Source organism: Mixta hanseatica (assembly GCF_023517775.1).
In the GTDB taxonomy this organism is placed as follows: Bacteria; Pseudomonadota; Gammaproteobacteria; order Enterobacterales; family Enterobacteriaceae; genus Mixta; species Mixta hanseatica.
Genome location: NZ_CP082904.1, coordinates 1936093 through 1993763 on the forward strand (window position 1 = coordinate 1936093; position 57671 = coordinate 1993763).

Annotated in this window: 51 protein-coding genes and 1 pseudogene (3 of these 52 cut by a window edge); 26 read left to right on the top strand and 26 right to left on the bottom strand. The window is 57.9% G+C overall.

The genetic code is table 11. The features are described 5' to 3' along the window. On the top strand, window position 1 holds a 1-nt sliver of the coding sequence (locus K6958_RS09430; RefSeq protein ID WP_249894391.1) for a DUF3289 family protein. 869 nt of this gene lie to the left of the window's left edge; only 1 of the gene's 870 nt is visible here; its start codon lies beyond the left edge, outside the window; its stop codon straddles the left edge of the window (only 1 of its three bases is visible, at window position 1). Here K6958_RS09430 and K6958_RS09435 read toward each other — a convergent pair. Further along, a protein-coding gene (locus K6958_RS09435; RefSeq protein ID WP_103215986.1) for an IS1-like element IS1A family transposase occupies window positions 1-692 on the bottom strand; the annotation gives its coding sequence in 2 pieces (ribosomal slippage) (window positions 1-443 and window positions 443-692; 699 coding nt in all); it reaches 6 nt to the left of the window's first position. The genes K6958_RS09430 and K6958_RS09435 overlap by 7 nt on opposite strands. 184 nt (window positions 693-876) lie before the next feature. On the opposite strand from K6958_RS09435, the gene K6958_RS09440 reads away from it, so the two are divergent. Further along, window positions 877-1047 (top strand): hypothetical protein, encoded by a 171-nt coding sequence (locus K6958_RS09440; RefSeq protein WP_249894392.1) that lies wholly within the window; start codon window positions 877-879, stop codon window positions 1045-1047. Here the strand turns inward: K6958_RS09440 and K6958_RS09445 are convergent. The 3 genes and pseudogenes from K6958_RS09445 to ychF form a co-directional block, all read right to left on the bottom strand. Continuing rightward, complete coding sequence (locus K6958_RS09445) at window positions 1044-1661, bottom strand: Fic/DOC family protein (protein WP_249894393.1); 618 nt, start codon at window positions 1659-1661, stop codon at window positions 1044-1046. The two genes, K6958_RS09440 and K6958_RS09445, sit on opposite strands and share 4 nt — an antisense overlap. A 176-nt stretch (window positions 1662-1837) precedes the next feature. Beyond that, window positions 1838-2695, bottom strand: a pseudogene (locus tag K6958_RS09450) (tyrosine-type recombinase/integrase); the annotation flags it as partial. Between the two features lie 245 nt (window positions 2696-2940). Further along, a complete protein-coding gene (gene ychF / locus K6958_RS09455; protein WP_085071910.1) occupies window positions 2941-4032 on the bottom strand; it encodes a redox-regulated ATPase YchF in 1092 nt (363 codons plus the stop codon). Between the two features lie 216 nt (window positions 4033-4248). Between ychF and K6958_RS09460 the strand changes: the two genes are divergently transcribed. Beyond that, the gene (locus tag K6958_RS09460; RefSeq protein ID WP_249894394.1) at window positions 4249-4941 is read left to right on the top strand and encodes an EAL domain-containing protein; all 693 of its coding nucleotides are present in this window, start codon (window positions 4249-4251) and stop codon (window positions 4939-4941) included. A 16-nt stretch (window positions 4942-4957) separates the two neighbouring features. Here K6958_RS09460 and pth read toward each other — a convergent pair whose 3' ends face one another. Further along, window positions 4958-5545: an aminoacyl-tRNA hydrolase gene (gene pth, locus K6958_RS09465; RefSeq protein ID WP_249894395.1), complete on the bottom strand. Its 588-nt coding sequence runs from the start codon at window positions 5543-5545 to the stop codon at window positions 4958-4960. 248 nt (window positions 5546-5793) lie between these two features. Between pth and ychH the strand changes: the two genes are divergently transcribed. After that, window positions 5794-6081, top strand: a complete 288-nt coding sequence (ychH, locus tag K6958_RS09470) for a stress-induced protein YchH (protein ID WP_249894396.1) — start codon at window positions 5794-5796, stop codon at window positions 6079-6081. Here ychH and K6958_RS09475 read toward each other — a convergent pair. From K6958_RS09475 to lolB, 4 genes are all read right to left on the bottom strand, one after another. After that, entirely contained in the window at window positions 6078-7229 is a 1152-nt protein-coding gene (locus K6958_RS09475; RefSeq protein WP_249894397.1) for a GGDEF domain-containing protein, read from the bottom strand. The two genes, ychH and K6958_RS09475, sit on opposite strands and share 4 nt — an antisense overlap. 218 nt (window positions 7230-7447) lie before the next feature. Further along, complete coding sequence (gene prs / locus K6958_RS09480) at window positions 7448-8395, bottom strand: ribose-phosphate diphosphokinase (RefSeq protein ID WP_038626473.1); 948 nt, start codon at window positions 8393-8395, stop codon at window positions 7448-7450. Window positions 8396-8531: 136 nt separating this feature from the next. Continuing rightward, on the bottom strand, window positions 8532-9395 hold the full coding sequence (gene ispE / locus K6958_RS09485; RefSeq protein ID WP_249894398.1) for a 4-(cytidine 5'-diphospho)-2-C-methyl-D-erythritol kinase: 864 nt from the start codon (window positions 9393-9395) through the stop codon (window positions 8532-8534). Then, window positions 9392-10018 carry a lipoprotein insertase outer membrane protein LolB gene (gene lolB / locus K6958_RS09490; protein WP_249894399.1) on the bottom strand — a complete coding sequence of 209 codons (627 nt, stop codon included), beginning with the start codon at window positions 10016-10018 and terminating at the stop codon, window positions 9392-9394. Before lolB ends, ispE begins: the two co-directional genes overlap by 4 nt. Before the next feature lie 213 nt (window positions 10019-10231). Here lolB and hemA point away from each other — a divergent pair, with 213 nt between their 5' ends. Genes hemA through kdsA form a run of 6 tightly spaced genes read left to right on the top strand, consistent with a single transcriptional unit; the run spans window position 10232 to window position 15539 of the window. Next, a complete protein-coding gene (hemA, locus tag K6958_RS09495; RefSeq protein WP_249894400.1) occupies window positions 10232-11488 on the top strand; it encodes a glutamyl-tRNA reductase in 1257 nt (418 codons plus the stop codon). Between the two features lie 36 nt (window positions 11489-11524). Next, complete coding sequence (gene prfA, locus K6958_RS09500) at window positions 11525-12607, top strand: peptide chain release factor 1 (RefSeq protein ID WP_249894401.1); 1083 nt, start codon at window positions 11525-11527, stop codon at window positions 12605-12607. Then, window positions 12607-13434: a peptide chain release factor N(5)-glutamine methyltransferase gene (gene prmC / locus K6958_RS09505; protein WP_249894402.1), complete on the top strand. Its 828-nt coding sequence runs from the start codon at window positions 12607-12609 to the stop codon at window positions 13432-13434. The genes prfA and prmC overlap by 1 nt, the downstream gene beginning before the upstream one ends. A 13-nt stretch (window positions 13435-13447) precedes the next feature. Further along, window positions 13448-13846, top strand: coding sequence for a SirB2 family protein (locus K6958_RS09510; protein ID WP_249894403.1), 399 nt, complete (start codon window positions 13448-13450; stop codon window positions 13844-13846). Next, on the top strand, window positions 13843-14649 hold the full coding sequence (gene sirB1, locus K6958_RS09515) for an invasion regulator SirB1 (protein WP_249894404.1): 807 nt from the start codon (window positions 13843-13845) through the stop codon (window positions 14647-14649). Before K6958_RS09510 ends, sirB1 begins: the two co-directional genes overlap by 4 nt. A gap of 35 nt (window positions 14650-14684) precedes the next feature. Continuing rightward, window positions 14685-15539 carry a 3-deoxy-8-phosphooctulonate synthase gene (gene kdsA, locus K6958_RS09520; RefSeq protein WP_249894405.1) on the top strand — a complete coding sequence of 285 codons (855 nt, stop codon included), beginning with the start codon at window positions 14685-14687 and terminating at the stop codon, window positions 15537-15539. A gap of 75 nt (window positions 15540-15614) precedes the next feature. Here the strand turns inward: kdsA and chaA are convergent, their stop codons facing one another. Then, window positions 15615-16712 carry a sodium-potassium/proton antiporter ChaA gene (chaA, locus tag K6958_RS09525; RefSeq protein ID WP_249894406.1) on the bottom strand — a complete coding sequence of 366 codons (1098 nt, stop codon included), beginning with the start codon at window positions 16710-16712 and terminating at the stop codon, window positions 15615-15617. 391 nt (window positions 16713-17103) lie between these two features. Here chaA and chaB point away from each other — a divergent pair, with 391 nt between their 5' ends. Together chaB and K6958_RS09535 are read left to right on the top strand one after the other, a co-directional pair. Continuing rightward, entirely contained in the window at window positions 17104-17334 is a 231-nt protein-coding gene (chaB, locus tag K6958_RS09530; RefSeq protein ID WP_249894407.1) for a putative cation transport regulator ChaB, read from the top strand. Window positions 17335-17632: 298 nt separating this feature from the next. Then, entirely contained in the window at window positions 17633-18310 is a 678-nt protein-coding gene (locus K6958_RS09535; RefSeq protein WP_249894408.1) for a gamma-glutamylcyclotransferase, read from the top strand. A 10-nt stretch (window positions 18311-18320) separates the two neighbouring features. On the opposite strand, the gene K6958_RS09540 is transcribed toward K6958_RS09535, so the two are convergent. The 9 genes from K6958_RS09540 to K6958_RS09580 all read right to left on the bottom strand — a co-directional run bounded on the left by K6958_RS09540 (window position 18321) and on the right by K6958_RS09580 (window position 29565). Continuing rightward, window positions 18321-19751: a serine/threonine protein kinase gene (locus K6958_RS09540; protein ID WP_249894409.1), complete on the bottom strand. Its 1431-nt coding sequence runs from the start codon at window positions 19749-19751 to the stop codon at window positions 18321-18323. A gap of 54 nt (window positions 19752-19805) precedes the next feature. Next, window positions 19806-20786 carry a hypothetical protein gene (locus tag K6958_RS09545; RefSeq protein WP_249894410.1) on the bottom strand — a complete coding sequence of 327 codons (981 nt, stop codon included), beginning with the start codon at window positions 20784-20786 and terminating at the stop codon, window positions 19806-19808. Window positions 20787-20800: 14 nt separating this feature from the next. Then, a complete protein-coding gene (locus K6958_RS09550) occupies window positions 20801-21574 on the bottom strand; it encodes a PP2C family protein-serine/threonine phosphatase (protein WP_249894411.1) in 774 nt (257 codons plus the stop codon). After that, entirely contained in the window at window positions 21571-22737 is a 1167-nt protein-coding gene (tagH, locus tag K6958_RS09555) for a type VI secretion system-associated FHA domain protein TagH (RefSeq protein WP_249894412.1), read from the bottom strand. The genes K6958_RS09550 and tagH overlap by 4 nt, the downstream gene beginning before the upstream one ends. 36 nt (window positions 22738-22773) lie before the next feature. Further along, the gene (tagF, locus tag K6958_RS09560) at window positions 22774-23469 is read right to left on the bottom strand and encodes a type VI secretion system-associated protein TagF (RefSeq protein ID WP_249894413.1); all 696 of its coding nucleotides are present in this window, start codon (window positions 23467-23469) and stop codon (window positions 22774-22776) included. 10 nt (window positions 23470-23479) lie between these two features. Next, on the bottom strand, window positions 23480-25594 hold the full coding sequence (gene tssM, locus K6958_RS09565; RefSeq protein ID WP_249894414.1) for a type VI secretion system membrane subunit TssM: 2115 nt from the start codon (window positions 25592-25594) through the stop codon (window positions 23480-23482). After that, window positions 25594-26814 carry a type IVB secretion system protein IcmH/DotU gene (gene icmH, locus K6958_RS09570; protein ID WP_249894415.1) on the bottom strand — a complete coding sequence of 407 codons (1221 nt, stop codon included), beginning with the start codon at window positions 26812-26814 and terminating at the stop codon, window positions 25594-25596. Before icmH ends, tssM begins: the two co-directional genes overlap by 1 nt. A gap of 85 nt (window positions 26815-26899) precedes the next feature. After that, entirely contained in the window at window positions 26900-27355 is a 456-nt protein-coding gene (locus K6958_RS09575) for an SH3 domain-containing protein (protein ID WP_249894654.1), read from the bottom strand. A 422-nt stretch (window positions 27356-27777) separates the two neighbouring features. Continuing rightward, the gene (locus K6958_RS09580) at window positions 27778-29565 is read right to left on the bottom strand and encodes a methyl-accepting chemotaxis protein (RefSeq protein ID WP_249894416.1); all 1788 of its coding nucleotides are present in this window, start codon (window positions 29563-29565) and stop codon (window positions 27778-27780) included. A 165-nt stretch (window positions 29566-29730) separates the two neighbouring features. Here K6958_RS09580 and K6958_RS09585 point away from each other — a divergent pair, with 165 nt between their 5' ends. The 8 genes from K6958_RS09585 (at window position 29731) to K6958_RS09620 (ending at window position 43341) form a co-directional block, all read left to right on the top strand. After that, window positions 29731-30975 (top strand): nitrate- and nitrite sensing domain-containing protein, encoded by a 1245-nt coding sequence (locus K6958_RS09585; RefSeq protein WP_249894417.1) that lies wholly within the window; start codon window positions 29731-29733, stop codon window positions 30973-30975. Between the two features lie 240 nt (window positions 30976-31215). After that, a complete protein-coding gene (locus tag K6958_RS09590; RefSeq protein WP_434085205.1) occupies window positions 31216-32481 on the top strand; it encodes a CmpA/NrtA family ABC transporter substrate-binding protein in 1266 nt (421 codons plus the stop codon). After that, a complete protein-coding gene (gene ntrB / locus K6958_RS09595) occupies window positions 32478-33353 on the top strand; it encodes a nitrate ABC transporter permease (protein ID WP_249894418.1) in 876 nt (291 codons plus the stop codon). The genes K6958_RS09590 and ntrB overlap by 4 nt, the downstream gene beginning before the upstream one ends. 12 nt (window positions 33354-33365) lie before the next feature. Next, the gene (locus K6958_RS09600; RefSeq protein WP_249894419.1) at window positions 33366-34154 is read left to right on the top strand and encodes an ABC transporter ATP-binding protein; all 789 of its coding nucleotides are present in this window, start codon (window positions 33366-33368) and stop codon (window positions 34152-34154) included. A gap of 10 nt (window positions 34155-34164) precedes the next feature. Further along, window positions 34165-38253, top strand: coding sequence for a nitrite reductase large subunit NirB (gene nirB / locus K6958_RS09605; protein ID WP_249894420.1), 4089 nt, complete (start codon window positions 34165-34167; stop codon window positions 38251-38253). Continuing rightward, window positions 38250-40892 (top strand): nitrate reductase, encoded by a 2643-nt coding sequence (locus K6958_RS09610; RefSeq protein WP_249894421.1) that lies wholly within the window; start codon window positions 38250-38252, stop codon window positions 40890-40892. The genes nirB and K6958_RS09610 overlap by 4 nt, the downstream gene beginning before the upstream one ends. Further along, a complete protein-coding gene (gene cobA, locus K6958_RS09615; protein ID WP_249894422.1) occupies window positions 40889-41704 on the top strand; it encodes a uroporphyrinogen-III C-methyltransferase in 816 nt (271 codons plus the stop codon). Before K6958_RS09610 ends, cobA begins: the two co-directional genes overlap by 4 nt. A 203-nt stretch (window positions 41705-41907) precedes the next feature. Further along, a complete protein-coding gene (locus tag K6958_RS09620; protein WP_434085206.1) occupies window positions 41908-43341 on the top strand; it encodes a YchO/YchP family invasin in 1434 nt (477 codons plus the stop codon). 122 nt (window positions 43342-43463) lie between these two features. On the opposite strand, the gene K6958_RS09625 is transcribed toward K6958_RS09620, so the two are convergent. Genes K6958_RS09625 through K6958_RS09635 form a run of 3 tightly spaced genes read right to left on the bottom strand, consistent with a single transcriptional unit; the run spans window position 43464 to window position 46081 of the window. Continuing rightward, window positions 43464-43622 (bottom strand): DUF2474 domain-containing protein, encoded by a 159-nt coding sequence (locus K6958_RS09625; RefSeq protein WP_249894423.1) that lies wholly within the window; start codon window positions 43620-43622, stop codon window positions 43464-43466. A gap of 12 nt (window positions 43623-43634) precedes the next feature. Next, entirely contained in the window at window positions 43635-44645 is a 1011-nt protein-coding gene (cydB, locus tag K6958_RS09630; protein WP_249894424.1) for a cytochrome d ubiquinol oxidase subunit II, read from the bottom strand. Next, on the bottom strand, window positions 44645-46081 hold the full coding sequence (locus K6958_RS09635; protein WP_249894425.1) for a cytochrome ubiquinol oxidase subunit I: 1437 nt from the start codon (window positions 46079-46081) through the stop codon (window positions 44645-44647). The genes cydB and K6958_RS09635 overlap by 1 nt, the downstream gene beginning before the upstream one ends. A gap of 500 nt (window positions 46082-46581) precedes the next feature. Here K6958_RS09635 and K6958_RS09640 point away from each other — a divergent pair, with 500 nt between their 5' ends. Genes K6958_RS09640 through astE form a run of 5 tightly spaced genes read left to right on the top strand, consistent with a single transcriptional unit; the run spans window position 46582 to window position 52700 of the window. Beyond that, entirely contained in the window at window positions 46582-47799 is a 1218-nt protein-coding gene (locus K6958_RS09640) for a bifunctional succinylornithine transaminase/acetylornithine transaminase (protein ID WP_249894426.1), read from the top strand. Next, the gene (gene astA / locus K6958_RS09645) at window positions 47799-48842 is read left to right on the top strand and encodes an arginine N-succinyltransferase (protein WP_249894427.1); all 1044 of its coding nucleotides are present in this window, start codon (window positions 47799-47801) and stop codon (window positions 48840-48842) included. Before K6958_RS09640 ends, astA begins: the two co-directional genes overlap by 1 nt. Then, a complete protein-coding gene (astD, locus tag K6958_RS09650; RefSeq protein WP_249894428.1) occupies window positions 48839-50305 on the top strand; it encodes a succinylglutamate-semialdehyde dehydrogenase in 1467 nt (488 codons plus the stop codon). The genes astA and astD overlap by 4 nt, the downstream gene beginning before the upstream one ends. Then, window positions 50305-51636 (top strand): N-succinylarginine dihydrolase, encoded by a 1332-nt coding sequence (gene astB, locus K6958_RS09655; protein ID WP_249894429.1) that lies wholly within the window; start codon window positions 50305-50307, stop codon window positions 51634-51636. The genes astD and astB overlap by 1 nt, the downstream gene beginning before the upstream one ends. A gap of 47 nt (window positions 51637-51683) precedes the next feature. Continuing rightward, window positions 51684-52700 carry a succinylglutamate desuccinylase gene (astE, locus tag K6958_RS09660; protein ID WP_249894430.1) on the top strand — a complete coding sequence of 339 codons (1017 nt, stop codon included), beginning with the start codon at window positions 51684-51686 and terminating at the stop codon, window positions 52698-52700. 37 nt (window positions 52701-52737) lie between these two features. On the opposite strand, the gene K6958_RS09665 is transcribed toward astE, so the two are convergent. Then, window positions 52738-54015 carry an MFS transporter gene (locus K6958_RS09665; RefSeq protein WP_249894431.1) on the bottom strand — a complete coding sequence of 426 codons (1278 nt, stop codon included), beginning with the start codon at window positions 54013-54015 and terminating at the stop codon, window positions 52738-52740. Next, entirely contained in the window at window positions 54008-55162 is a 1155-nt protein-coding gene (locus K6958_RS09670) for a mandelate racemase/muconate lactonizing enzyme family protein (protein WP_249894432.1), read from the bottom strand. The genes K6958_RS09665 and K6958_RS09670 overlap by 8 nt, the downstream gene beginning before the upstream one ends. A 483-nt stretch (window positions 55163-55645) precedes the next feature. Between K6958_RS09670 and spy the strand changes: the two genes are divergently transcribed. Further along, a complete protein-coding gene (spy, locus tag K6958_RS09675; RefSeq protein WP_249894433.1) occupies window positions 55646-56137 on the top strand; it encodes an ATP-independent periplasmic protein-refolding chaperone Spy in 492 nt (163 codons plus the stop codon). A 78-nt stretch (window positions 56138-56215) separates the two neighbouring features. On the opposite strand, the gene K6958_RS09680 is transcribed toward spy, so the two are convergent. Beyond that, entirely contained in the window at window positions 56216-57247 is a 1032-nt protein-coding gene (locus K6958_RS09680) for an SDR family oxidoreductase (RefSeq protein ID WP_249894434.1), read from the bottom strand. Between the two features lie 96 nt (window positions 57248-57343). After that, a protein-coding gene (gene cho, locus K6958_RS09685; RefSeq protein ID WP_249894435.1) for an excinuclease Cho crosses the window boundary here: on the bottom strand, window positions 57344-57671 show its 3' end. The gene runs 536 nt beyond the window's last position; 328 of the gene's 864 nt are visible here — the last part of the coding sequence; its start codon lies beyond the right edge, outside the window; its stop codon occupies window positions 57344-57346.

The following is a 57671-nucleotide window of genomic DNA, read 5'->3' on the forward strand; positions in this document are numbered from 1 at the left end:
ATAGTGTTTTATGTTCAGATAATGCCCGATGACTTTGTCATGCAGCTCCACCGATTTTGAGAACGACAGCGACTTCCGTCCCAGCCGTGCCAGGTGCTGCCTCAGATTCAGGTTATGCCGCTCAATTCGCTGCGTATATCGCTTGCTGATTACGTGCAGCTTTCCCTTCAGGCGGGATTCATACAGCGGCCAGCCATCCGTCATCCATATCACCACGTCAAAGGGTGACAGCAGGCTCATAAGACGCCCCAGCGTCGCCATAGTGCGTTCACCGAATACGTGCGCAACAACCGTCTTCCGGAGCCTGTCATACGCGTAAAACAGCCAGCGCTGGCGCGATTTAGCCCCGACATAGCCCCACTGTTCGTCCATTTCCGCGCAGACGATGACGTCACTGCCCGGCTGTATGCGCGAGGTTACCGACTGCGGCCTGAGTTTTTTAAGTGACGTAAAATCGTGTTGAGGCCAACGCCCATAATGCGGGCAGTTGCCCGGCATCCAACGCCATTCATGGCCATATCAATGATTTTCTGGTGCGTACCGGGTTGAGAAGCGGTGTAAGTGAACTGCAGTTGCCATGTTTTACGGCAGTGAGAGCAGAGATAGCGCTGATGTCCGGCGGTGCTTTTGCCGTTACGCACCACCCCGTCAGTAGCTGAACAGGAGGGACAGCTGATAGAAACAGAAGCCACTGGAGCACCTCAAAAACACCATCATACACTAAATCAGTAAGTTGGCAGCATCACCGGTGGTCACATATGCTCTTTAACAAGGCATTAAGTGAGTCTCTGAGGGATTTGAGTTAATTCGCCTGGAAAATTTGGTATAATGTATGAACAATGATTTTTCGCCCAAATTCTGCTTTCAGGAGTAACTATGAGCAATAACAAAAAAACTCAGGCAAGCTACTCTAAGCCGTCTCGTGCTGACATCGTTCGCTCAGTAGCAACATCTACGGCTGTTGAAACAGGGCAGTCATCCGAGAGGATCGAAGCTTCCCTTGAAGCGACGCGCAAAAAATTTGCTCATTTACGTCTTGCGGTTTAATCCCTTCTTAATGCTTCACTGACCCAGTGTTTCATCGGCTCGTAGTCCATTGATACGCCTGCATGGATAGCCGAGATATATTGGGTTTTGTTTTGCTCCCAGCTTTGATAATCCAGCGGTTTGTATCCTCCCTGAACAGCCATAACGTCGGCTAATAGTCGCGACAAGCGTCCGTTTCCCTCTCTGAATGGATGGATGAGTATTAGCTCTACATGGGTTATGGCGATAGCGGTGATGAGTTGTTCTTCGTCCATGCCGCTACATGGCGTGTAATGAGACAGATACCTGGTGTCGAATTCGTTCAGCAGTTTTGGCAACTGCGCTGAGGGCGCAAACATAAAACCGCCCTTACTGATATTGACCGTTCTTTCGTGTCCAGCCCACTCGTAGATGTTACCTAACCAGCGGCGGTGCCAGTTTTTTAGCAGGGCTACGCTGAGTTGCTCTTCCGGGAACTGTTCTTCAAAAACAGACTGGTAGAGTTGTTCTAACAGGACAAGTTCAGCCTCATCCATTTCTTCAGATGCCGCGATCCCAAGCTTGTTAGCCAGAACTTGTTCGCCAGAGTCTTTCTCATACTGGCCTTCGCTGCTGGATACATGGTATCGGCTCATGGAGGTGCTCTGTGTTAATGGAGGGATGGAAACCAGAGAGTATAACGCCAGAAGAAAATGGGAAACAATGTTCGTAAAATCAGATAGTTAAATTAGTGTAGGCTAAATTGTAGTTTCAATCATATTTATGAAAATAATCCTTATTTATCAGTGCTATCACACCAATGCATCATCGTTTACGAAACATCAACACTGCTGTCGGTGCTGTTTACCCATCCATCAAGCCTATCCGCCCATTCCTGCATCATCACTTTACGCTCATCAAGATAAGTTGGATGGTTGTACGTGCGACGAACATTGTTGGTATCAGCGTGCGCAAGTTGGGCTTCGATAGCATCAGGTCGATAACCCATCTCGTTTAAACGTGTACTGCCTGTAGTTCTGGTAACATGTGGGCTATAAGTCCCACTCCACCCGAGGCTTTTAAGTAGCTGGCGCAGCGAGTGCGATGTCATTGGACCTTGCTGATTATCCCTGCCCGGAAAATGATGCTGTTGTTGCCCGGTTAATCCTTGTAGCGTTTTGAGCATGTTGACTGCTGGGGAGGGAAGGGGAATAACATGTTCCCTGCGAGCTTTCATTCGCGCTGCCGGAATAGTCCACAGGCCGTTATCAAGATCGAATTCTGCCCATTCTGCCTCGGTGACTTCGGCTGGTCGCGCCAGCGTCCACCACATTAGCCACATGCAATAATTAACGTGATATGAGCCGCGACTGTTATCAAAACAGCTTAATAGCTTCCCGATTTGCCGTGGATTCAATGCCTGTTTGTGCTGTGTCTTATTCGCCGGAAGAGCCTTGCGCGCAGACCAGACAGGATCGCTATCAGCTCTAAGCGTTGCCATTGCGGATCTTATCTAACTGACAAGCCTGGGCCGGGTTGACTCCTTCCGCGACTTGCTTTCGCGCTTGCTCGCATTTCTCGCGCGCTTCGGCAAGTTTTACCGCTGGATACTCCCCAACGCAAACATGCTGGATTTACCGTTGAGTTTAATCCGATAGCGCCATGCCTTTTTGCTATTGGGTTTCACTTCCTGGCAGCGCGGCAGTGCGTATCAGTGAGCATAGCGAGTGCTTGTCTATTTCTTATACCGCTATTCTATTTACCTAAAATGAAGGTGGAAACTGATTGTACTCATGCCAGTACTCATTTTTAGCTACGCTGTAGCGAGATTACATGAGACGTCATGAAAATAAAAATCCACGCAATTGCGTGGATTTTATGCGTTTTTCTATTCCCTTGAGATTGGCTGACACCTCATGAGACAACAAAAATTATTTAGACGTTGAACAGGAAGTTCATCACATCGCCATCTTTAACGATGTACTCTTTACCTTCAGAACGCATCTTGCCGGCTTCTTTCGCGCCCTGTTCGCCTTTGTAGGTAATGAAATCTTCAAACGCGATGGTCTGCGCGCGGATAAAGCCTTTTTCAAAGTCGGTGTGGATCTTACCGGCCGCCTGCGGCGCGGTGGCCCCAACAGGGATAGTCCAGGCGCGCACTTCTTTCACGCCCGCGGTGAAATAGGTCTGCAGGTTCAGCAGGGCATAGCCGGCACGGATAACGCGGTTGAGGCCCGGCTCTTCCAGACCCAGCTCCGCCATAAACTCGGCGCGCTCGTCATCTTCCAGCTCGGCGATATCAGATTCAACCGCGGCGCAAACCGGCACCACTACAGAGCCTTCTTGCTCAGCGATAGCGCGTACCTGATCCAGATAAGGGTTGTTCTCAAAGCCATCTTCATTGACGTTAGCGATGTACATGGTCGGCTTCAGCGTCAGGAAGCTCAGATAGCGGATAGCCGCTTTTTCTTCTTCATCCAGCGACAGCGCGCGCAGCATACCGGCGTTTTCCAGGTGCGGCAGACATTTCTCCAGCACCGCCTGCTCCAGCTTAGCGTCTTTATCGCCGCCTTTGGCTTTCTTCTGTACGCGCTGCAGCGCACGTTCACAGGTATCCAGGTCGGAAAGCGCCAGCTCGGTATTGATTACGTCAATATCTTCCGCCGGGTTTACTTTGCCGGAAACATGAATGATATTATCGTTTTCAAAGCAGCGGACTACGTGGCCAATCGCTTCGGTTTCACGAATATTCGTCAGGAACTGGTTACCCAGGCCTTCGCCTTTGGATGCCCCTTTAACCAGACCGGCAATATCAACGAATTCCATTGTGGTCGGGATAATACGCTGCGGTTTAACAATTTCCGCCAGCTGGTCGAGACGTGAATCAGGCATTGGCACCACGCCGGTATTAGGCTCAATGGTACAGAACGGGAAGTTTGCTGCTTCGATGCCCGCTTTGGTTAACGCATTGAACAGAGTGGATTTACCCACGTTAGGCAGGCCCACGATACCGCATTTGAATCCCATGTTTGAATCACCTTAATTGCTGAGATAACCGGACAATAACCGTTGCCGGTAATGACATGAAAAATTTGCCGCTATTATACACGTAATTATGGCCCGGATGCGGCTGATTTCATCCTGAGCCTGCGGGAAAACGCGTTTTAAATCTGCAATTGCGCTGATTGTTGCCGATAATAAGAACGAGGCGTAACGAGAAGCGGGAGGCGCAACCAGTTTTATATGATCAAGCTGCAACAGCCGCTGGAAATAATGTGCGACGTGCTGCATACGCCAGGCGGGCGTATCGTTGCGCTTGATCTGCACTATGATGAGCCCCAGTCGGGCGCATATCGCAGCGTGGTCGGTCGACTGAAACTGGAATCGCTTTCTACGGCGCAGCGGGAAGAGATGCTGATCCATCAGTTGCTCAGCCTGGAGAGCATGTCCGCCTTGCTGCGTCAACGCCAGTGGCTTTGCTCTATTTCGCTCGACTTTGCGCTGGCGCAGCGGGTCACCGAGTCGGCGTTTATTCGCCATGCCCTGCAACATCTGCCTTTCTTGCGGCTGTCGTTATCGGAAGCTTTTCCCAATCTGCATGATGGCAGCGATAACCCGTTAATACGCACGCTTACCGAACAGCTGAATATCTTATGGCTGAACGATCTCGGCGCGGGCTACGCCAATCTGAACGCGGTGCAAAGCCATATCTTTGAAGCGGTCAGGCTGGACCGGCGATTCTTCGCCGAAAACGTGCATAAAACCCTGTTCGCCGTGCTGCTGCGACAAATTATGCAGATGACGAACCGGCTGATCGTGGATGGCGTAGAGGATGAGGCGCAGCGGGCGATGCTGGAGCAGCAGGGCGTGTGGGCATTGCAAAACTACCTGTACGCGCCGCTGCCGCTCAGTAAAATCGGCGACCTGCCGGACTAACGCGGCAGGCGCGACATTAACCCGCCTTGTAGCTGTGCAGCCGGTTCATCGCCTTCAGCAGATCGTCCTTTAACCAGACCTCAGTACAGCGAGCCGCCTCATCCACCGCATTATCGATCAGCGTTTGTTCTGAAGCGGGGGGCTTGCCCAGCACAAAACCCACCACCTTATTGCGATCGCCCGGATGACCGATACCGATGCGCAGGCGATGAAAGTTGGGGTTGTTGCCCAGCTTGCTGATGATATCTTTCAGGCCGTTATGTCCGCCGTGTCCGCCGCCCAGCTTGAATTTCGCCACGCCCGGCGGTAAGTCCAGCTCATCATGCGCCACCAGAATCTCTTCCGGAGCAATACGATAAAAGGTCGCCATCGCCGCCACCGCTTTACCGCTCAGGTTCATAAAGGTGGTTGGCACCAGCAGGCGCACATCTTTCCCCGCCACGTTAAGCCGCGCGGTGTAGCCAAAAAATTTACTCTCTTCTTTCAGGGACTGATTATGGCGCTCTGCGAGCAAATCCACATACCAGGCGCCAGCGTTATGGCGCGTTGCGGCGTATTCGGCGCCAGGGTTGGCGAGGCCAACAATCAGCTTAATCTCACTCACGGGGTGTTTCCTGCTTAAAACCGAAGGGCGATAGTGTAGCGGCCTGAGGGAAAGAATACAAAGCGGCAGGCGCATTTAGTTACGCAAGGTAATAATATCTTTTCTATATAAATACAGCAGGTTATCGATAAATTTTATCAAACAGTAGTTAAAATGTGTGATCGGGCGCGCAACGGGCAGTTGGGTCATCTCCTAAGCTTATGATGGTTTAACAGTATGTGCTGTGCAGCCAAAAAAGGAGGCAGGGGATGAAACGTAAAAGCGCAATGATTGCAGGTAATGGCCTGATGGGGCTGGGGTTACTGACCATGATTGTTGGCATAAGCTATGCGGTGCTGAACCAGCTGCCGCAGCTACAGTTGCCTTCAGTGTTAACGCCAGTCGCGATCCTCAGTATTTTTATTGGCGCGCTGCTATGGCTGGTTGGCGCACGGATTAGCGGGCGCGAAAAGGTCGCCGATCGCTACTACTGGCTGCGTCACTGTGGCGATCAGCGCTGTCGCCGCGCCTCGCATCAACGTCCGCATACTCACTAAAGGTTAACGCTTGTCAGCGTCGCGTTGTGCGGCGCTGACCTCATCATCTCGACGCGGTTGCGCCCGCCAGCTTTAGCCTCGTACAGCGCTTTATCCGCCATCATCATTAATGATGAAAAGCTGTGGTTTCTTCCGGCTGCCATGCCGATACTTACCGTATATTCAATATTATCCGGGCGAGAAATCATTGCCAGTAGCCGAATCTCTTCGCATAAACTCTGCGCTTTCTGCATGTCGCCGATAAAAAAAGCGGCAAACTCTTCTCCGCCAAGCCGGGAGAACGTGCATTCCGCAGGCAAGACTTTCTTTGCAATGCGGCAAAAATCCAGCAGCACCCGATCGCCCTGGTTATGGCCATAGCGGTCGTTAATGTTTTTAAAATGATCCAGGTCGAATACCAGGGCCACAAGCGGCTGTTCTCTCTGTTCACTTTTTTTCTCAGCGGTTTTTGCCTGGGCAAACAGCGCACGTCGGTTCCAGACGCTGGTCAACGGATCGCGCAGCGAAGCCTGCTTATAGCGTATCTGCGTACGTTCATTGACCATTGCCAGAATGGTGAAGGTCAGGCCAATCACAAAGAGCGTTGATTCCAGAATAACGTAGCTGGAAAAAGGGTTATGACCCATTGCGCCATGATCGGATCCGCCGCTGTCGAAACACATACGCGAGAGATGGAAAACCAGATGAAAACAGAGCAGCAACTGCGCTGGCCAGAAGGTGATCTGCAAACAGGCGCGCGAGCGGATAAGCATAATAATCAACGCGACGGTATAGCTAATACAGAGCAGGCAGCTCACCATGATGCGTTTCGGCACCGAGTGATAAAATGAAGGGAAACAGCAGAGCAGCGCCCATAGCAGCGCGCCGAACAGCCAGCTAAACCCCGGGCGAAGCCCGGCAAAAACGCGGAAGGCGTTCAGCCACATGCCGTAGGCCAACATTACCAACGTATTGCCGACCGCCACCGGCAAAAACAGATGGCCGTGGCTGCGCAGGCTGCCGAGCCATACCGAGGCGATAATCGCCACGGTGGTAAACCCCAGTACCCGATCGTACTGCGCGCCGCTCCAGGCAAAAATCATGATTATGCTCAGAAAGCCCAGCACATAGAGTTCACAGATAAACAGTGTGTAGACATCAAGTGCCATAAAGCGCTTCCCCATAAAAAACCGCAGCAAAATAGCATGACTTGTCGGTTGTAAAAAGCGCTTAACGCAGCGGTAAAAGAGAATGTCAGTACATTACGCGTTTTGTACGCGTTCGATTGCAGGATTAGCTATACGCGCCGCAGGCTAATCTGCGGATGGCGCAAAAGGTCAGATAAAAAAAAACCGGGCCAGAAGCCCGGTTTTCAACATATCAGCGATTAATGTTCAAACATCGCAGAGATGGACTCTTCATTACTGATGCGACGAATCGCTTCAGCCAGCATGCCTGAAAGCGTCAGGGTGCGCACATTAGGCAGCGCCTTGATCTCATCGGCCAGCGGGATGGTATCGCATACCACAACTTCATCGATAACGGAGTGACGCAGGTTTTCCGCCGCGTTGCCCGAGAAAATCGGATGGGTGGCATAGGCGAAGACGCGTTTGGCGCCGCGCTCTTTCAGCGCTTCGGCTGCTTTACACAGCGTGCCGCCGGTATCGATCATATCATCAACCAGCACGCAGTCGCGGCCTGCCACGTCACCAATAATATGCATAACCTGAGAAACGTTAGCGCGCGGACGACGTTTATCGATAATGGCCATATCGGTATCGTTAAGCAGCTTAGCGATAGCACGGGCGCGTACGACGCCGCCAATGTCCGGGGAAACCACAATCGGATTCTCCAGACCAATCTGCAGCATATCTTCCAGTAAAATCGGACTACCAAACACGTTATCAACCGGGACGTCGAAGAAGCCCTGGATCTGTTCTGCGTGCAGGTCCACTGTCAGCACGCGGTCAACGCCGACGCTGGAAAGGAAATCCGCCACCACTTTAGCGGTAATCGGCACGCGCGCTGAACGAACGCGACGGTCCTGACGAGCATAGCCAAAGTAGGGGATTACAGCGGTAATACGACCAGCGGAAGCGCGACGCAGCGCGTCTACCATGACAACCAGCTCCATCAGGTTATCGTTAGTAGGGGCACAGGTGGACTGGATGATGAAAATATCGCCACCGCGTACATTTTCGTTAATTTGTACGCTCACTTCACCATCACTGAAACGACCGACGGCGGCGTCGCCCAGGCTGGTGTAAAGGCGGTTGGCAATACGTTGTGCTAGTTCCGGGGTGGCGTTACCAGCAAAAAGCTTCATATCAGGCACGAGAAGAACCTCAGGCTTTGCGTCCAGAGAATGCACACAGGCGAACGGCAACGGGCGCGCTATATCCGTCGCGTGCGTGCATACGGGTGTATTAAAGCGTTCTGTGCAGCATCAGGAACAGAGTGACACTGTCACATTACGCCAGGTGCCCTGAAAGAATGCGGTGAAGAGGCGAAAGGTTTACGCCTTGCGCCACGAATCCCTGCATCCAGTTCGGGGCCAGCTCAAGCACCTGACGAGCAGCGGACTCGGTGTCGAATTCTGCAAACACACAAGCGCCGGTTCCTGTCAGGCGCGACGGCGCGTATTCTAGCAGCCAGGAAACAAGCGCATCAACCTCGCGAAAACGTTTTCTTACGACTGTCTCACAATCATTGCTGAAAGGAGCCTGTAACAGCGCATCAAATGAGCGTACCGGCGAATTACGCGTCAGTTCAGGATCGTTAAACACTTGCGGGGTAGGCACCGAGACGCCAGGATGCGCCACCAGATACCATTTTTCTGCTGGCGCAGCGGGGGCAAGCTCATCGCCTACGCCTTCGGCAAAGGCCGCATGGCCGCGCACAAACACCGGGACATCCGCCCCCAGCTGCAGGCCCAGCGCGCAGAGCGCCTCGTTTTTCAGCCCGGTTTGCCACAGATGATTAAGCGCGACCAGCACCGTAGCGGCGTTGGAAGAACCGCCGCCCAGCCCGCCGCCCATCGGCAAACGCTTATCGATGGCGATATCCGCGCCGGCCTGCGCCGGCAGGGAGCCGCGTTCGGCGGCGGCGCGCATCAGCAGCCGTGCGGCGCGCACGATAAGGTTATCCTCATTCGCCACGCCGGGCACCGGGGTTAATAACCGGATCTCGCCGTGCGACTGCGGAGTAATGTGCAGGCTGTCGCCATAATCAAGAAACTGAAACAGCGTTTGCAGATTATGATAGCCGTCAGGACGACGGCCGGTGATATAGAGAAACAGGTTTAGCTTCGCCGGTGCGGGCCAGGTGGTGATCATTGTACGGTCCAGCTATCCATGCGCAGTTTGATACGTTTATCGCCCTGTTTAAGCTCAATGCTGGCAGGCAATGCCGGGTTAACTTTATGGTCATAGCCTTGAATGGTGACATCCCATTGCTGACCGTTGCGGCTGTAGCTTAGCGTGCGCAGCTGGTATTGATCGTCCAGGGTGAAATCGGTGGCGTCGCCCGGCAGGCCAAGCATCCACTGACGCAGGTTGGCCAGCGGTATATCCATGCCGGTCAGCTGCGAGATCATCTTTTCAGCATCATTGCTGACATAGCGTTTGCCTTTGTTATCCACCAGCTGCACCGTGGAACCCTGCGCATCCAGCTGTAGTTCTGTGCTGCCGAGCGGGTTGGTCAGCAACAGACGATAGCGGTCAGCGGCGGTTTGCTGCCAGTTAAAGCGCGCATAAACCTTTTGTTGATCGGAAAGCCAGGCGAAAGCGCCGCGGGTTTGATACTGGGTAATTTTTTGTATCGCCTGCTGATGTTGCTGCCATTGTAAAGAGGTGGGACTTTGACCGGGGCCTTGTGGTTTATTGATGGTACAGGCCGCCAGCAGCACGCTGGCCAGGGGAAGCAGCCGCAAAGGGCGGCGGATAAATGAATCAAACACCGGGTCATCTCCTCAAACACACTTTTTAGAGCCAAACGAGTAACGCTAATCATTCACCTGTTACCCGTCAACGTCGAATTATCGAAATTCAGTCTTATCAGCTATATCTTATTACAGTCATAGTCTTTGTATGGCTTTTCATGATCTCACGCATCTTGTAGAATGCGCTCCATAAAACCCCAACAACATTGGGATAACCCGATCTGATTCACCATGACGCTGCTGGCCCTCGGAATAAATCATAAAACGGCACCTGTTGCCTTACGCGAACGAGTTACCTTCTCGCCGGATACGCTGGACGAGGCTTTAAACAGCCTGCTGGCGCAGCCGATGGTGCAGGGGGGCGTTGTGCTGTCCACCTGTAACCGCACAGAACTTTATCTTAGCGTAGAGCAGCAGGAAAACCTGCATGAACGTCTGGTGCAATGGCTGTGTGAATATCACAACCTGCGCGAAGACGAAGTGCGTAAAAGCCTCTACTGGCATCATGACAATGAGGCGGTCAGCCATCTGATGCGCGTCGCCAGCGGGCTGGATTCGCTGGTGCTCGGCGAGCCGCAAATCCTCGGTCAGGTGAAAAAAGCCTTTGCCGATTCGCAGCGCGGTCATTCGCTCTCCAGCGAACTGGAGCGCATGTTCCAGAAAACCTTCTCCGTTGCCAAACGCGTGCGCACCGAAACCGATATCGGCGCCAGCGCCGTCTCTGTCGCTTTTGCCGCCTGCACGCTGGCGCGTCAGATCTTTGAATCGCTCTCTACCGTCAACGTCCTGTTGGTCGGCGCGGGCGAAACCATCGAACTGGCGGCGCGCCATCTGCGCGAACACCACGTCAAAAAACTGATGATCGCTAACCGTACCCGCGAGCGCGCCCAACTGCTGGCGGATGAAGTTGGCGCGGAAGTGATCGGCCTGGCGGATATCGATAGCCGTCTGGCGGAGGCGGACATTATTATCAGCTCCACCGCCAGCCCGCTGCCGATTATCGGACGCGGCATGGTCGAACGGGCATTGAAGGCGCGCCGCAATCAGCCGATGCTACTGGTCGATATCGCGGTACCGCGCGATGTCGAGCCGGAAGTCGGCAAGCTTGCTAACGCCTATCTTTACAGCGTCGATGACCTGCAGGCGATTATCGAAAATAATATGGCTCAGCGTAAGGCGGCGGCCGTGCAGGCCGAAACCATCGTCGCGCAGGAAAGCGATGAGTTTATGGCCTGGCTGCGCGCGCAAAGCGCGGTCGAGACCATTCGGGATTATCGCGAGCAGGCCACTCAGATACGTGCAGAGCTGGAAGCGAAAGCGCTGGCCGCGTTACAGCAGGGCGCCGATGCGCAGGAAGTGCTGCATGATCTGGCCCATAAGCTAACCAACCGGCTGATTCACGCCCCAACTAAATCCCTGCAGCAGGCTGCACGCGACGGCGACGGTGAGCGCCTGCAGATCCTGCGTGACAGCCTCGGGCTGGACTAGAACAATTCCACACCAATACAGGGTAAATCATACCAGATGAAGACTTCTATTGTTGCCAAACTGGAAGCCTTGCAGGAGCGCCACGAAGAAGTGGAAGCGATGCTCGGCGATGCCAGCGTCATCGCCGATCAGGAGCGTTTCCGCGCATTGTCGCGTGAATATGCCCAGCTTACCGACGTCAGCAAATGCTTCCGTCAGTGGCAGCAGGTGCAGGAAGATATTGCCACCGCCGAGCAAATGCTCAGCGATGCGGAAATGCGCGACATGGCGATGGACGAACTGAAAACCGCGCGCGCGCAGAGCGAAGAGCTGGAACAGCAGCTACAGGTCTTGCTGCTGCCGAAAGATCCGGACGACGAGCGCGATTGCTTTGTTGAAATTCGTGCGGGCGCGGGCGGCGACGAGGCAGCTATTTTCGCTGGCGATCTGTTCCGTATGTATAGCCGCTTTGCCGAATCGCGCCGCTGGCGCGTAGAAGTGATCAGCGCGAACGAAGGCGAACATGGCGGTTATAAAGAGATGATCGCGCGTGTGAGCGGCGAAGGCGCTTACGGCAGGCTGAAATTTGAATCGGGCGGTCACCGCGTGCAGCGCGTGCCGGAAACCGAATCTCAGGGACGTATCCACACCTCCGCCTGTACCGTAGCGGTGATGCCGGAGCTGCCGGAAGCGGAGCTGCCCGATATTAATCCAGCCGATTTGAAAATTGATACGTTCCGCTCGTCGGGCGCGGGTGGGCAGCACGTTAACACCACCGACTCGGCCATTCGTATTACCCACTTGCCTACCGGCATCGTGGTGGAGTGTCAGGACGAACGTTCTCAGCATAAAAACAAAGCCAAGGCGTTGTCGGTGCTGGGCGCGCGTATTCACGCCGCTGAAATGGCCCGCCGCCATGAGCAGGAGGCCTCCACGCGGCGCAATCTGTTAGGCAGCGGCGATCGTTCCGATCGTATCCGCACCTATAACTTCCCGCAGGGGCGCGTGACCGACCACCGGATCAACCTGACGATCTACCGTCTGGATGAGGTGATGGAAGGCAAGCTGGATAGCCTGATTGAACCGATTGTGCAGGAGCATCAGGCCGATCAGCTGGCTGCGCTTGCCGGGCAGGATTAATGGATATTCGCAGTTGGTTAAAAGCCGCCTGCGCTGCGCTGTGCGGCGGTGAAAGTCCGAAGCGCGATGCCGAAGTGCTGCTCTCGTTTGTGACCGGTAAGTCGCGCAGCTGGCTAATGGCGTTTGACGAGACGCAGCTGGACGCGGCGCAGCTGGCGCAGCTCAACGCGTTAATCGCCCGGCGCGCCCGCGGCGAGCCGGTTGCGCATTTGACCGGCGAGCGTGAGTTCTGGTCGCTGCCACTCACCGTGTCGCCGGTTACCCTTATCCCACGCCCCGATACTGAAATTCTGGTAGAGCAGGCGCTGGCGCGTCTGCCCGATTACGCGGTGGATATCCTCGATCTTGGCACCGGCACCGGCGCAGTGGCGCTGGCTATCGCCAGCGAGCGGCCCGACTGTCAGGTTATCGGCATCGATCGGGTGGCGGAGGCGGTGCAGCTGGCGCAGCACAACGCGCAAAAGCTCCAGATCGCCAACGCGGCTTTCTTACGTAGCGACTGGTTCAGTGCGCTGGCAGGCAAAAAGTTTGCGCTGATTGTCAGCAATCCTCCCTATATTGATGCCGCCGATGCGCATTTACAGCAGGGCGATGTGCGCTTTGAGCCGCTTAGCGCGCTGGTGGCGGACGATCAGGGGCTGGCCGATATTCGCCATATCGCCCAGGCGGCCCGGCATTATCTGCTGCCGCAAGGGGCGCTGCTGTTGGAGCATGGCTGGCAACAGGGGGAGTCAGTACGTACTATCCTCTCTGCCCAGAACTATCAGGCCGTGGCAACCTGCCAGGACTATGCGGGGCACGATCGCGTGACCGCAGGCAACTATTAACAGGGAGAGCATCATGGCTGCTTATTATGGCGTGATTAAACATCTTCATCTGCTCACCGTCACCGTGACGGTGCTGCTATTCATTCTGCGTTTTTTCTGGCTGCAACGCGGTTCCGCCATTATGTCGCAGCGCTGGGTGCGCATCGTGCCGCATATCAACGACACCTTACTGTTTATTACCGGGATAAGTCTGGTGATGATCACCCACTTTTATCCGTTTACGCCGCAGGGTGCCTGGCTGACGGAAAAGCTGTTTGGCGTTATTATCTATGTCGCCCTGGGCGTAGTGGCTTTTGGCCGTCGCCCGCGTGAGGCTAAAGTACGCTGGATTGCCTTTATCGTGGCGCTGGCGGTGCTGGGCATCATTATTAAGCTGGCCGTAACTAAACTGCCGCTTTTGGGGATTGTATGACATCAGTAAATATCGATTTTAGCGAAGCGCCGCTGTGTGAAGCGGTGATCGCGACCTCGCGCGCTATTCGCCAGGATTTCCCGACGGACGCGGTTAATGCGCAGCTGCAGGCGCTGGTTGAAGAAGCGCGCGACTATGTTTCAACGGTAGAAGGCTCTGACTTCCAGCTGGAAAAGCTGCTGGAGCTGTTTTATAAAAAGTGGAAGTTCGGTGGTGCCAGCGGCGTCTATAAACTTTCTGACGTACTCTGGCTGGATAACGTATTAAATACGCGCCGGGGCACGGCGGTGTCGCTTGGCGTAGTGCTGCTGCATATCGCCCATCAGCTGAAGCTGCCGCTGATGCCGGTTATTTTCCCGACGCAGCTGATCCTGCGCGCCGACTGGATGGATGGTGAGATGTGGCTGATTAATCCGTTTAACGGTGATACGCTCAGCGAACATACGCTTGAGGTCTGGCTGAAGGGCAATATCAGCCCAACGGCGGAGCTGTATGACGAAGATCTGGACGAGGCGGAATCATCCACGGTTATCCGCAAAATGCTGGATACCCTGAAAACCGCGCTGATGGAAGAAAAGCGCATGGAGCTGGCGCTTAACGTCTGCAACCTGCTGCTGGAGATCGATCCGGACGATCCGTATGAAATTCGCGATCGGGGGTTGATTTATGCGCAGCTCGACTGCGAGCACGTTGCCCTGACCGATCTGATCTATTTTGTCGAGCAGTGCCCGGAAGATCCGGTTAGCGAAATGATTAAAGTCCAGATTCACGCAATTGAACAGAAACAGGTGACGCTGCACTAAGCGGCGTTAGCCATTCAATAAAAAAAGGCGAAGGCATGAAAGAAAAAGTTGTCAGTATCGGTGATATTCAGGTCGCCAACGATCTGCCGTTTGTACTCTTTGGTGGAATGAACGTACTGGAGTCGCGCGATCTGGCGATGCGCATTTGCGAACACTACGTGACCGTGACCAATAAACTGGGCATCCCTTACGTTTTCAAAGCCTCTTTCGATAAAGCTAACCGTTCATCCATTCACTCCTATCGCGGCCCGGGTCTGGAAGAGGGCATGAAGATTTTCCAGGAGCTAAAGCAAACCTTCGGCGTGAAAATCATTACCGACGTACATGAAGCATCACAGGCGCAGCCGGTTGCGGACGTGGTGGATGTCATTCAGCTGCCTGCCTTCCTGGCGCGTCAGACGGATCTGGTGGAAGCGATGGCGAAAACCGGCGCGGTAATTAACGTGAAAAAGCCGCAGTTCGTCAGCCCGGGCCAGATGGGTAACATTGTCGAGAAGTTTGCCGAAGGCGGTAACGACAACGTTATTCTGTGCGATCGCGGCGCTAACTTTGGTTATGACAACCTGGTTGTGGATATGCTGGGCTTCAACGTCATGAAGCGCGTTTCCAACAATAGCCCGGTGATCTTCGACGTGACCCACGCGCTGCAGACGCGCGATCCGTTTGGCGCAGCCTCCGGCGGGCGTCGCGCGCAGGTAGCTGAGCTGGCGCGCGCCGGCATGGCGGTGGGCATCGCGGGCCTGTTTATCGAAGCGCATCCGGATCCGGCCAATGCGAAATGCGACGGCCCGTCCGCGCTGCCGCTGGATAAACTGGAGCCGTTCCTGGTACAGATGAAAGCCATCGACGACTTAGTAAAAAGCTTCCCGGCGCTGGACACCAGCAGCTGATTGCAATGCGTTCAGGATCAAAAAAGCAGCGGCTAAACCGCTGCTTTTTTATTGCCTGCCGGCAAGCGGGCAGGACTACAGCATAATCGTCATTAAATAGCCGCCAAAGAGCGCCAGGTGCGCGGCACCGTTCAGCACATTGGTACGGCCGGTAGAGAACGAAATATTACACAGGATCAGCACGGCGCCCATCACCACCATATGCGGCGGCTCCAGGCCGAAGACCAGCTGCTGGCCGGTCAGCGCGGCGATCAGCGTAACGGCCGGCACCGTTAATGAAATCGTCGCCAGCACCGAACCGAAAAACAGATTCATGGCGCGCTGCACCTGATTTGCCAGCACCGCTCTGATGGCGCCCAGGCCCTCCGGCGATAAAATCAGTAGCGCCACTAAAAAGCCGGTGAATTGCTTCGGCGCATTCAGCTCCGTCAGTAAATGCTCCAGCGGAACGGCGTTCATTTTGGTTACGCTAATGACCGCGACCAGATGAATCACCAGCCACAAGGCGTGCCACAGACTGCTGTGAGCGGAGGGTTTGCCGTGATGCGGATCGTCATCGTCGCCTTCATCCTCATGCTCATAGATAAACAGACTCTGATGGGTTTTGGTCTGGATCAGCAGGAAAACGCCGTACATGGCGGCGGAAATGGCCGAGATAATCAGCGCCTGAACCGTAGTGAAGTTGCCGCCCGGCAGGGCGTTAGGAAACACCAGCACCAGAATCGCCAGCGGGAAAATGGCGATCAGATACTGTTTTACGCCGGCGAGATTAACGTACTGCGTGGCGAATTTACGCCCGCCCAACAGTAGAGCAAAACCGACCAGTCCGGCGGTGACAATCATAATGATTGAGTAGAGCGTATCGCGCATCAATGCAGGCGCTGCGCCGCCGGTTGCCATCAGCGCGGAGATCAGGCTGACCTCCAGAATCACTACCGACAGGCTTAAAATCAGCGAGCCATAGGGTTCGCCCAACCGATGCGCCAGTACATCTGCATGACGTACCACGCTAAAGGCGCTGCACAGAATGCCCACCAGCGCTAACAGATTGATGGAAACCACCAGCGGCAGGGCATCGACGTTACCGTACAGCCATAAAACGGCCAGCGCCGCCAGAGGGAAAAAGAGTGAGTATTCGGTATGGCGGGTTTTCTTGCTGTCGTGCGTACCCATAGGCAATCGTATTCTCCTGTCTTATCGGTACATTCCTTATTACAGAAACCCAATGGTGAGCCTCTAAAGATTAAGCGCTGTTATGATTTTTACCAGCGCTAATAGTGTAATGACTCCAGGGCAACAGGTATGATTTTTTACTTTATTTTACTTTTGGTGGTAAATGGCGTTGCGCAGTCATATTTCATTATAAATTAACGATAAATATTTTAAAATCATAGAGTTATTTATAAATAAATACATTGAAATCGGTATTTTTTACTTAAAAAACCTTATTAAAACGTTGATTATAGCGCTTTAATACAATGAACTAACAACAATCCATTATCTGCAATATTTGCGTAAAAAACGATGCCAGGCCACACTTAAACGGACGACAACAGGAGGAAATATGCCTTATAAAACCACAGCTTCTCTGCCGGATAACGTCAAAAACGTTCTGCCTGCTCATGCCCAGGAGATCTATCAGGCGGCGTTTAACAGCGCCTGGGAAGAATATGAGGATAAAAAAGAGCGCCGGGGCGACGAATCGCGTGAGGAAGTCGCGCATAAGGTGGCGTGGGCCGCGGTAAAAAGCAAATATGAAAAGGGCGATGACGATAAGTGGCATCCCAAAAAATAAGCCAACCGCCGGGTATCGCAACCCTGCGCGCCCGGCCAAAAAAGCGTAATGTCGCCTCGCTGCGTGAGCCGGATCGTCTGCTGCAAAAATTTCCCTTAAAACACTCAAGTCTTGCTTTAAGCCGCCGATGCTTTTTATAACATCAGATTGTTATGTGACCGGCTTCACGCTTGCAAGCGCTGGCGGAAATGAATAAGGTCTGTTAATCCCAACGAAACGACAGTAAGGCTGAGCCAGTCGGCCAGAGAAATCAAAGCGGTTCGAGAGAGGAAATAAAGGTAAGGCTGAGGAGGTAAGGTTGTTAACACGCGAATTCTTATTAAAAGCAGACTGTAAAACCGCTTTTGGCGAAATTGAAGAGTCGCTGTTATGGACCAGTGAACAGCGCGCGGCCTCGCTGGCAGCAACGCTGGCCTGTCGGCCTGATAACAGTCCGGTATGGATTTTTGGTTATGGCTCCCTGATGTGGAATCCGGTTTTTGAGGCGGAAGAGGTGGCAGCGGCCACGCTGCGCGGCTGGCATCGCGCGTTTTGCCTGCGTTTAACCGTGGGGCGTGGAACGGCGCAGCAGCCCGGACGGATGCTGGCGTTAAAAGAGGGCGGTTCTACCCGTGGGCTCGCTTTTCGTCTGCCGGATGACCGCCTGCACGAAGAGCTGGAACTGCTGTGGAAGCGTGAAATGGTCACCGGCTGCTATTTGCCGAGCTGGCGCGAGCTGGCGCTGAAAGATGGCCGCCAGGTAACGGCACTGGTGTTTATCATGGACCCGCGTCATCCGTTATACGAAGCGGATACTTGCTCAAACACCATCGCGCCGCTGATTGCTCATGCCAGCGGTCCGCTGGGCACCAACGCGCAATACCTGTTTTCCCTGGCGCAGGAGTTGCACCAGCGCGGTATGGAAGATACCGCGCTCTCCGATCTGGCCAGACAGGTACGTGAGTTACAGGTCTCGCATCACGGCTTACAGGGCTAAACTAAGCGGATTACTTACTGCGTGCCGGATTGATCAGCCAGGTCCCGGCACGATTAATTTCCAGCTGCTGACTGTGTACGCCATCCTGCTGCTGGACTTCAATCAGGTAATGTCCTGCGGCCAGGTTCAGCGCCGCATAGCCATTATTGCTTGGCTTCACATCCAGCGTTTCCCCGTTCAGACTGACCGTTTCATTACTGCGCAGGCGCAAATAGACCGTTGCCATCGTCGGGCCGCTGCCCTGCGGCTGCGGCTGCGCATTGGTCGCCGTGTTGCTCGCGCTGGCGGGGGTGGCGCTCTGCTTATCGCCGCCGCTGTTCACCAGCGCGGCGATAGCGATTACCGCCAGCAGGGCACCGCCGCTCAGTAAAATCAACGGCAGCGAAAGACGACGCGGCGCGCGCGGCGTTAACGGTTCGGCGCTGGATGCGCCGTGATTTACCGCCAGCACTACTGGCTCGGGCGTAGCCGCCATTTCCGGCTCTTTCTCTTTTTCCTTCTCCTGGACCGCATTCACCGCGCTTACCATCTGCTGGACATCGCTGACCGGTAGAGAAATCAGCGTCGCCAGCTCATCAACAGACTGCGGACGATCGGCAGGTTTCATCATCAGAGCGCGATCGACGGCATGCAGCAGCGACAGGGAATAGCCTGCGGGCTGACGCTGCGCCAGCGGCTGATAGTGATCCTCAATACAGCGCACCACGCTGGCCGGGGGCGGGCTGCCGGTGATCAGCGTATGCAGCACCGCGCCCAGCGCATAGATATCGGTCCAGGGGCCCTGATCGCTATCGGTCTCTTCGCTGTACTGTTCAATAGGCGCATAGCCCGGCTTCAGCATAATTTCCGTTTCATCGGAAAGGTTGCCGATCTCCTTGCGCGCCGAGCCGAAATCCAGCAGTACCGGCAGCTGGTTATCCTGAATCTGAATATTATCCAGCGCGATATCCCGATGCAGATAGCCTGCCTGATGGATGGTGCTGATCGCGCCAAACAGCGGCGGCAATAGCTGACGTATCCACTCTTCGTTAATGGTCTCGCGGTGCTGTTGTTGCCACGCCTTTAACGACATGCCGCTATACCAGAGCGTGCCCATATAGGCGGTGCCGTTCTCTTCCCAGAAGCGCAGCACGTGCAGCAGCCCTGGGTGATTAAAGCGCGCCAGCAGGCGGGCTTCCTGGATAAAGCTCGTCAGCCCGGCGTTAAACAGCTTGCTAAATCGCTCGCTGCGCAGGCCAAGCGAAAGATCGTCATTACGTATCGCCAGCGACGCCGGCATATACTCTTTAATGGCGATGGTGCGCTCCAGCAAATGATCCCAGGCGCGGTAGACAATGCCAAAACCGCCGCCGCCAATCACATCCTTGATTTCAAATTCATTGAATCGATGACCCGCCGGGAGGGCGCCAGCCACCATATTCTGTTCTTCATTTGCCGACATAGTTACCACTCTCTGAGCGTTTACGGCCTGTTTACTGCAGGCACGCGCCTGCGTTTAATTTAAGGTGCGGTATGCGCCAATCGCCGGATCGGCGAGGTCAGGATGCAGCACATCCACCAGCATAACGGTTATCTTTTGTTTGGCGGGCAGCATGCCTGCCCAGGCTTTGCGCACGGCGTTAACGCGCGCTCTGACCGCCGTTATATCCTGCGCCGCGCTTTTATCCATTTTCACCAGCAGCGTTCCGCTGAATTGCCAGACATGCAAATGGTTATCAAAGGGCAGGATCAGCCAGCTATCTTCGGCGTTGTCATTGGTCACTACCATGCGCTGATTATTGATATTCACCACGCTTAAGGCGACGCTGTCCGGTTTCAAACCAATTAGCGGATAGCCCTGCCAGAAGTTCACCTGCAGCGGTTCGCTTTTGCCGTCGCTCACCAGCGTTAACTCGCTGGCGCCTTCCAGCCACCCCTCGGTAGAGCAGCTCAGGTTGCGGTTATCCGGGATAAACAGCGACTGGCCGTTATCGTCCCACCAGGTGCGGAAGTGACAGCCGCCCGGCAGCTCAAAATGCTGCAGCGGTTCGCTATTCGCGGGGCGGGAAAGATCGAGCGGAGCGGCGTTATTGGCGTTAGCCGTCGCCGTCGCATCGGCGGTCACCACCGGCCGCCAGTTTTGCGCCTTTACCGCGGTTCCGCTGGCCAGCGCTGCGCCCTGGCTATCCATCATCTCCCACGGCAGCTCCTGCAGCTTGCCGCACTGGTTGGCCAGCAGCGTACCGACGCGCGGCAAAAAGGAGGTTAATACCGTTGAATCTTTACTTTCGCCGGAAACAATACGCAGATGCAGCGTATCCTTACACCAGTCCTGCGGCGCATTGCTGGCGACATTATCGATAAAAACCTCCAGCGCCATGCTGGGGGAATAAACCACGCGATAGTTTTCTGCATGAACGGCAGAGGCCATCAGCAGCGCGATAGCGCCGGGCAGCCCATATTTTACCGCACGCAGGCACTTGGTCAGCAATCTCATAACGCTCCTTGGAATTAATCGCGAGGCGGCAACAGGCGTGCCGAATCAGCCAGTGACTGTAATAGGGTCGTTTCCTGCGGCGAACCGACCCAAACGGCGACGGCGCTCAGGTTATCGTTTTTACGGGTTTTATCGATGGCCTGCTGCATCAGCGTTAACCACTCTTCGCAGCTGTTCACCATACGCAGCGCCTGCTCCATCTCAGCGGTCGCCAGATGGAGCCAAAAGCCGTCGCTGCATACCAGAAAGGCGTCGCCGTCCTCCAGCGTAATCACCTCGCTGTAACTGACCTCGCGCATCGTTTCAGCACCGAGCGCATTATAAAGTAAATTACTGTTAATGCCGGTATTTTCGTAACCCGCATCCTTCATTCTTTGCGCCAGACTGTGGTCATGTGTGACCTGTTTCACATAGCCGCGCCGGAAATGATAAATGCGGCTATCGCCAGCGTGCGCCCACCATGCCAGCTGTTGCGCGCGGTCGATAAACAGCGCGGCAAGGGTGGTGCTCATGCGCTGTAATTTCAGATTTATCTGCTGTGCCTCACGGATGGCGCGATCGCTTTTTTCAATCGCCTGACGGCTTTCCGGCATGCCAAACGGCTGAGACGCCAGCGTATCTACCAGCGTATCGCAGGCGATGCGCGCCGCCTGTTCGCCGCCGGGCAGGCCGGCCACGCCATCACATACCACAAAACAGGCGTTGTGTTCGGTCAGCAGATGTCCTACCCGATCCTGATTGTTAGCGCGCTCGCCCTGTTGCGAGGTCATGGCAAAGGCGATATTCATTCGTTCTCCATTCGCGTCTGAGAGTCTTTATACTGATTCACTTCCATATCATAGGCGTGCAAAAAGGCCTCGCCGAATAGCGAATGAAAGTCATCTTCCAGCTCGCCGGCGGTGCGCTGGTAGCTGCGTATAAAGTAATCCCACAGCGCCGCTTTGCGATGCGCGGTAAAACGCATTTTCGGCAGTTGCCCATCCTGACGTGCGTTATCTTCCAGCCGCTGCGGATTAAACGACTGCAGCATGGCGGCGATAATCGCGCGGATACCGGCGATCATGCCGAGCTGATGCGCCTGTAAATCGACCAGTGCGTCGCGTACCGCCTGTTCTGGCTGCATAAAACCGGGCATCTGGCTCTGATACATCTGCATCAGCACCGTTTTGCCTGAGGGCAAAATCTTAAACGGATTGTTGGCTTCATTCAGGATCATGGTCATTTCCGCCTTCACCCCGCGCTTGAGGATCGAGCGTGAAGAGAGCAGCGCGACCGTGCCCTGCGAAAACAGGCTCAGCATGCGGCCGGTCATCCGCATCTGCTCTTCGGTCAGGCCTTCTTTGCCATGATTATCCAGCCCCATGCCGTCCAGCAGCGCCTGGATTAGCCGCCCGTCGCTGCAGGGCGCCGCGCTTTCCGTACGCTCGCTGTGATCGCGCGGCAGCGGATCGATATCCAGCCGGGCGCTGCTGTGCGAGTTGCTTCGGCTGGCGGTGCTCTCGGCGGCGGCCGGCTCCAGCGTGCTGGTCACCAGCGGCGACGTGTCATGCTGCGCCAGTCCCAGCGGATCGTCGGCGAGGGCGTGCTGTTGAAACAGGGAGAGCGGATCAAAGCTGCTGGCCAGATTCTCGCTGACGGTTTCATGGCGCGGATCGCGCACCTCAATCTGATATTCGCCAATGGTCAGGGTGTCGCCGTGCTGCAGTAACACCTGACTGTCACGATCCAGCGGACGCCCGTTTAATACCACGGTGGTTACGCTGCCGCGATTGGTCAATCGACATTCACCCTGCGGGGAAATATGCACCACCGCCTGCAGGCGGGAAATGGCCCGCGCTTCATCCGGCAGGACTAAATCATTGTCCTGACTGCGGCCAATCGTGCCGCCGGGAGGTAAAAAGTCGACTGTTTGATGGGGCACGCCTGTCTGTTGCACAATGGTAAATCGCATGATGATTCCTGCATCAAGAAGTCGGGACAAAAGGCATTACTCAAACATCGGTGGATAAAGGCCGTTACGTCCCGGCTGCGCACCCGCCGCCGGGTTGAACAGTAGGGAAAAAAGCTGCGCATTTAAAATGCCGCTGTGCTTGTGGGTGGCGTGAGGAAATCCGTCGCAGCGGTTGCTCCACCAGTAGCTGATAAAATGCTGTGAGTTAAAGCGATCGGCGACTTCGCGCCAGCTTAAGGTGCAGGGCAGATCCTGATAGCCGATAACGTCCATAATGGCGGAGCGTTGCTTTTCCGGTACCGGCAGCGGCGGCAACGCCAACAGATTTCCTTCCAGCGTATCAACCGGCTGCGGCTCGCGCACTGCCTGCCACAAACAGCTTCCCAACTGACGATACCAGTCGCCGGCGATAATCAACTGCGCGGGATGCCACTGCTCAGGGGTAAACGTTTTTACCGCCACCAGCGGCCAGATGCGGCCCACGCGGTCGCGAGAGGGTAGCAGGCAGCCCATCTGAATGCGTTGAAAGCCGGGCGTCACCGGTATGATAAAGTTCCACACCGGCGCGCGCAGAAAAGCGTCCGCCGTGACTTTTTGCTGATGCCACTGGGAGATCCCCTGTTGAAACCAGTTGGACCATCCGGTGACCATGCTATCCGACAGCCGTCGCTGCAGGAAATCGCCGGTCACCGGTAGCTTGCCATACCAGCCGGGGGCTAATTTCTCCGCCATAACCGTTACCTCACTGATGCCGATTGCCCGCTTGCTGCGTGGATGCTGCGGACGCGGTCGCAAACTGTTTGCCGTCCGCCGTCGAATCCGCCAGGCTGGCCGCCAGCTTGCGCATAAGTAATGCGTTGTCGCGAGCGAAGGGCGACGACTGAATCTGCCGGTCCAGCAGCTGGCTAAGGTGCCAGTCAAGCTGCTGAAGATCGTGCGTGGTGACGCTCGGCGGCAGGGTACGCTGTAAGTTTTGCATCAACCAGCCGCGCAGGAACTCGCCGTCGTAATTGCGCGGCTGATAGAGCATTTGATAGGCGCGCAGGGCATTACGGCTAAATTCGCTGTCATCGCCTTTGTCGCTGCCGAGGATCCGCGTGATTTCCTGCGCGACGCGCGGCAGCAGCAGCGACTTCAGCGCATTCTGGTACAGCACCCAGGCCGCGTCGCTAACCTGATCGCCGCGATAGAGCCCGGCGCGCATGCTAAGCGGCGGGCTATCCAGCGAGAAGCTCTCTACCTGCGGCAACTTCACCAGGCTATTCAAATAGGGTAGCAGATCGAAAATGGTGCCGGCGTTTTGTCGGGCAAGTTCCTCGCCCTGATGTGTCAACGGCGGGACGCGCTGCGCAATTTGCTGAAGATAGTGCTGGTTTTGCACGTAGCTGGTAAACCACAGGCCGCAGGCCAGCAGTAGCCCGGCGGCCATCGCGCCCCAGGCGGCCCAGTGCAACAGTCGATTACGATCTTCCCAACGACGATCGCTGCCGGCCAGGCCGCTCTCTTCAAAAATCAAATCGCTCAGCAGATGGCGAATAAAGTAGCTTTGCCCTTTATTGCCAGGGATCGGCGCGGCGCGGTTAACGCTATCCCAGGCGGCAATCGAATGCTCGCCGGTGCGCGGCAGCTGAAGCTTACGCGTGAGCTGCCCCATAATGCGATCGAACGGCAACCCTTCCTGGGTGCCGCTGGTAAAGAACAGGCCGCGCGGCGACCAGGCGACCGCGCCGCCGACGGGAGAAAAAACAATATCCAGATACTCCGCCAGCAGCGGACGCAGCGAGGCGAACTCCTGCGGAAACAGGAAGCAATCGGCACGCTGTATCAGTTCGTTCTGCTGCGCCATCCGGTGCGCCACGTCATGCTGTAGCTGCTGTTGCAGCAGGGTGAACTGCTGCTCGAAATGGCGGTTAAGCGACGCGCCACCGTCGCGGTTCGGCTCCCAGGGAAAGGTAAAGCCCCAGATGCGATCGCGCTGCTGCTTATCCAGCGTGGCGAAATAGCCCATAAAGCCTTTCAGCAGATCGGTTTTGGTCACCATGATATAGACCGGAAAGGCAATGCCGGTCTGCTGATGCAGCTCCTGCATGCGTTGACGCAGGGCGGTGGCCTGAGCATAGCGCGCCTCGGGAGCATCGCTCAGCAGGTCGGCCACGCTGATAGTCATGATTACGCCGTTAATCGGCTGGCGCGCGCGATAGCGTTTCAGCAGGGCGATAAAGGTTTGCCATTCGCTGGCGTCACGTGCGCGCTGGCTCTCCTGCAGAGTATAACGCCCGGCGGTATCCAGCAGCACGGCGCGATCGGTAAACCACCAGTCGCAGTGGCGCGTGCCGCCGATGCCGCGCACGGCGCTCTTGCCCAGGCTATCGGTTAACGGAAACTCCAGCCCGGAATTCAGCAACGCGGTGGTTTTACCGGCGCCCGGCGCGCCGACAATCATGTACCACGGCAGCTGATAGAGCCACGGCGCGCTATAACGCTGCCAGCGGCTGCCGTGACGCTTACGGCCAAACTGCGCTTTTTTCAGCAGGGCAATGGCTTCGTTAAAGCGATCGGTAAGCATGCTTTCCGTCGCCTGCTGCTCCGCCGGATCGAGCATCGCCTGCTGCTGTAGGTTGGTCAGCAGACGATTATTAAACCAGGCGTTATACAGGCGGGGGATCAGCTGCATCAGGATCCAGAAAAAATAGCCGAGGCCCATGACCAGCTGACGATTAAATACCGGCTCCAGCGGGCGCGTATCGTTAAACACCAGCAGCGGGCCGACAATCCAGACCAGGCAGGCAAAGGCGCTGATGCCGATAAAGCCCCAGACCAGGCGACTGGCGAGCAACGGGGGCCAGACTTTCTTCATTACGGCTTCTCCTTGTGCGCTGGGTTCGCCGGAGCCGGCGCGGCGAACAGCGTAATTTCAATACGGCGATTGCGGGCGCGATTCTCTTCGCTGTCGTTCGGCAGCAGCGGCTCGCTATCGCCGCGTCCCTCGGCCTTCACCTGATGGCCGGCGCTCAGCTGCTGGTTCAGCAGGGCGGTCACCGCTTTGGCACGCGCCAGCGAATATTCATAGCTGGAGGGGAAACGGTTATTGCGCGGTACACGATTATCGGTATAGGCCGAAACCAGCAGGGTGCCTTTAATATCCTGCGCCGCGGCGGCCACGCGCATCAACAAAGCGCGTCCGGAACTGCTTAACGCAGTTGCGCCCGGGGCGAAAAGTTTATCTGCGGGGAGAATAATCTTGCTGCCGAAAGGGCCGTCAGTGACTTCCAGCTGACCGGCGGCCAGCACATCGCTTAAGCGCTGGCGTAAATTAAGTAAGGACTGCGGCGTCGCCGCTCCGCGTGACAATGTCACTTCTGGCAACGGCGCCTGATAAATCGCGCGCAGCAACGGTTCGGCCTGGCTGCCCAGCCGCCAGTTCAGGCTGCTGTAAACCAGACCGGCAATTAAAGCGGTAATCAGCAAACAGCTCCAGAGCGGCACCGGCGGGCGCCAGAACTGGCTGGTCAATGGCCGCGCTTCCACCGTTACGCTGGCAGGCGCATCCTGGCTTTGACGGGTTTCGGCAATCAGCTGTCCAAGGCGGGTGCGCAGGGTATCGCGTTGCTGACGGCCATTTTCCATGCCGCGATAGCGGCCTTCATAGCCCAGCAGCAGGCAGTAGTGAATTACTTCCAGCAGCGCCAAATGCTGCGCCGGCATTTGCGACAGGCGGGAGAGCAGCTGGAAAAACTTTTCTCCGCCCCAGCTTTCGTTATGAAAGGTCACCAGCAGACCGTTGCCCGACCAGACGCCGCGAATGCCCCATGGGGTCTGCGCCGCCGCCTCGTCCAGCGTGCTGCAAAGGCAGTAGCGCGCGCCGATAATGGTTTCGAACGGCAGGCCCGCCTGTTTGCAGCGGTTTTCAAACTGACGCACCTCTTCCACCAGCTGCAGGCGCAGCCCGGCTGGATCGTCATGGGTGGCAGCCATACGAATGTGCACAATGGTATTCAACAGCGGGGAGGCCGCTGCCAGTAATATATTATCCGTGCTCGTGTTGTATGCTTCACGGGCAGTATCTACAGGCGTCATTGAATCACATTATTCCAGACCGAAAATATCCCATTTTCAGCAGTCATCAGGAGTTCCTGCCGGGCCAGGCACCGGCAGGCGTAGCTTAATCAAGGATCCAGGTTGCGGTATTGGCTTTGCGACAGGCTTTACTGGCGCCGCCGACATCGACACACACCTGCTGGCTGGCGCGGCGCGGACGCGGGCGGTCATTGCGCAGCGTTTGCTCGTAACGATCGCTGGGCACGCCGGCTTTCATCGGCACATAGCCGATAAGCTGCGTGTCATCCGGATCGGCGATCGCCAGCCAGCCATTTTCCACCTTACCCAACACCTGGAAAGGCTTGCCGTTTTCCAGATAGCGCACCACTTTGCCGCCGTAGTCGGGCGTGGTCATCACCGATGCGTCATACAATGCGCGGTAGCGCTCATCAACCGGCGTAAACTCGCCGGGCGCACTGACCGCATGACGATGAACCAGCGTCACGCCGTTGACGGTACTGCTGACCAGCGTATCGTCATTGACGGGCGGCGCAGGGGGTTTACAGCCGGCAACGGTCATAACAGCGAGTAATGTCAGCGCGAAACGAATTTTCACTTTGATCCTCACGATCTCATCAGATTATCTGGACAAAAGCCAGTGCCTGTAGCGCAGAGACGCGGCGGGCAAGCCTGAAGCTTGCCGTTCTGTGACGCGGCTGGCTGGAAAAATTGCTCAGATTTACAGAAAGATAAAACCAGGCTCAGTCTACCTGACACTTTTGAGAATTCAAACCATTGCGCGGGTCTGTTTCTCATGTTATTCGCCGCCGCGTCACCTCTGGGCGCATTAACGCGACGGCGGTCTCAGATAAGTCTCTGGCAAGTATAGACAGCAAAGCAGGCGTGGCGCAGGCTTAATGCAACACACGAAAAAAGAAATCGGGCGGAGAGAGAAAATTGCCCGACGGCAGAGAACGCCCGCCGGGCAAGCTATTTCAGAATTTACAGACGGAAATGGCCGGCGGTATCGGCCAGTTCGTTGGCCTGATATTTCAGCGCGCCGGCAGCGGCGGTGGATTCCACCACCAGTTCGGCGTTTTGTTGCACCATTTCATCCAGCTTACCGATCGCCAGATGAACCCCCTGAATGCCATGCAGCTGGGTTTCACTGGCCAGCGTAATGCCCTCCATAATGTCGGACACGCTGGCAACGCTGCTGACGATATCGTTCATACTTTCACCCGCCATACGCACATAGCGCGAGCCGGTCGCTACGCTTTGCGTGGTGCTGTCGATCAGCGTTTTGATCTCTTTCGCCGCCTGCGCGCTGCGCTGCGCCAGATTACGCACCTCACCGGCGACCACGGCAAAACCACGGCCCTGTTCGCCGGCGCGCGCCGCCTCAACCGCCGCGTTGAGCGCCAGGATATTGGTCTGGAAAGCGATACCGTCGATCACGCTGATAATATCGCCGATTTTGCCGGAGGCCTGTTCAATGGTTTCCATCGTGGCAATAACGCTGGAAACGACCTCGCCGCCGCGCCGCGCGGCTTCCGATGCGGAAGCCGCCTGCTGATTTGCCTGCATGGCCGACTGGGTGGACTGGGTCACCGACTGACTGATCGCGTCCATCGCGCTGACCGTTTCGCGCAGGTTATTGGCCGCCTGCTCGGTACGCCCGGAGAGATCGGCGTTGCCGCTGGCGATCTCATTGGCGGCGACCTGCACCGAGGCGCTGGCGTCGCGCAGCTGCGTCATCACCGTGGCCAGCTTATCGGTAAAGGCGTTAAAGGCGCTGGCGATTTGCGAAACCTCATCGTTGCCGTTCACCGGCAGGCGCTGAGTCAAATCGTCATCGCCAGAGCTGATAGCGCGCATCGCATCGCGAATCGACAGCAGGCGGCGCATCAGCGCGCCAATCAGCAGGCCAATTACCAGCGCGGCGACCAGCACCAGCAGGATCAGCGAAACCGCCGAAGCGGAAAGCAGCGAATGCATACCGGCGTAAGCTTCCGCGCGATCCAGCGCCACCACCAGATACCAGTCGGTACCGCTGACCGGCTTCGCCAGCAGCAGTTTATCCACGCCGTTCAGCTGCGCCGCAACCGGCGTCGCGCTGCTTAACAGTGCAGAGACATCAAGATCCGGCAGCAGGGCTTTCACCGGCTTCAGCGCCATGCCCGCATCGCTGGTGGTGACGATGGTGCCGTTTTTATCGATCAGCAGACCGCTGCTGGCGGGCGTCGGATGAATCGAGCCGACGTTTGCCACCACGCTATCCATCGCCACGTCGCCGGAGAGCACCGCCTGCAGCGTACCGTTCGCGATCACCGGCACGGCGAAGGCCACCACCAGTTTACCGCTGGTGACATCGACATAGGGCGGCGTCACTACTGGCTTTGCGGCGGCCTGCGCCTGCAAATACCATGGGCGGCCCGTAGGATCGAAATCGGGCGGAATACCGACCGCATCGGAAAATTTCGCCACTTTGCTGGCATAGCCGGCGTAGACGTTAGTAAAACCGCCTGCTGCGGCAATCTGCCGGAACGCCGGAACCGGGTCGGCGTCCAGCGCTACCGGCTGCAGCGAGGCGATCATGGCGGATTTACTGTTAACCCATTCAGCAATGGCGGCATTATGACTATCGGCCACCGCTTCCAGCGTGCTGGTAATTGAGCGCTGGTTATATTTCTCGGTGATTAGATAGTTCAGCGTGGCGTTAACCATTAACGCCACCACCACGCAGGCAGTAGTAATAGCAACAATACGGGCACGAATAGAAGAGAGCATGGTGGAGCCTCGTTGAAGCGGAAGTTGTTCTTTGGGGTATCGGTAGTCTGCGTAAACAACTTGAGGCGGCCGGGTAAAATATAAGTAAAAACTATTACCGCGCCGTGATAATAAGCGGCACGCACTTTGCTTGATCGCTAACGGATACGGTTAACGGGGCGATCGATGATGGAAAACACCACCAGTTATGCCTGGCGTTATTGGTTAGCGTCACGGGAAAGCGAACGGGTCGCGTTGCAGGCGCTGTTAAATAGCGAAGCGCTGCTGGAAGCGACGAGCGCCTTAATTCACGCTTTGCAGCGCGAACGCGGCATCTCCACGCTTTGGCTGTGCAGCGCTACCGAGCTCACGCCGCCACATCTGGTCACGCGGCAAGAGGAAGTGGATCAGGCGCTGGAGGCGATGCTGGCGCTGTTGCCGATGCCGGAAAAGCGCGCCGCCAGTGGTTTTTATGGCCGGGCGGCGCTGGCGCTGCAGGCATTGAGCGGGCTGGCGCCGCTGCGTGAGCAGGTGCGGCGGCGGCAGTTCTCCCATGGTGACGCGATGCAGCAGTTCAGCGAACTGATACGGCATCTGCTACATCTGATCTTCGAGGCGGCGGATAACGGCAGTCACAGCATGTCGCGCGCGCTGCTGGCGCTGTTCAGCTTTATGCAGGGCAAAGAGCTGGCGGGACAGGAGCGAGCCACCGGCGCGGCGGGGTTTGCTGTCGGTCAGTTCAGCCAACAGGAGCGTCAGCAGCTGGTCACGCTGCTGGAGGGACAGGAGCGCTGTTTCACCGCCTTCTGCCAGTTTGCCGATGAGGAGAGCCTGCAGGCGTGGCGTGAGATGGCTGAAGCAGGACGGGAAACGGAAAAGCTGCGGCGCATCGCCTGCAGCGGAATGAATGCGCGCGGCGCCGATGCGCAGCACTGGTTTCGGCTGCTCAGCGAGCGGTTGGACGGCATGAAGCGGATAGAAGCGCGCCTGCGGCGCCAGGTAATGCAGGTGTGCCGTGACGGCATCTCCCGGCTGGAAACCACCCACGCCACGCTGCCGCAGGCTACCGACAGGCAGGCGCTGGGCTACAGCCTGTACGTGGCGAACACGCCCTGGCTGGAAGAGGGTGGCATGCTGGACGCCGCTGGCATTGCGCCGCAGCTGGGGCGCTCGCTATTAACGCTAATAGAGAATCAGGCCCAGCGTTTGCAGGCGCAGAGCGATGAACTGGCGGCGATGCACGCCACGCTGGAAGAGCGTAAAGCGATCGATCGCGCCAAAGCGCTGCTGATGCAGCATCACCGGTGCGATGAGCCACAGGCCTGGCATACGCTGCGTAAAATGGCGATGGATCAAAATAAGCGGGTCGGCGAGATTGCCCGGGCGATGGTCGAAGTGGCTGCCGCCTTCTCGCTACCTCAAACCAGGTAGCTGCACAATCAGCGTGCGCGCGCTGCCGCACCAGAGTGCGCCAAAGGGCGCCTTGACGCGTCACGGCGCGCCGAAAGCGGTATAAAAACTGGCACGCTGCTTGCAATATATTTACTACAACGTACGCATTTGTTTCGCCAACGGCGGTGAAGCGAGTGCTTTGGATAAAGGCGTCCGGTCGCAGGCTTACAGCCCGTGCGACGGACGCCTTTTTTTATCTCTTTTTTCAGGAACCACAGAATGAGCAACGCGCGTTTTATGTCGTCACGTCGTCGTTTTCTCGTCGGTAGCGCCCTGGCAGCAGGCTGCGCTCTGGTGCCGGGGTTGGGCAGCGCGGTCTGGGCTGCCGGTTCTGACGCGCCAGAAAAGCCGCAGGTGCGCGTGGGCTTTATCCCGCTCACCGACTGCGCCCCGGTGGTAATGGCGGCGTTAAAAGGGTTCGATAAAAAGTACGGCATTAGCCTGCAGCCGTCGAAAGAAGCGAGCTGGGCGGCGGTGCGCGATAAGCTCGCCTCCGGCGAACTGGATGCCGCGCATGCCTTGTACGGCATGATCTATGGGCTGCATCTTGGCATTGCCGGGAAACAACAGGCGATGGCGAATCTGATGACCCTGAACAACAACGGCCAGGCAATTACGCTCTCCAGCCAGCTGCGCGCGCAGGGCGTCCACGATGGCAACAGCCTGCAAAAGCGAGTAGCCGCCAGCGAGCCGGGCACCTTGCGCTTTGCCCACACCTTTCCCACCGGCACGCACGCTATGTGGCTCTATTACTGGCTGGCCAGCGTGGGGATCGATCCCTTCCGCGACCTGCGGCTGCTGGTGGTGCCGCCGCCGCAGATGGTGATGAATATGAAAATCGGCAATATGAGCGGCTTCTGCGTCGGCGAGCCGTGGAATCAGCGCGCCATCCACGAGCAGGTCGGCTACACCGCCGTCACCAGTCAGCAGGTCTGGCCGGATCATCCGGAAAAAATCCTCGCCACCCGCGCCCAGTGGGTGAATGAGCACCCCAACACCGCCCGCGCCCTGACCGCGGCGGTGCTGGACGCCGCTCGCTGGATCGATGCTTCAGACGATAACCGCCGGGAAACCGCGCGGGCGATTGCCGGGCGCGCATACCTTAATACCCAGCCGGAGGCGATTACCGGACGCATGCTCGGTCAGTATCAGGACGGGCTGGGGCGCAGCTGGCAGGATGAGCACGGCATGCAGTTTTTCCGCGACGGCGAGGTGAACTTCCCGTGGCTGTCGGATGGCATGTGGTTTTTAACCCAGCTGCAACGCTGGGGGCTGCTGAAGCAGCAGCCCGACTATCAGGCGGTGGCGCGCGCCATTAACCGCACCGACGTCTACCGCCAGGCCGCCAGCGCGGTCGGTAATATCCCGGTGCCGCAGAGTGAGATGCGGCGCAGCACGCTGATTGACGGCAGGGTCTGGGATGGCAGCAATCCTGCCGCCTGGGCTACCGATTTCGCCATTAAACGCCGAGGAGTCCCCGTATGAAAAATGAAGCTGAGATCGTGACAAGCACGGAAACGGCGCCCGCCGTCGCGCAAGTGATCGTCTTGCCGCCCGCCGCACCGCGCCCTCGCCGGCGTCGCTGGCGATTCAACGCGCTACTGAAGCGGCTAATCCCGCTCTGCTGCGGTCTGCTGCTGCTGCTCGGCGTCTGGCAGATCGCGGCGCTGAACAGCAGCGGCTTTCCCACCCCATTGAGCACTGCCCAGGCGGCGCTGACGCTGTTTGCCCATCCTTTTTATAACGGCGGCCCTAACGACCAGGGCATCGGCTGGAATGTTATCGCCTCGCTGACCCGCGTCGCGGTGGGCTTCGGTCTGGCGGCGCTGGTGGGCATCCCGGCCGGCTTCCTGATTGGGCGTTTTCGCTTTCTGGCGGAGATGTTCAATCCACTGATTGCGCTGCTGCGTCCGGTCAGCCCGCTCGCCTGGCTGCCGATTGGCCTGCTGCTGTTTCAACGCGCCGAACCCGCCTCCAGCTGGACTATTTTCATCTGCTCGATCTGGCCGATGATCATCAATACCGCTGAAGGCGTACAGCGTATCCCGCAGGACTATCTCAACGTGGCGCGGGTACTGAAACTCTCCGAATGGACCATCATGCGCAAAATCCTCTTCCCGGCGGTGCTGCCGGCGGTGCTGACCGGCGTGCGCCTGTCGATCGGCATCGCCTGGCTGGTGATCGTCGCCGCAGAAATGCTGACCGGCGGGCTGGGCATCGGCTTCTGGATCTGGAACGAGTGGAACAACCTCAACGTAGAAAACATTCTGATCGCCATTTTCATTATCGGTGTGGTGGGCCTGCTGCTGGAGCAGGGACTGATGCTGCTGGCACGCCGCTTCAGCTGGGAAAAATAAGGGGGATACGCCATGCAAAACATTATTCAGGTGCAAAACGTCAGCCAGCGTTTTCATAGCGCCGAAGGCGAGTTTCTGGCGCTGGACAACGTCTCTTTTAACGTGCGTGCCGGGGAAACCCTCAGCCTGATCGGGCATTCCGGCTGCGGCAAATCGACGTTGCTTAACCTGATTGCCGGGCTGACGCTGCCCAGCGATGGCGTGCTGCTGTGCGATAACCGCGAAATTGCCGGACCAGGCCCGGAGCGGGCGATGGTCTTTCAAAATCACTCGCTGCTGCCGTGGCTGACGGCGCAGGAAAACGTGGCGCTGGCGGTGGATCAGGTGTTTCAGCACAGCATGAGCCGGGCGGAGCGGCAGGCGTGGATTGAGCATAACCTGGCGCGAGTGCAGATGAGCCATGCGGCCCATAAGCGCCCGGCGGAGCTGTCGGGCGGCATGAAACAGCGTGTCGGCATCGCCCGCGCGCTGGCGATGAAGCCGCGCGTGCTGCTGATGGATGAGCCGTTCGGCGCGCTGGATGCCCTGACACGCGCTCATTTGCAGGATAGCGTGATGCGCATTCAGCAGGAGCTGAACACCACCATTGTACTGATTACCCATGACGTGGACGAGGCGGTGCTGCTTTCCGATCGGGTATTGATGATGACCAACGGACCGGCTGCGACGCTGGGCGAGATCCTGACTGTCGATCTGCCGCGTCCGCGTTCACGCGTGGCGCTGGCCGATGACGCGCGCTATCACCACCTGCGCCAACAGATCCTGCACTTCCTGTATGAAAAACAGCGCCACGCGGCCTGAGGAGTCAGCAATGGCTGAACATCTGGTGGTTATCGGTAACGGCATGGCGGGGATGCGGATGGTGGAAACTCTGTTGCGGCTGGCGCCCGGGCGCTATCGCATCACGGTGATCGGCAGCGAAGCGCAGGGCAACTATAACCGTATCCAACTCTCGCCGGTGCTCGGCGGTGAAAAATCGTTTCAGGAGACGCTGATCCACACCCCTGAATGGTATCAGCAGCAGGGCATTCAGCTGCTGGCAGGTGAAAAGGCGCTGGCGGTGAATGTGCCGCAGAAGCGCCTGACTACGGACCGGCGCACGTTGCACTGGGATCGGCTGGTGTTTGCCACCGGCGCCGAGCCGCTAATGCCCGCCATCCCCGGCATTACGCTGCCGCATGTCGGCGGCTTTCGCACTCTGCGCGACGTAGAGCGCATGCTGGCGCTTGACGGGCCAGCGGTGGTACTGGGCGGCGGCTTATTAGGCATTGAGGCCGCGGCGGCGCTGCGTCTGCGCGGGCGTGCGGTGACGCTGGTGCATCGCCATGGCGGGCTGCTGGATCGTCAGCTGGATAACCTTGCTGGCGGCCTGCTGGCCGAGACGCTGCGACAGCGCGGCATCGGTTGCCGTTTGGCGTCAGGTATTGTGCAAATCGATAGTGACAGTGTCACGTTAAGCGATGGCGAATGCGTGCCTGCGGCACAGGTAGTTATCGCTATTGGCGTCAGGCCCGCGGTTAGCGTGGCGCAGCAGGCCGGGATCCCCTGTCGGCAGGGCATTCTGGTCAACAGGCAGCTGCGCAGCGCCACGCCGGGTATTTGGGCACTGGGCGAGTGTTGTGAAATCGAGGGCGAAACGTACGGCCTGCTGGCACCGTGTCTGGCGCAGGCGGAAGTGCTGGCCCATCAGCTGGCCGATGCGCCCATTGCTGATTTTTACACTCAGGCGCAGGGAACCCGACTGAAAGTGACCGGCATTGAGATCTTTAGCGTCGGCGAGACCGGCGCCGCGCCCGGCAGCCGTTCGTTAACCCTCAGCGATCCGCTGAGTCAGCACTATCGACGCCTGGTGCTGCGCAACGGCAGACTGACCGGCGCCATCCTCTATGGCGATACCTCAACGGCAGCTTCGCTGCTGCAACTTTTGCAACGCGGCGCGCCGGTAACTGAGGACGCGCTGTTTGGCTTCACCCCTTCCGACAGGCAGCCCGAGGCTGCGGAGAGTAAAGCGATGAACAAACCGGTTATGGTGGTAATAGGTCACGGCATGGTTGGCCACTATTTTCTCGAACAGCTGGTACATCACCAGCTACATCTGCGCTATCAGCTGGTGGTGTATGGCGAGGAGCCGCACAGCGCCTACGATCGTGTACATCTCTCAGAGTACTTTTCCGGACGTGATGCGCAGGCGCTGTCGCTGGTCAGCGAAGATTTCTTTACCCGTTACGATATTGAGTTACGTTGTCACGAAAAGGTCACTCATATCGATCGCCAGCGTCGCTGCGTACGTGATAGCAGCGGACGCGAACTGGCCTGGGACCAACTGGTGCTGGCGACCGGCTCTTACGCATTTGTGCCGCCGATCCCCGGTTTTGACGCAGCCAACTGTTTTGTTTATCGCACCTTAAGCGATCTTGATGCGATTAAAGCGCGTGCCGTCAGCGCCAGGCGCGGCGTGGTCATCGGCGGCGGGCTATTGGGGCTGGAAGCGGCCAATGCGCTAAAAATGCTCGGTCTGGAAACCCATGTGATTGAATTCGCCCCGCGCCTGATGGCGGTGCAGCTGGATGATGGCGGCGCGCAGATGCTGCGGCGTAAAATCGAAGCGCTTGGCGTGACGGTATTGACCAGCACCGAAACGCGGCGGATAGAAACCCAGCAGAATGGCTCGCTGCGGCTGCATTTCGCCGACGGCAGCACGCTGGAGAGCGATCTGATTCTGTTTTCTGCCGGCATCCGCCCGCGCGATGAGCTGGCGCGCGAGGCGGGCCTGACGCTCGGGCCGCGCGGAGGCATTGTGATTGATGATGGCTGTCTCACCAGCGATCCGGCCATTGCGGCAATCGGCGAATGTGCGCTGTGGCAGGGGCAGATATTCGGTCTGGTGGCGCCGGGCTATCAGATGGCGCGGGTGCTGGCCAGCCGTCTGGCGGATGAGCCTGCCGCCTTCAGCGGTGCGGATATGAGCACCAAACTGAAGCTGCTGGGCGTGGAGGTAGCCTCGCTGGGCGATGCTCATGGCCGCAGCGAGGGCAGCCAGAGCTACCTCTGGACCAACGGCCCGCAGGAAATTTATAAGAAAATCGTGGTCTCCGCCGACGGCAAACGGCTGCTGGGCGCGGTGCTGGTGGGCGACAGCAGCGACTACAGCGAGCTGCAACAGATGATGCTGAACGATATTCCGCTGCCGCCTCAGCCGGAAAGCCTGATCCTACCGCGCTCTGCCGGTGCGCCCGCCAAAGCGTTTGGCGTGGCGGCGCTGCCTGAAAGCGCGCAAATTTGTTCCTGTCATAACGTCAGCAAAGGCGATATTTGCCAGGCGGTGAGCAGCGGCTGCGGCGATATGGCGACGCTGAAAAGCTGCACCAAAGCTGCAACCGGCTGCGGTGGCTGTAGCACGCTGGTAAAACAGCTGCTGGATGAACAGCTGGCGGCGCAGGGCGTGGAGATCAAGCAAGATGTATGCGAGCATTTCGCCTGGTCGCGTCAGCAGCTCTATCACCTGGTGCGCGTGGGCCGGATCAAAACTTTCGAGCAGCTGCTGGCGCAGCACGGCCGCGGACACGGCTGTGAAATCTGCAAGCCGCTGGCCGCTTCGATTTTCGCCTCCTGCTGGAACGATTATTTGTTGCAGCCGCCGCACCTGCCGCTGCAGGAGACCAACGATCGCTACTTCGCCAATATCCAGAAAGATGGCAGTTACTCGGTGGTGCCGCGTATTCCCGGCGGTGAAATCACGCCGCAGGGGCTGATCGCTATCGGTCAGGTCGCGGAACGTTTTAATCTTTACAGCAAAATTACCGGCGGCCAGCGCATCGACCTGTTCGGCGCGGCGCTGGATCAGCTGCCCGCGATCTGGCAGGCGCTGCTTGACGCCGGGTTTGAAACCGGCCACGCCTATGGTAAATCGCTGCGTACGGTTAAATCGTGCGTTGGCAGCAGCTGGTGCCGCTATGGCGTGCAGGACTCCACCGGTTTCGCTATTCAGCTGGAGAATCGTTATAAGGGGCTACGCGCGCCGCACAAAATCAAAATGGCGGTCTCCGGCTGTACCCGCGAATGCGCCGAGGCGCAGAGTAAAGATATCGGCGTAATCGCCACGGAAAAGGGCTGGAATCTGTACGTTTGCGGCAATGGCGGCATGAAACCGCGCCATGCCGATCTGTTCGCCGGCGACCTGGACGATCGGACTTTAATTCGTTATGTCGATCGATTGCTGATGTTCTATATCCGCACCGCCGATCGCCTGCAACGTACCAGCGTCTGGATGGATAACCTGGAGGGCGGACTGGAATATCTACGAGAGGTCGTTATCCATGACAGCCTTGGCATTGGAGCGGAGCTGGAGCAGGAGATGCAGCAGGTGGTCGATAGCTGGCAGTGCGAATGGCGCACCACGCTGGCATCGCCGGATCGGCTGCGGCTGTTCCGCGCCACGCTGAACAGCGACGCGCCGGATGAAACCCTGCAATGGCAGCTGGAGCGCGGGCAAATCCGCCCGGCGACCGCACCGCAGATAGCTGAGCTGCCGTTACCGCAGGAACCCTGGAGCGATATTTGCGCGCTGGAGGCGATTCCGCCGCAGGCGGGCATCGGCGCGCGGCTTGGCGGCCAGCGTATTGCGTTGTTCCGTTTTGCCGACGCGGTGTATGCGCTGGATGATAACGAACCGGGCACCAGCGCTAGCGTAATGTCGCGCGGCATACTGGGCGATGCCGCCGGGGAGCCGATAGTGATCTCGCCGCTCTATAAGCAGCGTTTTCGCCTGCGCGACGGTATTGCGCTTGATGGGACGGATTTGCAGCTGCGCTGCTGGCCGGTGCGACTCGTGGGCGGACGGGTGCTGGTGGGCAGCGCGCCGCTGGCGGTGGGCAAGCTGAGCGTGGCGGAGGCGTCATGAAAACCACCTGTCCTTACTGCGGCGTCGGCTGCGGGGTAGAAGTCAATGCGCAGGGGGAAGGCTGGCGCGTCAGCGGCGATGGCGACCATCCGGCCAACACGGGACGCCTGTGCGTGAAGGGCGCCGCGCTGGCGGAGACGCTGATCCCTGCTGGCCGCCTGCTGTGGCCGCAGATTGCCGGACGGCGCGTTTCGTGGCAGACGGCACTGGATAGCGTGGCTGAACGACTGCAGGCGATTATTCAGCAGCATGGCCCGAACGCCGTGGCATTTTACGCATCCGGCCAGCTGTTGACTGAGGATTACTACGTAGCCAATAAGCTGATGAAGGGGTTTATCGGCAGCGGCAATATTGATACTAATTCGCGTCTTTGTATGGCTTCGGCGGTCACCGCCTACAAGCGCGCGCTGGGCGCGGATGCAGTTCCCTGCTGTTATGAAGATTTCGACCATGCTGAGGTTATCGTACTGGCCGGCTCCAATGCGGCCTGGACCCATCCAGTGGCCTGGCAGCGGCTGGTGCAGGCGAAGCAGCAAAACCCGGCGCTGCGGGTAGTGGTCATCGATCCGCGCCGCAGCGCCAGTTGCGATTTGGCCGATCTGCATCTGCCGCTGACGCCGGGCAGTGACGGCGCGCTATTCAACGGGCTGTTGCGCTGGCTGGCGCAGGGCGGCTATGGTGACAGCGTGATGCAGCCGCAGCTGGATCAGGTAGCGGAAACCCTGGCCGCCGCCGCAGACTGGACGCCCGCCCACGTAGCGCAGGCCTGTCAGCTGCCGCAGGAAGAGGTGGAACAGTTTTATCGCCTGTTTGCAGCGCATCAGCGGGTACTGACGCTATGGTGCATGGGTATTAACCAGTCCTCCAGCGGCAGCGATAAGTGCAACGCCATCCTTAATGCCCATCTGTTTAGCGGCAAAATCGGACGACCGGGCAGCGGCCCCTTTTCCCTCACCGGGCAGCCAAACGCCATGGGCGGACGTGAAGTCGGCGGGCTGGCAAACCAGCTGGCGGCGCAGATGGATTTCACCCCGGAAAATATCGACCGTCTGCAGCGCTTCTGGCGCAGCGATCGGGTCGCGACGCAGCCGGGCCTGAAGGCGGTCGATCTGTTTCAGGCGATAGGCCGCGGCGAGGTGAAAGCGGTGTGGATTATGGGCACCAACCCGGCGGTTTCGCTACCGGATGGCAATGCCGTGGCGCAGGCGCTGCAGCGCTGCGAGCTGGTTATCGTTTCAGAGGTGATGCGCGCCACCGATACCAGCGCTTTCGCCGATATTCTGCTGCCGGCGCAGGCCTGGGGCGAGAAAAACGGTACGGTGACCAACTCTGAACGGCGGATTTCGCGTCAGCGCGCTTTTATGCCCGCTCAGGGCGAAGCGCGACCGGACTGGTGGATGCTGGCGCAGGTGGCGCAGCGGCTCGGCTACGGCGCGGCGTTCAACTGGCAGCATCCGGCAGAGATATTTCGCGAGCACGCTGCGCTTTCCGGTTTTGAAAATCAGGGGCGGCGCGCATTTGATATCAGCGGCCTGGCGCAGCTGAGCAACTTGCAATGGGAGCGGCTGCAGCCGGTGCAGTGGCCGGTAAACGGTGATTTTCCGCAGGGGCGCGCCCGGCTGTTCGGGGAACGCCGCTTTTATCATCCTGACGGCAGAGCGCGTCTGCTGCCGGTAACGCCTGTTGGGCCGCGCGTCGCCACCAGCCAGCGCTGGCCGCTGATGATGAATACCGGGCGTATTCGCGATCAGTGGCACACCATGACGCGCACCGGCCTGGTGCCGCGCCTGCTGCAACATACCTCTGAGCCTTTCGTCGCGATCCATCCCGATGACGCGCTGCGTCAGGGCATCTGGCCCGATACGCTGGTGCGTATTCAGTCGCGACACGGCTGGATGATCGCTCGCGCCAGCCTGACGGAAGATCAGACGCCGGGCACGCTGTTTGTGCCGATGCACTGGAATCAACAATACTGTGCCGAAGGCAATGTCGATCGGCTGGTGGCGCCCTGGCGCTGCCCGCATTCCGGCCAGCCAGAGAGTAAACAAACGCCGGTTCGCATTCAGTCCTGGCACAGCGACTGGCAGGGCATGTTATTTTTACGTGACAACGTCACATTAAACCCTATCCGTTGGTGGTGCCGCGTGCCGATTGCCGGCGGTATCGCCCGCTTTACGCTGGCGCATGATGGCGATCCGCGCTGCTGGCTGCAGGGGCTGCTTAAGCCGGAATGGACGCTGCAACAGGCGGGCGACGAGCGGGATTTTCATCACCTGGTCGCCTGGTATCAGGGCGAAGTACAGCTCGCTTTTTACGCCGCCGCGCGCCGTCCGGTGGTGGATGAGACGCTAATCGCCACTGCTTTTCAACAGCCGCCTGACTCAGCGGCGTCGCGTTTTGCGCTGCTGGCGGGCCGCGCCATGCAGGGTGAGGCGCGTGGAAAAACCGTTTGCAGCTGCTTCGGCACCGGCGAACAGCAAATCGCCGCCGCGATTCGCCAGGGCGCGTTGAACTGCGCGACGCTGGGGCAACAGCTGAAATGCGGCACCAACTGCGGCTCCTGTTTGCCGGAGCTGAAAAAATTAATTGCACAACATGCCCCTCAGCAGGCTGAGGCGGAAAGCGGGAGGTCAGCATGACACAGCGGTTACCTGCACTGAACAAACTGTTAAGCGGCGACGAGGGCCGGCCGCAGGGCAGCGTCTGGCTGGTGGGCGCCGGGCCGGGCGATGTCGAGCTGCTTACGCTGAAGGCGCTGCGCTTGCTCGGCGAGGCGGATGTAGTGGTTTACGATCGGCTGGTCAGCGAAGAGGTGCTGGCGCTGATCCCGGCCAGTACGCTGGCGCTCGACGTCGGCAAAACGCCGGGCTTTCACGGCATGAAACAGCAACAGATTAGTCAGCTGCTGGTGGATTTAGCCCGTAGCGGACGCCATGTGGTGCGCTTGAAAGGCGGCGATCCCTTTATTTTTGGCCGCGGCGGGGAGGAGATGCAGGCATTACAGGCTGCGGGTATCGTTTGTGAAGTGGTGCCCGGCATTACCGCCGCCATTGGCTGCGCCGCCGCCTGCGGTATCCCACTGACGCACCGGGAGATGGCGCAATCGGTACGTTTTATTACCGGCCATGGCAAAGAGGGCAAGCCGCAGCTCGCCTGGGAGAGCCTGCAGGACGCCAGCCAGACGCTGGTCTTTTACATGGGGCTGACCTGGAGCGCCGAACTTAGCCAGCAGCTATGTCATCATGGACGCGCCGCCGATACGCCGGTTGCGGTGGTGGAACGCGGGACACGCCATGACCAACGCGTGCTGATCACCACGCTGGCGCAGCTGCCCACCACCGTTACCCGATATCAACCGCAGTCGCCCGCGTTGATTATCGTCGGCGAGGTGGTGAAGCTGTATCGCGCGACAGAGACGGAAGAGAACCAGGCGCAGGCGGCGATCGCCTGAGGTTAAGGGCGTGCGGCTTCAGGTAAACAGATAGCGGCTTCAGGTTAGCAGAGGACGCAATTTGTCATCATAACTGCGCGCTTTTCGGACTGGCGGCAGGGTGGGAAATTCATGATCCAGTTCACAATTATGCTAAGCTAAGGGCTTATTCACGCTGATTACGGCTACCCATGATGAAAGCTTAATCTAACCCTGACGCCGCTATGTTATTAATGCATCGATTTACCTTATCTACCGCTATGCTGCTGTTGCTCGGCGCGCTGCCGATCCCCGACGCCAGGGCGTTTCAGCCGGAAGGTCGGGTGCCCGACGCTCCCTTTGACGATCCGGCGCGTTTCAGCACGCAGCAGCAGGAGCTCCCCAGCCTGGGCGGCGACGCCTCATCAGAAGACGCTTTTTCAACGCGTCTGGCGCAGATCGCCAAAAGCATCGGCGAAGCCAGCAATAATGCCAGCGACGCATCGTTTGGACAACAGGCGGGCGTCTGGGCATTTAATCATCTGCGCGATGAGGTCACCGAGCGGCTGGTAGATGAAGGGCAATCGCTGCTTTCGCCCTACGGCACCGCGCAGCTGTCGCTGCAGGTGGATATGGAGGGTAATTTTATCGGCAGCGGCGGTCAGCTGCTTACCCCCTGGCAGGACAACTATCAGTACTTAACCTTTTCGCAGCTGGGCGTGACGCAGACCGACGATGGGCTGATGGGCAATGCCGGGCTGGGGCAGCGTTGGGTGGCTGGCAACTGGCTACTGGGCTATAACGCGCTGGTCGACCGCCAGCTCGATTCAGGGCTACAACGCGCCTCGCTCGGCACCGAAGCCTGGAGCGATTTTCTGCGTCTCTCGGCAAATTACTACGCCCCGCTGGGCAGCTGGCGTAACAGCAGTACCAGCCAGCAAAACCGTATGGCGCGCGGCTACGACATTACTTCTCAAGGTTATCTGCCGTTCTATCGCCAACTGGGCGTTTCGGTAACCTGGGAGCAATATCTTGGCGATCGGGTTGATTTGTTTAACAACGGCAGCCTGGAGAAAAATCCGGTGGCGGTGAAAGTCGGGGTTAATTACACCCCGGTGCCGCTGCTGACATTTACCGCCTCGCATAAAGAGGGCGAAAGCGGTCAGTCGCAGGATCAGCTGGGCATGCGCATTAACTACCGTCCTGGCGTGGCGCTGAGCAAGCAGCTCTCCGCTGACAACGTAGCCGAGGCGCGATCGCTGCGCGGCAGCCGCTACGATTTAGTCGAGCGCAACACTACGCCGGTGCTGGAGTTCCGCCAGCGCAAGGATTTGTCGGTCTTTCTTGCCACGCCGCCGTGGCAGCTCCAGTCGGGAGAAACCCTGACGCTGAAGTTACAAATCCGCGCGGTCAACCGCATTACCGCCGTTAGCTGGCAGGGCGATACGCAGGCGCTGAGCCTGACACCGCCGGCTAATAATACCAACCCGCATGGCTGGTCGGTAATTATGCCGCAGTGGGACAGCAACCCCGGCGCCAGCAATCAATACCGTCTCTCCGTCACCCTGGAGGATGAGAAACAGCAGCGCGTCACCTCAAACTGGATAACGTTGCAGGTTACGCCGCCAATGACGTTGCAGTCGTCCGCTACGGATCGCTTTGATATGATGCAGCCCTGATTTTGCGGTTAGATTAGCGCCTTGCCAGGAACAATTTCTGATTGCCAGGCAAGGCGTTATTCTTGCCAAACAAAAAGCCGCCCAGAGGCGGCTTCAGTTTATCAATTTATAGCGAAACAGGGTTAATGGGTTCTCAACCCGGCGGCGGACATTAACACCCGGAACAGACTAGCCACCACAAACAGCGCCAGCACGCTGCCGCCCCAGATAATCACCATCCACAGTAGTCGTCGCCACAGCGGCTTCTTCGCGGTCTTCTCCGTCATGCGTTGTATCGCCATCACGGCCTCCTGTCAGTGATAACCCTGTTCCGGATCGATCTTGCCGCGGAACACATAATAGCTCCAGAAGGTGTAAACCAGAATCAGCGGGATAATAAACAGCGCGCCCACCAGCATAAAGCCCTGACTCTCCGGTGGCGAAGAGGCGGCGCGGAACGTAATATCCGGCGGAATCAGATTTGGCCAGATACTGATCCCCAGCCCGCTAAAGCCCAGGAACACCAGCGCCAGCGTCAGAATAAAGGGCGCATAGTGTGCATCCGGCAGCCAGGCGTTACGCCACAGCGCCCACGACACCAGCAGCACCAGAATCGGCACCGGCAGGAAGAAATAGAGATTCGGCGTGGTAAACCAACGGTCGGCAATCGACTGATGCGTCAACGGCGTCCAGACGCTGACAATCGCCATCACCACCAGCAGCGCCAGCAGCAGCGGACGCGCCAGCTTACGCATGGTTTGCAGCAAGTGGCCTTCCGTCTTGATAATCAGCCAGCTGGCGCCCAACAGCGCATAGGCCACCACCAGCCCCAGCCCGCAGAACAGGCTAAACGGGCTGATCCAGTCAAATACGCTGCCGGTCCATTCGCGACCCTGTACCGGGAAACCGTTCAGAAACGCGCCCAGCACCACGCCCTGTGCAAAGGTAGCGATAAAAGAGCCAGCGATAAAGGACTTATCCCAAAAGGCGCGATGCGACACCGTAGCCTTAAAGCGGAACTCAAAGGCGACGCCGCGGAAAATCAGCCCGATCAGCATAATTGTCAGCGGTACCGCCAGCGCATCCAGAATCACCGAGTAGGCGAGCGGGAACGCGCCAAACAGTCCGGCACCGCCCATTACCAGCCAGGTTTCGTTGCCGTCCCATACCGGCGCCACGGTATTCATCATCACGTCGCGGTCTTTACTCTCGCGCACCATCGGGTAAAGCAAACCGATGCCAAGGTCAAAGCCATCCATCACCACATACATCAGGATGCTGAACACAATAATGACGAACCAGATCAGCGGAAGATCGATACCCATTATTTAATTCCTCCCAGTTCATCTTTCTTAGGCTCATCCAGCGACTCATCGGCAGCAGAGAGCGGTCGGGCTGGCGTACGCGGCGTGCCCGGACCACCGTGCGGCGCGTGATCGACAAACGGCTGCGGCCCGCGACCTACCAGCTTCAGCAGGTAAACCAGACCAACGCCGAACACCGAGGCATAAACCAGAATAAAGGCCAGCAGACTGATCGACATATGCAGTGTGCCGTGATTGGAAACCGCATCGCGGGTACGCAACAGGCCATAGACCACCCACGGCTGACGGCCGATTTCGGTGGTAAACCAGCCAGCCAGAATCGCCAGCAGGCCAGACGGCCCCATAATCAGCACAAAACGATGGAACAGACGCTGATCGTACAGTCGCTTACGCAGGCGCAGCACCAGACTCCAGACGCCCGCCAGAATCATCAGCAGACCCAGCGCCACCATAATGCGGAACGACCAGAACACGATCGTCGAGTTAGGACGATCTTCTGGCGGGAAACTTTTCAGCGCCGGGATCTGCTTGGTCAGGCTGTGGGTCAGGATAATACTGCCCAGCACCGGCACCTCCAGCGCATACTTTGTCTCTTCCGCCTGCATATCGGGCAGACCGAACAGAATTAGCGGCGTCGGCTCGCCGGGGGTGTTTTCCCAGTGGCCTTCAATCGCGGCGATTTTCGCCGGCTGATGTTCCAGCGTATTCAGACCGTGCGCATCGCCAATACCCGCCTGAATCGGCGCCACAATCAGCGCCATCCACATCGCCATTGAGAACATGCGCTTAATCGCCGGGCTTTTATTGCCGCGCAGCAGATGCCAGGCACCGGACGCGCCGACAAAAAAGGCGGTCGACAGGAACGAAGCGGTAGCCATATGCAGCAGGCGATAAGGGAAGGAGGGGTTAAACACGACCTTAAACCACTCCGCCGGGATCAGCTGGCCGTTAACCACCTCATACCCCTGCGGCGTATGCATAAAGCTGTTGGAGGCGAGGATCCAGAAGGTAGACATTAGCGTACCCAGCGCCACCATACAGGTAGAGAAAAAGTGCAGGCCCGGCCCCACGCGGTTCCAGCCAAACATCATCACGCCAAGGAAACCCGCTTCCAGGAAGAAGGCGGTCAGCACTTCATAGGTCAGCAGCGGGCCGGTAATACTGCCGGCAAAAGCGGAGAATCCGCTCCAGTTGGTCCCAAACTGATAGGCCATCACCAGACCCGAGACCACGCCCATACCAAAGTTCACTGCAAAAATTTTCAACCAGAAATGATACAGGTCGCGCCAGGTGTCATTACGGGTTTTCAGCCATAACGCTTCCAGCACCATCAGAAAACTGGCGAGGCCAATGGTAATAGCCGGAAAAATTATGTGAAAAGAGACCGTGAACGCAAATTGTATCCTTGCCAGTTCGAATGCGTCTAAACCGAACATAGCCACCTCGATATGTACATTATTAAGCTTCCAAAAGGGATAAGACCTTGCCGATAACACAACAAGTGTAGAAGAGGGATTAGTGAACCACAGAAATGATAGCTATAACAGAAACAGAAAATAAGGATTCATCTATAACAGTTATCGCTTCCGGCGCACTATTTTGATGCGCACTGCCTTTTTACCGTGCTTGTTCTGCCCAGTTTTAACAGCAAATGTTATTCAGGATCACAAAAGCAATATTTAATTTTATCCCTGCATAATTCCGCTATTTGATCTGCCGTTTATGGTGCCGCATCAGATATTTATTCACTATTTATGCAATTAATGTGAATACCGTTAGCCTGTAACTGATTGATTTTTGGTTAGCTAACCTGTTTTATGCATTTTAAACGCTGGCTGGCACAAAGCATGCACTCTAGAGTAGAGCTGCAATGAATCAATTCATTAACATAATTTAAACTTTTGATTCACCCGCCGGGTGATGCTATGAGGCCGCTATGCAACAGTCAGTTTCTCGTCAGGATTTCGATCGCTGGATGGTTCCCGCTTATTCACCCGCCAGTTTTGTGCCGGAGCGTGCGGAAGGCTCGATGCTGTGGGATCAAAACGGTAAAGATTATATCGATTTTGCCGGCGGTATCGCCGTTAATGCGCTGGGCCATGCGCATCCTGAACTTCAGCAGGCGCTCACACAGCAGGCGGCCAAACTCTGGCATACCGGCAATGGCTATACCAATGCGCCGATCTTGCGCCTGGCGAAGCAGCTAATTGACGCCACCTTTGCCGAGCGGGTCTTCTTCTGCAACTCCGGAGCCGAAGCCAACGAAGCCGCGTTGAAGCTGGCACGTAAATATGCCCACGACAACGTCGGGCCGGAAAAAAGCAACATCATCGCTTTCAAAAACGCCTTCCACGGCCGCACGCTGTTTACCGTTACGGCTGGCGGCCAGCCCGCCTATTCGAAAGATTTCGCGCCGCTGCCGGGCGGTATTGACCATGCGGTATTTAACGATCTTGAGTCCGTCGCGCGCTTGATTAATGACCAGACCGCCGCGGTGATCGTCGAGCCGATTCAGGGCGAAGGCGGCGTACTGCCAGCCGAACCCGCTTTCCTGCGCGGGCTGCGCGAACTGTGCGATCGCCATAACGCACTGCTGATTTTTGATGAAGTGCAGAGCGGCGTCGGCCGTACCGGTTCGCTGTATGCCTATATGCACTACGGCGTAACGCCGGATATTTTGAGCACCGCTAAGGCGCTGGGTGGCGGTTTCCCGATTGGCGCGATGCTCACCACAGAAAAACTCGGCGCGGCGCTGAATGTCGGCAGTCACGGCACCACCTACGGCGGCAACCCGCTGGCGGGCGCGGTAGGCGGCAAAGTGATGGAGCTGATCAATCGCCCGGAGGTGCTGGCGGGGGTGCAGCAGCGTCATCAGTGGTTTGTTGCCGGCCTGAGCGCCATTAATCAGCGCCTGCATCTGTTTAAAGAGATCCGCGGTCTCGGTCTGCTGATTGGCGGCGTATTAAACGAAGACTTCAGCGGCAAGGCAAAACAGTTCAGCCTGGCGGCGGCGGAAGAGGGCGTAATGGTGCTGATTGCAGGCGCGAATGTGGTGCGCTTTGCGCCGTCGCTGATCATTAGCGAGCAGGATGTCAAAGAGGGGCTGGCCCGCTTTGAACGCGCCTGCGAGTCGGTTATTAAAGGAGCGTCGTGATGATGTATATTCGCCCCGTAGAGCGTGACGATCTGCCGCAGCTGATGATCCTGGCGGGCAAAACCGGCGGCGGCCTGACCTCGTTGCCTGCCGACAGCAAAACGCTGGCGGCGCGCATTGAGCGTTCTATTCAAACCTGGCAGGATACGCTACCGCGCGCCGAGCAGGGCTATGTATTCGTGCTGGCCGACAGCGACACCCATCAGGCCTGCGGCATCTGCGCCATTGAGGTGGCGGTAGGGCTGCAGGACCCCTGGTATAATTTTCGCGTCGGCACGCAGGTGCATGCCTCGAAAGAGCTGGAGGTTTACAACAACCTCGCTACGCTGTCGCTGTGCAACGATCATACCGGCAGCAGCGAGCTCTGCACGCTGTTCCTCGACCCGGAACGCCGCGACGGTAAAAATGGCTATTTGCTGTCAAAATCGCGTTTCCTGTTTATCGCCGCTTTCCGCGATCGCTTTATGAAGAAGGTGGTGGCCGAAATGCGCGGCGTCAGCGACGCGCAGGGGCGATCGCCGTTCTGGGAGAGCGTTGGCAGCCACTTTTTCTCTATGGACTTCACCCAGGCCGATTTTCTGAGCGGCACTGGACAGAAAGCCTTTATCGCCGAGCTGATGCCCAAGCACCCTTTGTACGTTCACTATCTGTCGGCGGAGGCGCAGGCGGTGATTGGGCAGGTTCATCCGCAGACCGCGCCGGCCCGTGCGGTGCTGGAGGCGGAAGGCTTCCGCTATCAAAACTATGTCGACATCTTTGACGGCGGCCCCACGCTGGAATGCGATATTGAGCGTATCCGCGCGGTGCGCAAAAGCCGTCTGCTGACCGTCGAGACGATCGCGTCGGACGCCAACGTTGATGACGCCTTGCCGCTCTGCCTGGTCAGTAACGATAACTATCACCACTACCGCGTGCTGCTGCTGCCTGCCGATCCGTACAGCGGACAGATCCGCGTGCCGGCTGCCGCCGCCGAGATTTTACGCTGTCAGCCCGGCGATACCCTGCGGGCGGTGCCACTTTGTAGCGAGGAGAAAAAAGCATGACGCACTGTATCAATGGAGAATGGCTGACCGGCAAAGGTGAAAGCCTGAGCAAATCCGATCCGGTCGACGGCGCGCCGCTGTGGCAGGGCAATGCCGCCGATGAACAGCAGGTGGCCGCCGCCTGTGACGCGGCGCGGGCAGCTTTTCCCGCCTGGGCGCGCCAGCCGTTTGCGGCCCGCCAGGCGATAGTGGAAAACTTTGCCGCGCAGCTGGAACAGCATAAAAACGATCTGAGCGAAACCATCGCTCGCGAAACCGGTAAGCCGCGCTGGGAAACGCTGACTGAGGTACAGGCGATGATCAATAAAGTCGCCATTTCCATTAAGGCTTACCACGAGCGCACCGGCACCCATCAACAGGCGGAGAGCGCGCTGCGCCATCGTCCGCACGGCGTGCTGGCGGTGTTCGGCCCTTATAACTTTCCCGGTCATCTGCCGAACGGCCATATCGTTCCTGCTTTGCTGGCGGGTAATAGCGTGGTGTTTAAACCCAGCGAGCTGACGCCGCTGACCGCGGAAAAAAACCTGCGTCTGTGGCTGGAAACGGGTATCCCGCCGGGCGTGCTGAACCTGGTGCAGGGCGCGCGTAGCGTAGGCCAGGCGCTGGCGCAGCAACCGCAAATTGATGGCGTGCTGTTTACCGGCAGCGCTAACACCGGCTATCAGCTGCATCGGCAGTTTGCCGGTCAGCCGGAAAAAATGCTGGCGCTGGAAATGGGCGGCAACAATGCGCTGATTGTTGAAGACGTGGCGGATATCGACGCGGCGGTACATATCGCCGTGCAGTCCGCATTTATTACCGCCGGACAGCGCTGTACCTGTGCGCGTCGGCTGCTGGTGAAACGCGGCGCGGAAGGCGATGCTTTTTTACAGCGGCTGGTGGAGGTCACTCGACAGCTGCGTATCGGGCGCTGGAATGATGAGCCGCAGCCTTTTATGGGTAGCGTTATCTCGCCGCAGGCCGCCGAACATATTTATCAGGAGTGGCAAAAGCGCATCGCGGCAGGCGGTAAGGTGCTGTTAAACATGCGCTGGCCGGCCCGCGACAGCGCGCTGTTGACGCCTGGCATTATCGATCTCACCGGCGTTAAGCATGTGGCGGATGAAGAGGTCTTCGGGCCGCTATTGGCGGTGGTGCGTTACGACAGTTTTGAGCAGGCGATCGCGCTGGCGAACGCTACCCGCTACGGCCTGTCTTGCGGCCTGATCTCGCCGCAGCGGGAAAAATTCGACCAGTTGCTGATTGAAGCGCGTGCGGGCATCGTTAACTGGAACAAGCCGCTGACCGGCGCCGCCAGCACCGCGCCGTTTGGCGGCATCGGCGCGTCCGGCAACCATCGCGCCAGCGCCTGGTACGCCGCCGACTACTGCGCCTGGCCGCTGGCTTCGCTGGAAACGCCCGACCTTACCTTGCCTGCGACGCTGTCGCCGGGCCTCGACTTCAGTCATCCGGAGACGCGCTAATGAAAGCCAGAGAAGTAAACTTTGATGGTCTGGTGGGATTAACCCATCACTACGCGGGGCTGTCGTTTGGTAATGAAGCCTCGACGCGCCATCAGCATCAGGTTTCTAATCCTAAACTGGCGGCGCAGCAGGGCCTGCTGAAAATGAAGGCGCTGGCGGATGCCGGTTTCGCGCAGGGCGTTATCCCGCCGCACGAACGGCCTCATCTGCCGATGCTGCGTCGGCTGGGCTTTAGCGGCAGCGATGCGCAGGTACTGGCGAAAGCGGGGCGTCAGGCGCCGCAACTGCTTTCTGCCGTTAGCTCCGCCTCGGCGATGTGGGTGGCCAATGCCGCCACGGTTTCGCCCTCAGCCGACAGCGCCGACGGCAAAGCGCATTTCACCGTGGCAAACCTGAACAATAAATTTCATCGCGCCATCGAAGCGCCAACTACCGGCGCGCTGCTGCGAGCTATTTTCCGTGATGAACGCTATTTCGCCCATCATCATGCGCTGCCGCAGGTGGCGCTATTGGGAGATGAAGGCGCCGCTAATCATAACCGCTTTGGCGGCGACTACGGCGAGCCCGGCGTGCAGCTGTTTGTCTATGGCCGCGAAGAGGGGCATGGCGGACTGGTACCGGCACGTTATCCGGCGCGCCAGACGCGGGAAGCCAGCGAGGCGGTGGCCAGGCTGCATCAGCTTGATCCAGCCCGCACGCTGTTTGTGCAGCAGAACCCGGCGGTTATCGACCAGGGCGTATTTCATAACGATGTGATTGCCGTTAGCAATCAGCGCGTGCTGTTTTGTCATCAGCTGGCGTTTTTGCATCAGGATAAACTGCTGACCGATTTAAGCGAAAGGGTGCCTGACTTTACGCCGATCGTTGTGCCGGACAATCGCGTGTCGGTAGCGGATGCGGTCGCTACGTATCTGTTTAATAGTCAGCTGCTGAGCCGCGACGATGGTACTATGCTGCTGGTACTGCCGCAGGAGGCGCGCCAGCACGTCGGCGTCTGGCGCTATCTGACCGAGTTGGTAGAGAGCGGCGGGCCCGTTCGCAAACTGAAAGTGTTTGATCTGCGCGAAAGCATGAACAACGGCGGCGGCCCGGCCTGCCTGCGCCTGCGTGTGGCGCTTAACGCGATCGAGCAGCAGGCGGTTAACCCGGCGGTGATGATGAATGACCGCTTGTTCGCCACCCTTAACCAGTGGGTCGATCGTCATTACCGCGATCGGCTGACTCAGGCCGACCTGGTCGACCCGCAGTTACTGATTGAAGGACGTGAAGCCCTGGATGAGCTGACACGTTTGCTAGACTTAGGAAGTGTTTATCCATTCCAGCAGGAATAAGATCCCGGCGGCGCGCGTCGCCGGTTTCCCGCGTTACAGGAGATGTCATGCAGGATTTGTTACAACAAACGCTTTCCGGCAGTGCGCCGGCAATGACCAGCGGTACGTTACCGAATCTGCGCTGGCAGTGGCTGGATGAGGGTATTCTTGAACTGACCCCACTGGCGCCGACGCAGCAGGCCATCGCTATTTCGGCCGGTATTCACGGCAATGAAACCGCGCCTGTAGAGATCCTGAACGCATTAATTACCCGTCTGCTGCAGGGTGAAATGTTGCTGGCGGCACGGCTGTTGGTGCTGTACGGCAATCCTCCCGCGCTGCGTGCCGGGAAGCGCTATTTGCGCTGTGATTTGAACCGGCTGTTCGGCGGACGCTGGCAGCAGTTTGAAAACTGCCCGGAGGCGCAGCGCGCCTTGCGTCTGGAGCAGGCGCTGGAAACATTCTGGCAGGTCGGGACCCATCAGGAGACGCGCTGGCATCTTGATCTGCATACCGCGATCCGCGGCTCGTATCATACGCGCTTCGGCGTGATGCCGTTCAGCCAGCGCCCCTGGCCTGACGATTTTATGCAGTGGCTGGCGGCGGCGGGACTGGAGGCGCTGGTGTTTCATCGTGCGCCGGGCGGTACGTTTACCCATTACAGTAGCGAACATTTTCAGGCCGCCAGCTGTACGCTGGAGCTGGGTAAGGCGCTGCCGTTCGGTCACAACGATTTGACGCAGTTCCAGGCGGCACAGCAGGCGCTGGCGGCGCTAATAAGCGGCGAACCGCTGCCGTCTACCGGTAAGACGCCGCGACGTTATCGCGTCACGCAGCAGATTACCCGCAACAGCGAACGGTTCCAGCTGCATATGAGCCCAGAGACGCTGAACTTTACTGCATTTCCGCAGGGGATGCTGCTGGCGGAAGATGGCGAAACGCGCTATTTCGTGCAGCAGGCGCGTGAGTACGTGCTGTTTCCTAACCCCAACGTCGCTCCCGGACTACGCGCCGGTTTAATGCTGGTAGAGGATAATGCGCATAATGCGGCGTTGAGCGTCGACGCGGCGGAGCCGTTGCAATAACCGATGCGGCCCAGCAAGCTGGGCCAGAAACAGAGCGCTACGCCAGCGCGCGTAGCCGTGTGACACTTCTCTGACGAACAAATAGCGCCAGCAAGGCGATGCCGGTCAGCGCCAGCGCGCTGGCCAGCAGGAAAGCGGAAGCATACCCGCCACCGTACTGGATCAAAAAACCGGTAATCGCCGGAGAAAGGATCCCCGCCAGGTTCGCCAGCAGATGAACAAAACCACCTGCGGTGCCGATGCGTTCCGCCGGAACGATATCCTGCAACAGCGACCAGCACGCCTGCGGCGTCATATAGGCAAAGACGCTGGCAAGGGTAATCAGCGCCACCGCGAAGATGATATTCTCAGCCCAGGCGGTGAGCATCACGCTGACCGCGGCGACAGCCAGACCAGCGAAGATCACCAGCTTGCGCGACAGCAGAAAATTACCGGTGCGCCGGTAGATGGCATCCGAGATCAATCCGCCGCCGATAAAACCCGCCGTTGCGCCCAGCCAGGGCAGAACGCCGATTAGGCTCATGCTTTTGATATCCAGATGCTGGTAATCCGTCAGGTAGCTTGGCAGCCAGGAGAGAAAAAAGAACTGGATATAGTTAAAGCAGAAGAAAGCGGCGGCTACGCCTAATACCGGCAGCGAGAACACGTAGCGCCAGATACCTGCCGGGCGGGTTCCGGCCTCGGCGAGACGGGTAGCGGGACGCTGCGCTTTAATCAGGCTGCGTTCGCTGGCGCTGACGTGTGGATGATCTTCCGGCTTATCGCGGAATAACCACAGCCAGAAGCCCAGCCAGACAAACCCCAGCAGCGCAATTGCCAAGAAAGAGACGCGCCAGCCAAAATGCAGCCCTACCAGGCCGACGATCGGGGCGGCTACCGCGGCGCCCAGCGGCTGTCCGGCGTTGGTAAAGCCGACGGCGCGCCCGGTTTCCTTACGGGGAAACCAGTTAGAGATCGATTTATTGGTGGTAGTGCCCATCGGGCCTTCGCCAATCCCGAACAGCACGCGCATAATCAACAGATGGGTAAAATTGCCCGCCAGCGCGGTGGCGCCGCAGAACAGCGACCAAATCGCCGCCGCCCAGCCGAATACCCGTCTTGGCCCAAAACGATCGGCGGCCCAGCCGCCCAAAAAGCAGAACAGGCAATAGCCGATAAAAAAGCAGCTAAACAGGATCCCCATCTGCGCATCATCAATATGCAGGTCTTGTTTGACCAGCGGCGCCATCACCGACAGCGCGGCCCGGTCGAGATAATTCAGCATGCCGGCAAAGAACAGCAGCAGCGCAATCAGGCTACGGTAGTTTTTAAACATTGCTGCTTCCCTCCAGGTTGATCCGCAAGTGGCTGACGGTATGTTGACGTATTACCTGCGCATCGGGCGTAAAGCCCAGCCCCGGCGCGTCGGGCAATGTCAGGGTTGGGGCAAAAGCTAACTGGGGATAGAGCAGGGAGGGAAAGCGGATAAACGGCACCTCCAGTTGGATGTCGTCAGGCAGCGCGGCCACAATATGCGCTGTCGCCAGCAGCCCGGCGCCGTAATAAAAGCAGTGCGGGACCACTTTCACCTGATGCTTTGCCGCCAGCGCGATCACGCGCAGCAGAGCGCTGATGCCGCCGACCTTCGCCACGCTGGGCTGAGCTACATCAATGGCGGCATTATCGAACAGCGCGGCGAATCCCCACTCGCCGCAGACATTTTCGCCAGCGGCGATCGACGTTCCCGCACTACGCACTGCGGCCAGGCCGTGTGCATCGTCCGGCGGCCAGACCGGCTCTTCCAGCCAGCCCAGCTTCAGCTCCGCCAGTTGAGCGGCGCGCAGGCTGGCTTCTTCTACTGTCCACGGGCAGTTGACATCCACCATTAACGTCGCCTCCGGCGGCAGCGCGGCACGGGCGGCGGCGATGGCGGCGTACTCGGTTTCATGCAGTTTCAGCGTGCGAAAGCCAGCCTGCCACGCGCGGGTCACCTGACGGGCAACCTCTTCAGGCTGGTTGTTATAGCTGACCAGGCTGGCATACAGCCCAATTTGCTGACGCGTCGCCCCCAGTAACTGCCACAGCGGCTGATTCAGCTGTTGTCCCAGCAGATCCCACAGGGCGATATCAATGGCGGACAGGCCAAAGCGCACCGGCCCGCCGCGGCCAAAGGCATGCAGCGCCTTCTCCGCCTCTGCCATCAGCGCTTCCAGCGCCGCGCGACTTTGCGGAACCGCCTTGCCTAAAAAGCAGGGGATGACCAGTTGCTGTAATGCCTGAGCCGTGACGGGATTCGCAAGATGGCCGAAGGCTTCGCCCCAGCCCTGAAGGCCACTGCTGGTTTCGATACGCACCAGCAGCGTTTCCATCTCTTCCAGCGCCGGCGAAGCGGCGTTCCAGGCGGTTTCCTGCGCCGCCGCCGCCGTTCGATCGCTGTCAAAGGGGAGGCTGAGACGTATGATCTCAATGCTTGTTATTTTCATGCCATAAACCTTAAAAGTTAGGGAAATCAGAGTAAGCGTTGGGTTTTAAATTATTTTTTGGCATTAACTGGAGCAAACCGACACCAGTATAAAAAACAGGCGGGACGCGGGGCACTATACAGGCGCATAAAGTTAGGGCGGGAAAACGAGGTATCTTTTGGCATTTGAATAAGCGCTTGCGCAGCAGCTCACAAAAAAACGGCAGAAACAAAATTTTCCTGGAAGACGTTAACTTTTTCTTTCCCCTGTTTTGTCGTCAGGGTTACACTTCTCCACGATTTCCGCCATTTTCCGCATAGTGTCATATTCTTTTGCAATTCTTCACCCTAATCTTCTTATTCTCTCCAGGATTGCTGCGTTTTTATCTTCTATGCTTTCAGGGCTTTACTCAGACTCTGAGTACTTGACGTTGTGTGTCGTAGACTCATTTCCGTAGCAGCGACATCAGCTGTCGTCATAAAACTGATAAGTAAGGACAATACAATGCGTAAACTCACCTCTCTTTTTGTAGCATCTGCTCTGGCTTTTGGTGCGGCAAGCGTTGCTCACGCAGCAGATACCCTGACCCCGCCACCGGCAGGTAGCGAAAAACCGATGCATCATAAAGGTCCGATGGGACACGGCCCGATGGGCATGTTCAAAAACCTGAACCTGACGGATGCGCAGAAACAGCAGATGCGCGACATCATGAAAGATGCCCGCAAAGATATGAAACGTCCGTCGCTGGAAGAGCGCCGCGCTAACCACGCGATTGTGGCCGCCGACAGTTTTGACCGCAGCAAAGCGGAAGCTCAGGCTGAGAAGATGACCGCCAACGCGAAAGAAAATGCCGTGGCGATGATGGAAACGCAGAACAAAATGTACAACGTGCTGACGCCGGAACAGAAGAAGCAGTACAACGCTAACTTTGAGAAACGTCTGACTGAAAAGCCGATGCATGACGGTAAGATGACTCCACCGCCAGCTGACGAATAATCGTCGCGCGGGATAATTCCTGAGACCGCCGACGTTGTCCATGGCCTGGCGCCGTGGGCAGCGTCGGCGGTTTTTTTATCAGAACGTCCCGGTGCCGCCGTCAGAACACCAAACCTGACCGGAGGTAAAGCTACTTTCCGCCGAGGCCAGCGTGACGTAGAGCGGGGCGATCTCAACCGGCTGCCCCGGACGACCGAACGGCGCTTCTTCGCCAAATTTCATCACTTTTTCCATCGGCTGTCCGCCGCTGGACTGTAACGGCGTCCAGTATGGTCCCGGCGCAACGGCGTTGACCCGAATGCCTTTTTCCGCCACCTGCTTGGCCAGCCCTTTGGTAAAGGCGACAATCGCCGCTTTGGTCTGCGCATAGTCGAGCAGAATGGCGCTGGGTTTGCCCGCCTGTACCGAAGAGGTATTCACAATCGCCGAGCCAGGCTTGAGATGCGCCATCGCCGCTTTGGTGATCCAGAACATCGCATAGACGTTGGTTTTAAAGGTTTTATCGAACGATTCGGTGGTCAGCTCGGTGATCGATTCTACATATTGCTGGCGACCGGCGTTGTTAACCAGGATATCCAGCCCGCCCAGCTGCGTGGCGGCATCGTTGACCAGCTTCTGACAAAAGGCTTCATCGGTAATATCACCCGGAATCGCTACCGCTTTGCGGCCCGCCGCCTTGATCAGATCGATCACTTCCTTAGCATCGGACTCTTCCGCCGGCAGATAGTTAATCGCCACGTCGGCGCCTTCACGCGCGTAGGCAATCGCCACGGCGCGGCCGATCCCGGAATCGCCGCCGGTGATCAGCGCCTTGCGGCCGGTAAGACGTCCACTGCCACGATAGCTCTCTTCGCCATGATCGGGACGCGGCACCATTTTACTGGCGAGGCCCGGCGGATCCTGCGGCTGACGTTCAAACGGGGGCTTGGGAAAGGCGTCGAGCGGGTTTTTACCGGTCAGCGGCGGCGCGCTGTTTGGCGTCGCGCCGGCGTTGCCGCTTTCCGCAGCGCTGGCGCTGCCCGCCATGGCCATACCGGTAACTGCCATGCTGCCCATTAGTCCGCCAACCACCTGGCGACGCGAAAACTTACTGTGATCGTGTTGAGACATGCGTTCTCCTTTTCATCAGTAAAGTGCCCAACAAACGGCGACACAACTGATTAAAAGGTAGACGCAAATCACAGTTCACGCGAAGCGACAGGCGGATTAGAGCGGGATTATCGGATATTTTCCGCTCAGCATCGGGCGGCAAAGATACTTATAGCCGTCATTATCAAAACCTTTCGGCGGGCTGGTCAGATTTTTCGCCTCGTCGAGATCGCTAACGGAGCCGAGGTAAAACCAGTTATGGATAATATGCATCTGGGTTTCCTGCGGGCCTTCCTCCACCAGCGCGACGGCGCCCGGCCACGGCCAGCAGATCACACGTACTTTTTCTAACGCCGCCAGCAGCCGCTGGTGGTGATCGCCAATCGGCTCTTTGCCGCAGCAGGCACCCGCGCAGCGTTTCAGGCTGGCGCGAAAACAGGCGCGG

What these genes read in the sequence shown, in the direction of transcription:
- nirB (WP_249894420.1), top strand. Translation starts at nt 34,165, where the DNA reads ATGGCTGAACATCTGGTGGTTATCGGTAACGGCATGGCGGGGATGCGG.
- ntrB (WP_249894418.1), top strand. Translation starts at nt 32,478, where the DNA reads ATGAAAAATGAAGCTGAGATCGTGACAAGCACGGAAACGGCGCCCGCC.
- astE (WP_249894430.1), top strand. Translation starts at nt 51,684, where the DNA reads ATGCAGGATTTGTTACAACAAACGCTTTCCGGCAGTGCGCCGGCAATG.
- prmC (WP_249894402.1), top strand. Translation starts at nt 12,607, where the DNA reads ATGGATATTCGCAGTTGGTTAAAAGCCGCCTGCGCTGCGCTGTGCGGC.
- K6958_RS09550 (WP_249894411.1), bottom strand. Translation starts at nt 21,574, where the DNA reads ATGAATATCGCCTTTGCCATGACCTCGCAACAGGGCGAGCGCGCTAAC.
- hemA (WP_249894400.1), top strand. Translation starts at nt 10,232, where the DNA reads ATGACGCTGCTGGCCCTCGGAATAAATCATAAAACGGCACCTGTTGCC.
- tagF (WP_249894413.1), bottom strand. Translation starts at nt 23,469, where the DNA reads ATGGCGGAGAAATTAGCCCCCGGCTGGTATGGCAAGCTACCGGTGACC.
- ispE (WP_249894398.1), bottom strand. Translation starts at nt 9,395, where the DNA reads ATGATCACCACCTGGCCCGCACCGGCGAAGCTAAACCTGTTTCTCTAT.
- K6958_RS09475 (WP_249894397.1), bottom strand. Translation starts at nt 7,229, where the DNA reads ATGGCACTTGATGTCTACACACTGTTTATCTGTGAACTCTATGTGCTG.
- spy (WP_249894433.1), top strand. Translation starts at nt 55,646, where the DNA reads ATGCGTAAACTCACCTCTCTTTTTGTAGCATCTGCTCTGGCTTTTGGT.
- chaA (WP_249894406.1), bottom strand. Translation starts at nt 16,712, where the DNA reads ATGGGTACGCACGACAGCAAGAAAACCCGCCATACCGAATACTCACTC.
- ychF (WP_085071910.1), bottom strand. Translation starts at nt 4,032, where the DNA reads ATGGGATTCAAATGCGGTATCGTGGGCCTGCCTAACGTGGGTAAATCC.
- K6958_RS09625 (WP_249894423.1), bottom strand. Translation starts at nt 43,622, where the DNA reads ATGGCGATACAACGCATGACGGAGAAGACCGCGAAGAAGCCGCTGTGG.
- icmH (WP_249894415.1), bottom strand. Translation starts at nt 26,814, where the DNA reads ATGACGCCTGTAGATACTGCCCGTGAAGCATACAACACGAGCACGGAT.
- K6958_RS09610 (WP_249894421.1), top strand. Translation starts at nt 38,250, where the DNA reads ATGAAAACCACCTGTCCTTACTGCGGCGTCGGCTGCGGGGTAGAAGTC.
- K6958_RS09680 (WP_249894434.1), bottom strand. Translation starts at nt 57,247, where the DNA reads ATGTCTCAACACGATCACAGTAAGTTTTCGCGTCGCCAGGTGGTTGGC.
- K6958_RS09640 (WP_249894426.1), top strand. Translation starts at nt 46,582, where the DNA reads ATGCAACAGTCAGTTTCTCGTCAGGATTTCGATCGCTGGATGGTTCCC.
- cobA (WP_249894422.1), top strand. Translation starts at nt 40,889, where the DNA reads ATGACACAGCGGTTACCTGCACTGAACAAACTGTTAAGCGGCGACGAG.
- K6958_RS09540 (WP_249894409.1), bottom strand. Translation starts at nt 19,751, where the DNA reads ATGTCGGCAAATGAAGAACAGAATATGGTGGCTGGCGCCCTCCCGGCG.
- K6958_RS09620 (WP_434085206.1), top strand. Translation starts at nt 41,908, where the DNA reads ATGTTATTAATGCATCGATTTACCTTATCTACCGCTATGCTGCTGTTG.
- chaB (WP_249894407.1), top strand. Translation starts at nt 17,104, where the DNA reads ATGCCTTATAAAACCACAGCTTCTCTGCCGGATAACGTCAAAAACGTT.
- cydB (WP_249894424.1), bottom strand. Translation starts at nt 44,645, where the DNA reads ATGGGTATCGATCTTCCGCTGATCTGGTTCGTCATTATTGTGTTCAGC.
- K6958_RS09545 (WP_249894410.1), bottom strand. Translation starts at nt 20,786, where the DNA reads ATGAGATTGCTGACCAAGTGCCTGCGTGCGGTAAAATATGGGCTGCCC.
- tssM (WP_249894414.1), bottom strand. Translation starts at nt 25,594, where the DNA reads ATGAAGAAAGTCTGGCCCCCGTTGCTCGCCAGTCGCCTGGTCTGGGGC.
- tagH (WP_249894412.1), bottom strand. Translation starts at nt 22,737, where the DNA reads ATGCGATTTACCATTGTGCAACAGACAGGCGTGCCCCATCAAACAGTC.
- K6958_RS09600 (WP_249894419.1), top strand. Translation starts at nt 33,366, where the DNA reads ATGCAAAACATTATTCAGGTGCAAAACGTCAGCCAGCGTTTTCATAGC.
- K6958_RS09580 (WP_249894416.1), bottom strand. Translation starts at nt 29,565, where the DNA reads ATGCTCTCTTCTATTCGTGCCCGTATTGTTGCTATTACTACTGCCTGC.
- prfA (WP_249894401.1), top strand. Translation starts at nt 11,525, where the DNA reads ATGAAGACTTCTATTGTTGCCAAACTGGAAGCCTTGCAGGAGCGCCAC.
- K6958_RS09510 (WP_249894403.1), top strand. Translation starts at nt 13,448, where the DNA reads ATGGCTGCTTATTATGGCGTGATTAAACATCTTCATCTGCTCACCGTC.
- K6958_RS09635 (WP_249894425.1), bottom strand. Translation starts at nt 46,081, where the DNA reads ATGTTCGGTTTAGACGCATTCGAACTGGCAAGGATACAATTTGCGTTC.
- K6958_RS09670 (WP_249894432.1), bottom strand. Translation starts at nt 55,162, where the DNA reads ATGAAAATAACAAGCATTGAGATCATACGTCTCAGCCTCCCCTTTGAC.
- astB (WP_249894429.1), top strand. Translation starts at nt 50,305, where the DNA reads ATGAAAGCCAGAGAAGTAAACTTTGATGGTCTGGTGGGATTAACCCAT.
- K6958_RS09440 (WP_249894392.1), top strand. Translation starts at nt 877, where the DNA reads ATGAGCAATAACAAAAAAACTCAGGCAAGCTACTCTAAGCCGTCTCGT.
- K6958_RS09445 (WP_249894393.1), bottom strand. Translation starts at nt 1,661, where the DNA reads ATGAGCCGATACCATGTATCCAGCAGCGAAGGCCAGTATGAGAAAGAC.
- astA (WP_249894427.1), top strand. Translation starts at nt 47,799, where the DNA reads ATGATGTATATTCGCCCCGTAGAGCGTGACGATCTGCCGCAGCTGATG.
- K6958_RS09575 (WP_249894654.1), bottom strand. Translation starts at nt 27,355, where the DNA reads ATGACCGTTGCCGGCTGTAAACCCCCTGCGCCGCCCGTCAATGACGAT.
- K6958_RS09585 (WP_249894417.1), top strand. Translation starts at nt 29,731, where the DNA reads ATGATGGAAAACACCACCAGTTATGCCTGGCGTTATTGGTTAGCGTCA.
- astD (WP_249894428.1), top strand. Translation starts at nt 48,839, where the DNA reads ATGACGCACTGTATCAATGGAGAATGGCTGACCGGCAAAGGTGAAAGC.
- sirB1 (WP_249894404.1), top strand. Translation starts at nt 13,843, where the DNA reads ATGACATCAGTAAATATCGATTTTAGCGAAGCGCCGCTGTGTGAAGCG.
- kdsA (WP_249894405.1), top strand. Translation starts at nt 14,685, where the DNA reads ATGAAAGAAAAAGTTGTCAGTATCGGTGATATTCAGGTCGCCAACGAT.
- ychH (WP_249894396.1), top strand. Translation starts at nt 5,794, where the DNA reads ATGAAACGTAAAAGCGCAATGATTGCAGGTAATGGCCTGATGGGGCTG.
- K6958_RS09590 (WP_434085205.1), top strand. Translation starts at nt 31,216, where the DNA reads ATGAGCAACGCGCGTTTTATGTCGTCACGTCGTCGTTTTCTCGTCGGT.
- K6958_RS09460 (WP_249894394.1), top strand. Translation starts at nt 4,249, where the DNA reads ATGATCAAGCTGCAACAGCCGCTGGAAATAATGTGCGACGTGCTGCAT.
- K6958_RS09665 (WP_249894431.1), bottom strand. Translation starts at nt 54,015, where the DNA reads ATGTTTAAAAACTACCGTAGCCTGATTGCGCTGCTGCTGTTCTTTGCC.